This is a genomic window from Bradyrhizobium sp. F1.13.3 (assembly GCF_040548265.1).
In the GTDB taxonomy this organism is placed as follows: Bacteria; Pseudomonadota; Alphaproteobacteria; order Rhizobiales; family Xanthobacteraceae; genus Bradyrhizobium.
The window spans coordinates 1-55,844 of the sequence record NZ_JBEPRI010000020.1 but is presented as its reverse complement, the minus strand read 5'-3'; the positions used below and the strand labels follow the sequence as shown (position 1 = coordinate 55,844).

At 64.5% G+C, this 55,844-nt stretch carries 54 protein-coding genes, 1 tRNA gene, 4 pseudogenes and 1 riboswitch (1 of these 60 running past the window's edge); of the genes and pseudogenes, 23 read left to right on the top strand and 36 right to left on the bottom strand.

Translation table 11 applies throughout. The features are described 5' to 3' along the window. Nucleotides 1-479: the 3' portion of an adenylate/guanylate cyclase domain-containing protein gene (locus ABIB66_RS36255; protein WP_354208994.1), read on the top strand. It extends 712 nt beyond the left edge of the window; the window shows 479 of its 1,191 coding nt (coding positions 713-1,191); the start codon falls outside the window, past its left edge; it ends in the stop codon at nucleotides 477-479. 44 nt (nucleotides 480-523) lie between these two features. On the opposite strand, the gene ABIB66_RS36250 is transcribed toward ABIB66_RS36255, so the two are convergent. The 8 genes from ABIB66_RS36250 to ABIB66_RS36215 all read right to left on the bottom strand — a co-directional run bounded on the left by ABIB66_RS36250 (nucleotide 524) and on the right by ABIB66_RS36215 (nucleotide 5,296). After that, nucleotides 524-1,687, bottom strand: coding sequence for an HWE histidine kinase domain-containing protein (locus ABIB66_RS36250; protein ID WP_354257963.1), 1,164 nt, complete (start codon nucleotides 1,685-1,687; stop codon nucleotides 524-526). A gap of 61 nt (nucleotides 1,688-1,748) precedes the next feature. After that, nucleotides 1,749-2,000 (bottom strand): hypothetical protein, encoded by a 252-nt coding sequence (locus ABIB66_RS36245; RefSeq protein WP_354057024.1) that lies wholly within the window; start codon nucleotides 1,998-2,000, stop codon nucleotides 1,749-1,751. Between the two features lie 178 nt (nucleotides 2,001-2,178). Next, the gene (locus ABIB66_RS36240) at nucleotides 2,179-2,373 is read right to left on the bottom strand and encodes a hypothetical protein (protein ID WP_275171760.1); all 195 of its coding nucleotides are present in this window, start codon (nucleotides 2,371-2,373) and stop codon (nucleotides 2,179-2,181) included. A gap of 179 nt (nucleotides 2,374-2,552) precedes the next feature. Then, entirely contained in the window at nucleotides 2,553-2,858 is a 306-nt protein-coding gene (clpS, locus tag ABIB66_RS36235; protein ID WP_275171761.1) for an ATP-dependent Clp protease adapter ClpS, read from the bottom strand. Nucleotides 2,859-2,901: 43 nt separating this feature from the next. Further along, entirely contained in the window at nucleotides 2,902-3,243 is a 342-nt protein-coding gene (locus ABIB66_RS36230) for a DUF190 domain-containing protein (RefSeq protein WP_275171762.1), read from the bottom strand. Between the two features lie 2 nt (nucleotides 3,244-3,245). Continuing rightward, nucleotides 3,246-3,674, bottom strand: a complete 429-nt coding sequence (gene crcB / locus ABIB66_RS36225; RefSeq protein ID WP_354057019.1) for a fluoride efflux transporter CrcB — start codon at nucleotides 3,672-3,674, stop codon at nucleotides 3,246-3,248. Nucleotides 3,675-3,678: 4 nt separating this feature from the next. Next, nucleotides 3,679-4,077, bottom strand: a complete 399-nt coding sequence (crcB, locus tag ABIB66_RS36220) for a fluoride efflux transporter CrcB (protein WP_354209182.1) — start codon at nucleotides 4,075-4,077, stop codon at nucleotides 3,679-3,681. A 7-nt stretch (nucleotides 4,078-4,084) separates the two neighbouring features. Beyond that, nucleotides 4,085-5,296 (bottom strand): MFS transporter, encoded by a 1,212-nt coding sequence (locus ABIB66_RS36215; protein WP_354208989.1) that lies wholly within the window; start codon nucleotides 5,294-5,296, stop codon nucleotides 4,085-4,087. A gap of 147 nt (nucleotides 5,297-5,443) precedes the next feature. Continuing rightward, nucleotides 5,444-5,513, bottom strand: a riboswitch (Fluoride riboswitch). 241 nt (nucleotides 5,514-5,754) lie between these two features. Between ABIB66_RS36215 and ABIB66_RS36210 the strand changes: the two genes are divergently transcribed. Then, nucleotides 5,755-6,624: a DUF1194 domain-containing protein gene (locus ABIB66_RS36210; protein ID WP_275171765.1), complete on the top strand. Its 870-nt coding sequence runs from the start codon at nucleotides 5,755-5,757 to the stop codon at nucleotides 6,622-6,624. A gap of 176 nt (nucleotides 6,625-6,800) precedes the next feature. Beyond that, nucleotides 6,801-7,433: a hypothetical protein gene (locus tag ABIB66_RS36205; protein ID WP_275171766.1), complete on the top strand. Its 633-nt coding sequence runs from the start codon at nucleotides 6,801-6,803 to the stop codon at nucleotides 7,431-7,433. 4 nt (nucleotides 7,434-7,437) lie between these two features. Here ABIB66_RS36205 and ABIB66_RS36200 read toward each other — a convergent pair whose 3' ends face one another. Continuing rightward, a complete protein-coding gene (locus ABIB66_RS36200) occupies nucleotides 7,438-7,605 on the bottom strand; it encodes a hypothetical protein (RefSeq protein WP_275171767.1) in 168 nt (55 codons plus the stop codon). A gap of 42 nt (nucleotides 7,606-7,647) precedes the next feature. After that, nucleotides 7,648-8,706 carry a class I SAM-dependent methyltransferase gene (locus ABIB66_RS36195; protein WP_275171768.1) on the bottom strand — a complete coding sequence of 353 codons (1,059 nt, stop codon included), beginning with the start codon at nucleotides 8,704-8,706 and terminating at the stop codon, nucleotides 7,648-7,650. Nucleotides 8,707-8,873: 167 nt separating this feature from the next. On the opposite strand from ABIB66_RS36195, the gene ABIB66_RS36190 reads away from it, so the two are divergent. Continuing rightward, entirely contained in the window at nucleotides 8,874-9,476 is a 603-nt protein-coding gene (locus tag ABIB66_RS36190; protein WP_354257960.1) for a hypothetical protein, read from the top strand. Nucleotides 9,477-9,482: 6 nt separating this feature from the next. Here ABIB66_RS36190 and ABIB66_RS36185 read toward each other — a convergent pair whose 3' ends face one another. The 9 genes from ABIB66_RS36185 to ABIB66_RS36145 form a co-directional block, all read right to left on the bottom strand. Then, a complete protein-coding gene (locus ABIB66_RS36185; RefSeq protein WP_354218048.1) occupies nucleotides 9,483-10,565 on the bottom strand; it encodes an Acg family FMN-binding oxidoreductase in 1,083 nt (360 codons plus the stop codon). An 86-nt stretch (nucleotides 10,566-10,651) separates the two neighbouring features. Beyond that, nucleotides 10,652-11,899, bottom strand: a complete 1,248-nt coding sequence (locus ABIB66_RS36180; protein ID WP_354208982.1) for a class I SAM-dependent RNA methyltransferase — start codon at nucleotides 11,897-11,899, stop codon at nucleotides 10,652-10,654. Continuing rightward, nucleotides 11,892-12,626: a TlyA family RNA methyltransferase gene (locus ABIB66_RS36175; RefSeq protein WP_354057008.1), complete on the bottom strand. Its 735-nt coding sequence runs from the start codon at nucleotides 12,624-12,626 to the stop codon at nucleotides 11,892-11,894. The genes ABIB66_RS36180 and ABIB66_RS36175 overlap by 8 nt, the downstream gene beginning before the upstream one ends. Nucleotides 12,627-12,652: 26 nt before the next feature. After that, entirely contained in the window at nucleotides 12,653-13,207 is a 555-nt protein-coding gene (locus ABIB66_RS36170) for a nucleoside 2-deoxyribosyltransferase (RefSeq protein WP_354057006.1), read from the bottom strand. 33 nt (nucleotides 13,208-13,240) lie between these two features. After that, entirely contained in the window at nucleotides 13,241-15,169 is a 1,929-nt protein-coding gene (gene dxs, locus ABIB66_RS36165; protein ID WP_354257957.1) for a 1-deoxy-D-xylulose-5-phosphate synthase, read from the bottom strand. Nucleotides 15,170-15,758: 589 nt separating this feature from the next. Beyond that, nucleotides 15,759-16,010 carry an exodeoxyribonuclease VII small subunit gene (locus tag ABIB66_RS36160; protein ID WP_354257954.1) on the bottom strand — a complete coding sequence of 84 codons (252 nt, stop codon included), beginning with the start codon at nucleotides 16,008-16,010 and terminating at the stop codon, nucleotides 15,759-15,761. A 73-nt stretch (nucleotides 16,011-16,083) separates the two neighbouring features. Beyond that, entirely contained in the window at nucleotides 16,084-17,013 is a 930-nt protein-coding gene (locus ABIB66_RS36155; protein ID WP_354257951.1) for a histone deacetylase family protein, read from the bottom strand. A gap of 134 nt (nucleotides 17,014-17,147) precedes the next feature. Continuing rightward, nucleotides 17,148-18,806 carry a bifunctional metallophosphatase/5'-nucleotidase gene (locus tag ABIB66_RS36150; protein WP_354257948.1) on the bottom strand — a complete coding sequence of 553 codons (1,659 nt, stop codon included), beginning with the start codon at nucleotides 18,804-18,806 and terminating at the stop codon, nucleotides 17,148-17,150. A gap of 73 nt (nucleotides 18,807-18,879) precedes the next feature. Further along, entirely contained in the window at nucleotides 18,880-19,641 is a 762-nt protein-coding gene (locus tag ABIB66_RS36145; protein WP_354056999.1) for an enoyl-CoA hydratase-related protein, read from the bottom strand. A gap of 245 nt (nucleotides 19,642-19,886) precedes the next feature. On the opposite strand from ABIB66_RS36145, the gene ABIB66_RS36140 reads away from it, so the two are divergent. Beyond that, entirely contained in the window at nucleotides 19,887-21,128 is a 1,242-nt protein-coding gene (locus ABIB66_RS36140) for an MFS transporter (protein WP_354257944.1), read from the top strand. Between the two features lie 91 nt (nucleotides 21,129-21,219). Here ABIB66_RS36140 and ABIB66_RS36135 read toward each other — a convergent pair whose 3' ends face one another. Beyond that, nucleotides 21,220-22,998, bottom strand: coding sequence for an acyl-CoA dehydrogenase family protein (locus ABIB66_RS36135; RefSeq protein ID WP_354208974.1), 1,779 nt, complete (start codon nucleotides 22,996-22,998; stop codon nucleotides 21,220-21,222). 255 nt (nucleotides 22,999-23,253) lie between these two features. Here ABIB66_RS36135 and ABIB66_RS36130 point away from each other — a divergent pair. The 4 genes and pseudogenes from ABIB66_RS36130 (at nucleotide 23,254) to ABIB66_RS36115 (ending at nucleotide 26,484) form a co-directional block, all read left to right on the top strand. Further along, a tRNA-Gln gene (locus ABIB66_RS36130) sits at nucleotides 23,254-23,328 on the top strand. Nucleotides 23,329-23,428: 100 nt separating this feature from the next. Beyond that, nucleotides 23,429-23,539: pseudogene (locus ABIB66_RS36125) on the top strand (DUF6538 domain-containing protein); the annotation flags it as partial. A 297-nt stretch (nucleotides 23,540-23,836) separates the two neighbouring features. Next, entirely contained in the window at nucleotides 23,837-25,423 is a 1,587-nt protein-coding gene (locus ABIB66_RS36120) for a site-specific integrase (RefSeq protein ID WP_354218097.1), read from the top strand. 203 nt (nucleotides 25,424-25,626) lie between these two features. Then, nucleotides 25,627-26,484 (top strand): metallophosphoesterase, encoded by an 858-nt coding sequence (locus ABIB66_RS36115; protein WP_354257941.1) that lies wholly within the window; start codon nucleotides 25,627-25,629, stop codon nucleotides 26,482-26,484. Here the strand turns inward: ABIB66_RS36115 and ABIB66_RS36110 are convergent. Further along, nucleotides 26,481-26,699, bottom strand: coding sequence for a hypothetical protein (locus tag ABIB66_RS36110; protein WP_354208971.1), 219 nt, complete (start codon nucleotides 26,697-26,699; stop codon nucleotides 26,481-26,483). The genes ABIB66_RS36115 and ABIB66_RS36110 overlap by 4 nt on opposite strands. A gap of 189 nt (nucleotides 26,700-26,888) precedes the next feature. Here ABIB66_RS36110 and ABIB66_RS36105 point away from each other — a divergent pair, with 189 nt between their 5' ends. Further along, nucleotides 26,889-27,275: a hypothetical protein gene (locus ABIB66_RS36105; RefSeq protein ID WP_354208970.1), complete on the top strand. Its 387-nt coding sequence runs from the start codon at nucleotides 26,889-26,891 to the stop codon at nucleotides 27,273-27,275. Here ABIB66_RS36105 and ABIB66_RS36100 read toward each other — a convergent pair. The 5 genes from ABIB66_RS36100 to ABIB66_RS36080 form a co-directional block, all read right to left on the bottom strand. After that, on the bottom strand, nucleotides 27,239-27,430 hold the full coding sequence (locus tag ABIB66_RS36100; RefSeq protein ID WP_354208969.1) for a hypothetical protein: 192 nt from the start codon (nucleotides 27,428-27,430) through the stop codon (nucleotides 27,239-27,241). The two genes, ABIB66_RS36105 and ABIB66_RS36100, sit on opposite strands and share 37 nt — an antisense overlap. Continuing rightward, on the bottom strand, nucleotides 27,430-27,657 hold the full coding sequence (locus ABIB66_RS36095; protein ID WP_354208968.1) for a hypothetical protein: 228 nt from the start codon (nucleotides 27,655-27,657) through the stop codon (nucleotides 27,430-27,432). The genes ABIB66_RS36100 and ABIB66_RS36095 overlap by 1 nt, the downstream gene beginning before the upstream one ends. Further along, nucleotides 27,657-27,938: an antitoxin VbhA family protein gene (locus tag ABIB66_RS36090; RefSeq protein ID WP_354208967.1), complete on the bottom strand. Its 282-nt coding sequence runs from the start codon at nucleotides 27,936-27,938 to the stop codon at nucleotides 27,657-27,659. Before ABIB66_RS36090 ends, ABIB66_RS36095 begins: the two co-directional genes overlap by 1 nt. Next, nucleotides 27,928-28,167 (bottom strand): hypothetical protein, encoded by a 240-nt coding sequence (locus ABIB66_RS36085; protein WP_354208966.1) that lies wholly within the window; start codon nucleotides 28,165-28,167, stop codon nucleotides 27,928-27,930. The genes ABIB66_RS36090 and ABIB66_RS36085 overlap by 11 nt, the downstream gene beginning before the upstream one ends. A 380-nt stretch (nucleotides 28,168-28,547) precedes the next feature. Next, nucleotides 28,548-28,781, bottom strand: coding sequence for a hypothetical protein (locus ABIB66_RS36080; RefSeq protein WP_354208965.1), 234 nt, complete (start codon nucleotides 28,779-28,781; stop codon nucleotides 28,548-28,550). Between the two features lie 439 nt (nucleotides 28,782-29,220). On the opposite strand from ABIB66_RS36080, the gene ABIB66_RS36075 reads away from it, so the two are divergent. Continuing rightward, nucleotides 29,221-29,379: a hypothetical protein gene (locus ABIB66_RS36075; protein ID WP_354213956.1), complete on the top strand. Its 159-nt coding sequence runs from the start codon at nucleotides 29,221-29,223 to the stop codon at nucleotides 29,377-29,379. A gap of 34 nt (nucleotides 29,380-29,413) precedes the next feature. On the opposite strand, the gene ABIB66_RS36070 is transcribed toward ABIB66_RS36075, so the two are convergent. Together ABIB66_RS36070 and ABIB66_RS36065 are read right to left on the bottom strand one after the other, a co-directional pair. Further along, nucleotides 29,414-29,659, bottom strand: a complete 246-nt coding sequence (locus ABIB66_RS36070) for a hypothetical protein (protein ID WP_354208963.1) — start codon at nucleotides 29,657-29,659, stop codon at nucleotides 29,414-29,416. A 21-nt stretch (nucleotides 29,660-29,680) separates the two neighbouring features. Continuing rightward, nucleotides 29,681-29,902 (bottom strand): hypothetical protein, encoded by a 222-nt coding sequence (locus tag ABIB66_RS36065; protein ID WP_354208961.1) that lies wholly within the window; start codon nucleotides 29,900-29,902, stop codon nucleotides 29,681-29,683. Nucleotides 29,903-30,162: 260 nt separating this feature from the next. Between ABIB66_RS36065 and ABIB66_RS36060 the strand changes: the two genes are divergently transcribed. After that, on the top strand, nucleotides 30,163-30,522 hold the full coding sequence (locus tag ABIB66_RS36060) for a response regulator transcription factor (RefSeq protein WP_354257938.1): 360 nt from the start codon (nucleotides 30,163-30,165) through the stop codon (nucleotides 30,520-30,522). 444 nt (nucleotides 30,523-30,966) lie between these two features. Continuing rightward, the gene (locus tag ABIB66_RS36055; protein ID WP_354257935.1) at nucleotides 30,967-31,176 is read left to right on the top strand and encodes a hypothetical protein; all 210 of its coding nucleotides are present in this window, start codon (nucleotides 30,967-30,969) and stop codon (nucleotides 31,174-31,176) included. A 100-nt stretch (nucleotides 31,177-31,276) separates the two neighbouring features. On the opposite strand, the gene ABIB66_RS36050 is transcribed toward ABIB66_RS36055, so the two are convergent. The 3 genes from ABIB66_RS36050 to ABIB66_RS36040 form a co-directional block, all read right to left on the bottom strand. Next, nucleotides 31,277-32,467, bottom strand: coding sequence for an extracellular catalytic domain type 1 short-chain-length polyhydroxyalkanoate depolymerase (locus tag ABIB66_RS36050; RefSeq protein ID WP_354208958.1), 1,191 nt, complete (start codon nucleotides 32,465-32,467; stop codon nucleotides 31,277-31,279). A gap of 4 nt (nucleotides 32,468-32,471) precedes the next feature. Further along, the gene (locus ABIB66_RS36045; protein WP_354208957.1) at nucleotides 32,472-32,891 is read right to left on the bottom strand and encodes a ribbon-helix-helix domain-containing protein; all 420 of its coding nucleotides are present in this window, start codon (nucleotides 32,889-32,891) and stop codon (nucleotides 32,472-32,474) included. A 223-nt stretch (nucleotides 32,892-33,114) separates the two neighbouring features. Continuing rightward, nucleotides 33,115-33,330 carry a hypothetical protein gene (locus ABIB66_RS36040; RefSeq protein ID WP_354208956.1) on the bottom strand — a complete coding sequence of 72 codons (216 nt, stop codon included), beginning with the start codon at nucleotides 33,328-33,330 and terminating at the stop codon, nucleotides 33,115-33,117. Nucleotides 33,331-33,666: 336 nt separating this feature from the next. On the opposite strand from ABIB66_RS36040, the gene ABIB66_RS36035 reads away from it, so the two are divergent. Continuing rightward, nucleotides 33,667-34,566, top strand: a complete 900-nt coding sequence (locus tag ABIB66_RS36035) for a 3'-5' exonuclease (RefSeq protein WP_354208955.1) — start codon at nucleotides 33,667-33,669, stop codon at nucleotides 34,564-34,566. Nucleotides 34,567-34,601: 35 nt separating this feature from the next. Here ABIB66_RS36035 and ABIB66_RS36030 read toward each other — a convergent pair. Further along, nucleotides 34,602-34,771 (bottom strand): annotated as a pseudogene (locus ABIB66_RS36030) (DUF3606 domain-containing protein). 378 nt (nucleotides 34,772-35,149) lie between these two features. Here ABIB66_RS36030 and ABIB66_RS36025 point away from each other — a divergent pair. From ABIB66_RS36025 to ABIB66_RS36010, 4 genes and pseudogenes are all read left to right on the top strand, one after another. Beyond that, nucleotides 35,150-35,470, top strand: coding sequence for a hypothetical protein (locus tag ABIB66_RS36025; RefSeq protein ID WP_354258027.1), 321 nt, complete (start codon nucleotides 35,150-35,152; stop codon nucleotides 35,468-35,470). Nucleotides 35,471-35,504: 34 nt separating this feature from the next. After that, nucleotides 35,505-36,125 carry a general stress protein gene (locus tag ABIB66_RS36020; RefSeq protein ID WP_354208954.1) on the top strand — a complete coding sequence of 207 codons (621 nt, stop codon included), beginning with the start codon at nucleotides 35,505-35,507 and terminating at the stop codon, nucleotides 36,123-36,125. Nucleotides 36,126-36,247: 122 nt separating this feature from the next. Next, nucleotides 36,248-36,724, top strand: a pseudogene (locus ABIB66_RS36015) (PHP domain-containing protein); the annotation flags it as partial. Continuing rightward, a complete protein-coding gene (locus ABIB66_RS36010) occupies nucleotides 36,724-37,287 on the top strand; it encodes an MOSC domain-containing protein (protein WP_354209180.1) in 564 nt (187 codons plus the stop codon). The pseudogene ABIB66_RS36015 and the gene ABIB66_RS36010, both read left to right, overlap by 1 nt. A 6-nt stretch (nucleotides 37,288-37,293) precedes the next feature. Here the strand turns inward: ABIB66_RS36010 and ABIB66_RS36005 are convergent. The 3 genes and pseudogenes from ABIB66_RS36005 to ABIB66_RS35995 form a co-directional block, all read right to left on the bottom strand. Beyond that, nucleotides 37,294-37,715 (bottom strand): annotated as a pseudogene (locus ABIB66_RS36005) (hypothetical protein). Nucleotides 37,716-37,918: 203 nt separating this feature from the next. Next, entirely contained in the window at nucleotides 37,919-38,575 is a 657-nt protein-coding gene (locus ABIB66_RS36000; RefSeq protein WP_354208953.1) for a response regulator, read from the bottom strand. 81 nt (nucleotides 38,576-38,656) lie between these two features. After that, nucleotides 38,657-40,243 carry a sensor histidine kinase gene (locus ABIB66_RS35995; protein ID WP_354208952.1) on the bottom strand — a complete coding sequence of 529 codons (1,587 nt, stop codon included), beginning with the start codon at nucleotides 40,241-40,243 and terminating at the stop codon, nucleotides 38,657-38,659. 357 nt (nucleotides 40,244-40,600) lie between these two features. Between ABIB66_RS35995 and ABIB66_RS35990 the strand changes: the two genes are divergently transcribed. From ABIB66_RS35990 to ABIB66_RS35970, 5 genes are all read left to right on the top strand, one after another. Continuing rightward, complete coding sequence (locus tag ABIB66_RS35990) at nucleotides 40,601-48,217, top strand: peroxidase family protein (protein ID WP_354257932.1); 7,617 nt, start codon at nucleotides 40,601-40,603, stop codon at nucleotides 48,215-48,217. A gap of 89 nt (nucleotides 48,218-48,306) precedes the next feature. Beyond that, the gene (locus ABIB66_RS35985; protein ID WP_354208949.1) at nucleotides 48,307-50,022 is read left to right on the top strand and encodes a type I secretion system permease/ATPase; all 1,716 of its coding nucleotides are present in this window, start codon (nucleotides 48,307-48,309) and stop codon (nucleotides 50,020-50,022) included. 16 nt (nucleotides 50,023-50,038) lie between these two features. Beyond that, nucleotides 50,039-52,294 (top strand): cadherin-like domain-containing protein, encoded by a 2,256-nt coding sequence (locus tag ABIB66_RS35980; RefSeq protein WP_354208948.1) that lies wholly within the window; start codon nucleotides 50,039-50,041, stop codon nucleotides 52,292-52,294. A gap of 41 nt (nucleotides 52,295-52,335) precedes the next feature. Further along, nucleotides 52,336-53,652, top strand: coding sequence for an HlyD family type I secretion periplasmic adaptor subunit (locus ABIB66_RS35975; RefSeq protein ID WP_354208947.1), 1,317 nt, complete (start codon nucleotides 52,336-52,338; stop codon nucleotides 53,650-53,652). A 23-nt stretch (nucleotides 53,653-53,675) separates the two neighbouring features. After that, complete coding sequence (locus tag ABIB66_RS35970) at nucleotides 53,676-54,728, top strand: M23 family metallopeptidase (protein ID WP_354208946.1); 1,053 nt, start codon at nucleotides 53,676-53,678, stop codon at nucleotides 54,726-54,728. A 627-nt stretch (nucleotides 54,729-55,355) separates the two neighbouring features. Here the strand turns inward: ABIB66_RS35970 and ABIB66_RS35965 are convergent. Beyond that, nucleotides 55,356-55,844 (bottom strand): COG4705 family protein (locus tag ABIB66_RS35965; RefSeq protein WP_502918348.1); only part of this gene is annotated, 489 nt, incomplete at its 5' end.

The following is a 55,844-nucleotide window of genomic DNA, read 5'->3' as shown; positions in this document are numbered from 1 at the left end:
TCGACTGCCAGGTTACCGCGATCCGCGGTCATGGCGGCGAGGTGCTGAAATTCATGGGCGACGGCCTGCTCGCGGTATTCCCGATCGACGAATATGTCGGTGATGCCGCGCATGTCTGCACGCGGGTGCTGGAGGCGGCGCGCGAATCCCGCGCCAGCGTCGACGCGCTCGCGTATCCTGTCGGCGACGTCGTCGAGCGCTTCCGCTTCGGCGTGGCGCTCCACGTCGGCAACATCCTCTACGGCAATATCGGCGGCGGCAACCGCCTCGACTTCACCTGCATCGGCCCCGCCGTGAACCTTGCCGCCAGGCTCGAGAAAATCACGGGTCGCCTGGGGCGGACCGTCGTCGCCTCGGAAGGCTTCGCCAATGTCTGCCGCCACGACTGGCACGAGCTCGGCGAATTCCCTATCGCGGGCTTTTCAAAGGCGCAGCGCGTGTACGGGCTGACGGAGGAGACGCCGGTGGCGATGGCCTGAGGTCGTCCTCGGATGTCCGCCGCCATCAACCCGGTGAGCAGAGTTCAGGCGTTCGCCGCCATCACCGACTTCAGCGGTACATCCAGCTGATAGACAAATCCGGACGGTTCGTAGGCCAGCCGCACCTGCCCGTTCAGTTGCTGGCCGAGCGACTCGATCATCCGGGTGCCGCAGCTCCGTCGTGTTGGCGGCGCCACCACAGGGCCGCCGCTTTCGCTCCACTTCAGGCGCAGTCTTTGCTCGATCTCGTCCACCGTCCATGCGACCTCGACATGCCCGGAGGAACTGGACAGCGCGCCGAACTTCGTGGTGTTGGTGCAGAGCTCGTTGAACGTCATGGCGAGCGCTATCACGGCACCGGACGTGATCCGGAGATCCGGCCCATTGAAATGGAATCGTCGGCCCCCCTGACTATCAAAAGGATCGGTGGCGCCGCTCAGGGTGTGAGTGAGGCTCGCATTTGACCAGCTGACCTGTATCAACAGGTCGTGGGCGCGCCCCAACGCCAGCAAGCGGCCATCCATGGCTTTTTGGCCTTGCTCGAGATTGATTGCGGCCCGGAAGCTCTGGGCTGCGATTGCGCTCACCGTCGCAAGCGTATTCTTGATGCGATGATGCAGCTCTCCGAGGATGAGCTTTTGCAACTTGTCGGCAGCCTCGCGTTCGTGGGCTTCGATGCCGGCTTGAGCGAGCAGGACCTTGGCGTCGGTGTCGGCCTGTTCCAGCAACAGGCGCAGATTGTCGTTCTCCGCAACCAGAACCGATTCCTGTGGCGATCGAGCAAGGTTGTCCACAGGATCCGTCGTTGTGGTCGGAAGGATTTTTAGCGCGCCCGCTCCGATCATCGTCTGCAACTGCGAGATCATTTCGTCGACGGCGAGCGGCTTGCGAAAGAAGCGGCTGTCCGCCGGCGTTTCGTTTTCAGACGGCTTTACCTGACCGGAGACGAGCACGATCTTGATGGCAGGCCAGCGATCGTGCACCGCGTGGGCCAGCTTCAGGCCGTCCATGGTCCCGGGCATCTGTATGTCGCTGAACAGAAGCGAGATGTCCGACCGCGACTCGAGGATTGCGATGGCTTCGTCGGCGTTGACGGCCTGCACAGGGCAGAAGCCTGCATCCTCCACGATATCGACTGCGCGCATGCGCAGGATCATCTCGTCTTCGACGACGAGAACATTCGGCAAGGAGGTTGGAGGTGTTGACATCTGTGCACGACACTTTCCTGGATCATCCGACAAGCCCGGTCGGCGCTTTGCGATTGTTGGTCTAGCGGCGCGCCGTCACCAAACGAGCTTCATGAATCCTGACATCGGATTCACCTCGGCGTAGACACGATGCTTCGAAGTCCGGCCAGACCTGGCCTACGCAATTCCTGGCCACCGGATGGCTCGCCAGCCGGTCCGCCTTCGCCAAAGCAACGGTCTCGCGCGCTTTTACTTGCGGAGCAAAACCGGGCAACACCATTACGGACACTCCGAGGAGCGCGAACATCGCGAACGCGATAAGAGATTTCATCATTTGGGGCTGCTTTGGCTGTTGACCGCCCCACCTCATTGGGGACGCTGTTACAACAACCAAAATGAAATATAGTTCATTTCATACAACTTATATTTGAGGCGTGATTTGAAGGCGGACGCCGCCCATAGCCCGGATCATCACTCGACGTGAAGAGGCCGCCGACCAGGTTGGCTTGCCACTACCTCGGTGTTTTGGAGCCAGGCAGGCTTATCCAGTCATGAATGTGCGAGGCCGTTTCGCTCAATCGCGCCGCTTTGAGCAGCGCTTCTCGCTGAACACCGGGCGGGGCAATCTCTGCGCGACGGCGAGCCTCGGCCGCCAATTGGGCAAGGCGATTGCTCAGCGGGATATTTCTTTTGGTGGTGTCTTGCACGGGACGCTCCGCATTGGGCGGGAGCGCAAAGACTCTCTCAGCCACCGATGGATGCCGTGACGGGCCGGTGATGGCTCACCATGCGCCTGTTGATGGCCAATAGATACACTATTCGGAAGAGCAGTTTCGGCGCCGAAATCGAAAGAGGGCGCCAAAGCACCAAAGCCTGACCGGTGCCACTATTCCTCCGGCTCCGTCGTGAACAGCAGCGGATAGCCCTTGGTGCGGCCGGCGTCGGTGGCGCGGGTGGCCTTGGTCTCTGCGACGTCCTTGGTGAACACCGCGACCACGCAGGCGCCGAGCTTGTGGGCGGTGATCATCACCTTGTAGGCCTGATCCTCGGTCATCCGGAACTCGGCCTTGAGGATCATCGTGACGAATTCGCGGGGCGTGAAGTCGTCGTTGATCAGGATGACCTTATGCAGCTTCGGCCGCTCGACCTTGGTCTTCGTCCTGGTTTTGGGTTTGGTAACGGTATCGTTCATTCCGCCTCCCGGATATGGCGGGCTCCGGTTCCTGCCGGCGCGCTCAGCGCGCGGCCTTCTCACCATATTGCAGGACCTGCACCTTCTCCAAGGTGATCAGGCCGCTCGACATCATGCCATCCAGGATGGGCAGGAATGCATGGATGTTGTCCTCGCTGTCGACGATCTCGATCAGCAGCGGCAGGTCTTCCGAGAGCCGCAGAATCTTCGAAGTGTGCAGCCGGCTCGACTTGCCGAAGCCCATGGGGCCGCGCAGCACGGTGGCGCCGGCCAGATGCCGCTCGCGCGCCGTCATCACGATCGCTTCATAGAGCGGCTTGCCGTCGAAATGGTCGTTCTCGCCAATGAAGATCCGGAGCGAAACTGCCTGGTTGGGGATTTGCATGGTCACCTCCTTGTCAATCGGTTGGTGCCGCTGGCTATCATATGGCCTGCCCATACCGACACCAGCCAGCAAATGACGGATGCCGCGATATAGGCGAGCGCCGTATATTTCATGCCGCCGTGGAACAGGCGGAAGGTCTCCAGGCTGAAGGTCGAAAAGGTCGTGTAGCCGCCGCAGAACCCGGTCATGACGAACTGCCGGTGCTCGGGCCGCGCCAGCAGGCGGCCGTCGGGCCCGGTCAGCGTCGCGTAGAAGCCGATGATCAGTGAGCCCGTGGCGTTGATGAACAGCGTCGCGACGGGGAAGCCGGAGCCGGTGCCGAGCGCAAGCCCGACCAGATAGCGCGTCAGCCCGCCGACCATGCTGCCGGCGGCAACCCAGGCATAGAGCGTCGCGGTGCGCCAGCGATCGGCAGAGGAGGGGGACTTCATCTGCCTAGCCTCCCAGAGCGTCCGCGAGGAGGAAGCCGCAACTGACGGCGGCGAGGCAGGGCACGACCGAGACCGCGACATTCCCCAGCGCGTGCATCGGCTCGCCGTTCCGCGCCAGCGTCAGCGTTTGCAGACTGAACGAGGACACCGTGGTGTAGCAGCCAAGAAAGCCGGTGACCGCGAACAGCCATGGATCGGGCGCGGCGAAGAGCGAGCCGGGATGGCTCGCCAATGCGCCAAAAATGCCGATCAGAAAGGCGCCGGTGACGTTGATGGTCACGGTGCCCCACGGAAACGTCTCGCCCAGCCGCCGGGCGATCGCGCCGGAGATGAAATAGCGCGCGCAGCCGCCGAGCACGCTGCCGATCATGACCGCTAGCACTCCGCTCAGCACGGCGAACAGTCCCCCGTCATCGTTTCTCCTCCGTTGCCAGCCCGTTGCCGACGGCAAATAGTCCCATGAGCGCGACCAGCGCAAAGCCGAGCCCCGCCAGGAACGTGCCGGCCGGACCATAGGCATCCCACAAGGCGCCGGCGATCACGCTTGCGGCCAGCAAGGCAAGGCCGGTGAACAGATTGAAATAGCCGAACGCGGTGCCGCGCAGGCTCGGTGGTGCTGCGTCGGCGACGAGGGCCGAGAGCAGGCCTTGCGTCAATCCCATATGCAGACCCCACAGCACGACGCCGAGGGCCAGGCCCCCAAGGTTTGGCAGCAGCGCGAGCGCGAGATCGGCGCCGGCAAGGAAGACGAGGCCGAGCGCGAGCAGGCCGGTGCGGTTGATCCGGTCCGAGAGCACGCCGGCCGGATAGGCCGACAACGCATAGGCGATGTTCATCAGCACCAGCACCGCCGGCACCCACATCGCATTGAGCCCGATGTTCTGTGCGCGCAGGATCAGGAAAGCTTCGCTGAAACGCGCCAGCGTGAACACGACGCCAACCGCGACCACGCGCCAGTATACGGATCCGAGCTGGCGCATCGCGGCGGTGTTCAGCGGATTCCTTGACGGCTCCCGGCCTGGATCCGGCTCCGGCTCGCTCACCGCGAACGCGATCAGTCCGAACGACAGGAAGCCCGGCAGCACGGCCACCCAGAACACCACCGTAAAATTGTCCGCCGTCCACCACATCAGACCGATCGCCATGAGCGGCCCGACGAACGCACCGATGGTGTCGAGCGACTGACGCAGGCCGAAGCTCGCGCCGCGCAGGCCGATGGGGGCGATATCGGCGATCAGCGCATCGCGCGGTGCGCCGCGAATGCCCTTGCCGACGCGGTCGATGAAGCGCGCGGCGACCAGCCATCCGACGCTGGGGGCAAGCGGGAACAGCGGTTTTGTCAGTGCGGCGAGCCCGTAGCCAAGCGCAGCGAGCAATTTGCGCCGGCCGAGCCAGTCGGACAGCGCGCCGGAGAAGATCTTCGTGATCGAGGCTGTCGCCTCGGCGATGCCCTCGATGAAGCCCACGGTGAGCGTGGAGGCGCCGAGCACGGTGACGAGATAGACCGGCAGCAGTGCGTGGATCATCTCGGAAGAGACGTCCATCAGCATCGAGACGAAACCGAGCACCCAGATCCCCTTGGGCAGCCCTGCACGTGCAGAATTCGGTGTTGTCGTCGTCACGTCCAGGACTTCTCCTCGGCCTCTGCTTGACCTCTGCTTGACCTCTGCTTGACCTCTCCTTGGCCTTCGCGTCCAGACAACAAAAAACCCGCCAGCGGCGGGTGTGTCCATGCTCCCGCCGAAGGCAGAGGCCTAGAAATTGCCCCTCCTCAAGCAGGAGTCATCAGCCCACTACGGTCACGGGCGGTTGTCGGGGGACTCCATCCCCATCTGTATCGCCAGCCTAGCATGGAAATCGCGCCGGACAAGTAGGCGAGGGTGCCCTGTCCAGTGGTCCGTCATTCCGGGAGCGGCGCGAACGGGGCAATATGGCGGCAGCTTTGCGTAATGCTTCATAATTCCCGAGCCGCAAATGCTAACTCGCAAATCCCTAACTGGAATGTGAAGCGCAAGCGATCTTCGGACTTTGCGGCAAGGCGATTGCATGTCACCATCGCGTCATACGACGGGAGGCTGCGATGCGCTTGCTGTTCTCGATCGGGGCTGTGCTGATGACCGGCATGTTTGCCGGAGGGGACGTCGCGGGCATCGCGGCACCAGGACCCAAGTTTGAGTCGCCTAAAATTCAGCCGCAGCGGCAAGCAGCCGACAGGGACGCCCAGACGGTCGATGTCGAGCTGATCCTCGCCGTCGACGTCTCCTACTCCATGGACATGGACGAGCTCGCGGTCCAGCGCGAAGGCTATGCGCAGGCGATCCAGTCGAAGGAATTCCTGCAGGCGCTGAAGTTGGGCCCGAACGGCCGGATCGCGGTGACCTATTTCGAGTGGGCCGCCTCGACCGACCAGAAGATCATCATCCCCTGGCGGCTGGTCGATGGACCGGAGACCGCCGATGCCGTCGCCGCCGAAATCTTGAAGACGCCGATCCGGCGCGCCTCGCGCACCTCGATCTCCGGCGCGATCACTTTCGCGATGCCGCTGTTCGACGAGGATCCCTATCGGGGCTTGCGCCGCGTGATCGACATTTCCGGCGACGGTCCCAACAACAATGGCACGCCGGTCACGATTGCGCGCGACGCAGCGATCGAGAAGGGCATCGTCATCAACGGTCTGCCGATCATGGTCAAGGAGCCGTCCTATTCGACCATGGATATCGACAATCTCGACTTCTACTATGAGGATTGCGTCATTGGCGGCCCCGGTTCCTTCGTCATCACGATCAAAGACCGCGACAAGTTCAAGGAAGCCATCCGCACCAAGCTCCTGATGGAGGTTGCGGGCCGTATGCCGGAGCGCCCGGTGATGCGCGTTGCGGAGAAGGACAAGGAGCCGCGTGTGAACTGCATGATCGGCGAGAAGATCTGGTCGGACCGCTGGGGTCGCTGAACGCGGCCTACCGGACGAGACCTTTTGCCCTATTTGCCTGCGATGGAATTTTAACCATGCGTTAACTGTTGCGTGGCCCTAATCGGCTGCTTCCAATTGTTTCCGGATACTGTTCTGACGTTCCTGTCGGGGCGCGAACCAAGCGGGCCTGTCAGACAAATCCGCCGAGCAATCCAATGGCCATCGTCACGTCGAGCACCAGCCAGATTTCTCCCGCTCTCGAGCGGGTGTATCACCAGAGCTCCCTGCTCGGTGAGTGGAAAGGCAATTGGGCCGGCAATAACCAGCCCGTCAGCTTCAAGGTCGTGAACATCCGCGGTGCCCGGGCGCAGGTCGAGTACACCCATAACGGACGCACGGAGCGCGGTTTTGGCGAGGTCGCCGGTTCGCTTCTCACCTTCGGCACGGTCACGGTCGGCACCAAGGACGGCAAGAGTCTGGTGCTGTTGTCATCTGCAGGCGCGGGCAAGCAGACCGCGACTCTCGAGAAGCAGGCGCCGCCGGCCTCCGACAGCCGCCTGATGGGAAGCTGGGGCGGCTATTCCAGTGACAATGGCAAGAGCGCGAGCTTCAGGGTGCTCGCTGTCAACGGCAACGAAGCGCAGGTCAGCGTCACCACCGATGGCGTCACCCGTCAGGGCACCGGCACCGTCTACAAGAACGTCATCATGTTCGGGCAGGCGCAGATTGCGACCGACGACGGGCAGAATGGCAAGATCATCTACCAGGTCCGCAACAAGTCGTTCGTGGTGCCCGTGACGAAATATCCGCCGTCGGATACATCGTCCGCGGTGGACAGGACGGCGTAGCCGATCACGGCTGCTGCTCGCTGGACCGCGTCAGCGCCTTCAATTGCCGGTCGATCTGACGCAAGACGTCGCAGGCGGGCGCCAAAGCGCCATTGCCGATCATTTGCGGCGGCCAGCTTTCGTTGCGGCGCGAGCGAGGCAAGGATGTCGGCGCCAGGCGTGGCTGCAGCATCGGTATGGCCTATGCCGTAGCCACGCGCCGGAATGGGGAAGATCAGATCCGCGCCTCCAGAATCAGATTGAAGGGCGTTTCAGCGGCGCGACGGAAGCGCGTCAGTCCGCCCTCTCGCGCGACCTTGCGCAGCCTTGCCTCGCCCGCTTGCGCGCCCAGTGCGAGGCCCACCTCCTGGTCGAGCGAGGCCGGCGTGCAGATCATGGTCGACGCCGCATAATAGACCCGCCCGACCGGGTTGAGATTGTCCTCGAGGCGGTCGCCTGCGAACGGCTCAACCAGCATGCAGGTGCCGTCCTTTGCCATGGTCTCGCGCACGTGGTCGATGGCGCCGACGGGATCGCCCATGTCATGCAGGCAATCGAAGAAGCAGACGAGATCATAGCCCTCGGCCGGATAAGTCTTGGCGGAATGAACAGCGAAGCTGACCCGGTCGCCCAATCTGGCTTCGGTGGCCGCCTTTCGCGCGGCCTCGATCGAACCCTCGTGATAGTCGAAGCCGTAGAAGCGGGAGTTCGGGAAGGCTTCCGCCATCAGCCGTGTCGAGACGCCGTGCCCGCAGCCGACATCGGCGACCTTGGCGCCGCGCTTCAGCTTGTCCACGACGCCGTCGAGCGCGGGCAACCATTCCTGCACCAGATGATGCATGTACCCGGTCCGGAAGAAGCGGGCGGTGCCGCAGAACAGGCATTCGCTGCGCCGGTTCCAGCCGACGCCCTTGCCGGATTTGAATGCGTCCGAGACCTTCGGCTCGTCGAGAAACGCCGAGGCAATGACATTGCCGAACGCGCCGAGGAACACCGGACTGTCCTCATCGGCAAGCGCCATCGCCTGCTCCGGCAGCATCGAGAATTTTGCCGAAGCGGAATCGTATTCGATGTAGCCGGACGCCGCCTGGCTCGCGAGCCATTCGCGGACATAGCGCTCCGCCGTTCCGGTAGCGCTTGCGAGCTCGGACGAGTTCATCGGTCCCTTGGCGGCAAGGGTACGATAGAGACCGAGCTTGTCCCCGAGCAGGACCAGCGACGCATTCATCGCTGCCCCGAATTCGGTGACCATCTTGCCCATAAAGGCATTCAACCTGTCGGAATTGACCTCCATGAGAGCCTCCGTGCTGACGCGCCCCCTTAGGTGGGTCAATCGGGCATGCGGGAAGTTCAAATTGGCAGGAAAACGTGATCCCGGAACTCAAGGGAAGACTGGTGTCGCTTTGCTGGCATTCATGATGTCTGGTGGGTATAATTCGCAAGCTTTTCGACGGTATTTGAATGTCCAGGCTTACACGCTCTCGCGGTCTCGCGGTTTTTCTTGCCCTGCTCTGCCTCGGCGAAGCGCCGGCTCATGCGCAAGGCGCACCGCTGCAATATTGGATCCCCGGCGGACCTTTCGGCTTCGGCGGCGTTGCCGGCCAGAGCGCCGACAGCTACGGCAATTTCCCGAGCTTCAATGGCGGCGACGCAAGCGGCCGCAGCAATTTTGCGAACGGCTTCTTTGTCGGCAGCCAGCATGGCAATCTCAATTGGAGCGGCCTCAGCCCGGCCGGACTGAGCGGCAACTACAGCGCGCTCTCCTACGACAGCACGCAGTTCGGCTACAACACCAAGACCGCGGGCGGCATGCCCGTCACGTTCTTTGCCGGTTTCGACACACTGAAATACGGCGGCGGCATTGGCAGCTCGCTTGCGCCGCTCACCTCCAGCGCCTCGCCGGGTTACGGCGCATTTGCGGGTGTCGAGTTCAAGCCGACCTCCAACCTCAGCCTGTCGTTCGGCGCCGGTTTCACCCAGCAGCAATCGGGGCGCATGGACAGCGACATCAACTCGTCGATGTTGCCCGGCGAGTCACCCGCGCTGGGCGGTCTTCGGCGCTAGACTGGATCATCCGCGCATCACCTGCTCCGGGCTGCGCCTCAGCGATTTCGGCAAATCTGGCCCCTCTCCGAAGCGGATCACAATGTCGGGACGCCGCTCGCCGAGTCCGAGTGACGCTGCGAATTGCGACCTCAGTGTCGGCACCTCGACCGGCTGGTTGACGAAGGAATATTTCAGCCCCAGTGCGGTCGCCTGCAAACCGAACCGCTGGCAAGCGCGTCCGACCGCGATCCACTGCGATATGTCGCTCCGGTCGGCGGCAAGCACGAGGACCCCCGCGGAGCTGTCGAGTTCGTCACGGTACTTTCTGTTCTCGCCCTGCTCGGTGAAGACGAGCTTCAGCAGCGGCCGCGCGACCCATGCCGGCAGTGACGGGCTGCCTGACGCGCGCGAGAATAGTCCGTCCATGGACGCGACCGCATCCGCCTCGTTGAAGCGCATCCAGCTCACGAGTTCGCTCATGAAAGCCTTGTCGCGCATTTGCGCGGAATTGCCTTCGAGCACATAGTCGGTGACTTTGGCGATGGCTGCGCGTTCGGTCAGCAGGATTGCCGACACGTGCGGCTCGCGACAGGCGTCCTCGAGCTGGCGCAACATCTCGGGCGCGACCGGCCTGCCGTCGAATGCCGCACGGGTGCATTGCCTGACTGGAATTGCGGCCGCCAGCGCCGATGCGGCAGGCGGAGCTTGGTCGAGTGCGATCACAATCCGGTCGCCTTCGGCCGTCTGGTTTGCGCGCCAGCCCAGCGTTGCCGCCGCAAGCGCGAGATTTTCGGCGGCGCAGCCGAGGCTGACAAAGAGGTGGTGATCGTCCGGGTCGACCGCGGGACAGCGGCGTGCGACGTCGGGCCTGATCACGATCTCATTGTCATGGGCAGAAAAAATCCAGGGCTGCGTGTTGTGGCTGTTGGCCGCGAGTGTCGCAAAACGCACGAGCTCGCGATCTCTCGGGGTCGATCGCAGCGGTGCCCGTGCCGCCTGCACCGCGTCCTCATAACTCCTGGTCGAGGCCTCCGCGGGACTGGCCGTGAGCGCCGCCGCGGAAACGCCGAACGTGTTGGTCATGAATTGTCGTCGGTCGATCGCCATCATCCGCTCCGCGGCCATTCCCGCGCGAGCTTAGCGCAATGGCAGAGCCGGTCGGTTGACCGGCATCAAAGTCGGGAGGGACGCGGTTATCTCACAAACCGCGCCACCAGCTCGACGTGCGGCGTATGCCGGAACTGGTCGACTGGCACCACGGCATCCATCTTGTAGCCGCCATCGATCAATAGCCGCGCGTCGCGGGCAAATGTCGCGACGTTGCAGGAGACCGCGACCACCACAGGCACCTTGCTCGCGGCGAGCTTCAAGGCCTGCGCCTGCGCGCCCTGGCGCGGCGGGTCGAACACGACGGCTTCGAAATCGCGCAGCTCCGGCGCCACCAGGGGACGGCGGAACAGATCGCGCGGCTCGGCCTTGATCGGCTTGAGCCCCGGCGTGCGTGCGGCCTTTTCGAGCGCTGCAATGGCGCCGGCGTCGTTGTCATGGGCGGTGACGCGGGCCTTCTCGGCGAGCCGCAACGCAAACGGCCCGACACCGCAGAAGAGGTCGAGAACGTTCTTCGCCTTGCCGACGCGCTCCGCGACGAGCGACGCAAGCGTCTCTTCGCCCGCGACGGTTGCCTGCAGGAACGAGCCCGGCGGCAGCGTCACTTCAGCACGGCCCATCTGCACGGTCGGAGGCAGTCGTTGCAGCACCAGTTCGCCGTGCCGTGTCAGCCGCGCCAGGCGGTGCTGCTCGGCGACGCGCGACAGCGCCGTCACGAGCGGCGTTGGCAGCGGGCCGGAGCCGCGCACGTCGACGTCGAGACCGTTGGCGGTCGCGGTGACCTGGATGTCCAGCGGTTTCGTGACCGGCATTTTGGACGTCAGCGGCTCGGCGAGCGCCCAACCGGCATCGAGTGCACCCTCGAGCCCGGGATCGAGGATCGGGCAGCGATCGATCGGGATGACGTCGTGCGAGCTGGCAGCCGAGAAGCCGACCTTGAGGATGTCATGCGTGCCGAACCGGCCGTGCAGCGTGATGCGCCTGCGCCCCGCACCGTGGGCGTCGACCAGCGATGCCACTTCGCAGTCGATGCCGGCCTGGGCCAGGGTCTCGACCACGATGCCGCGCTTCCAGGCATGGTACGGTTCAGTCGCCCAGTGCTGGATCGCGCAGCCGCCACAGACGCCGAAATGCGGACAGAACGGTGTGACGCGCTCGGGGCTGGCGACATCCACTGCCAGCAGCTTACGGCGGTCGGGATGGTTGCCGACGACATGATCGACTTCGACGGTCTCGCCGCCGAGCGTGTAGGGCACATAGACGGCATCGCCAGCGTCGAGCGAGACGCCATCGCCGCGATGGCCGACGTGATCGATCGTCAGGCGCTCAACCACGGCGCGCGCCCAGGAAGAATTCGATGTTGCCGTCGCCGCCGGTGATCGCCGACGGGAACACCTCAATATCGGTGCAGCCGAGCGAGGCAGCAAAGGCTGCGATGTCGTCGCAGATCTCGCGGTGCACGGCAGCGTCGCGGACGATGCCCTTCTTGTTGTGCTTCCGGTCCGCCTCGAATTGCGGCTTGATCAGCGCCAGCAGGCTCATCGGCGCGGCCGCCAGCGACAGCGCCACGGGCAGCACCGTCTTGAGCGAGATGAAGCTGACGTCGATCACGACGACATCGGGCCGCGCCGGCAGGCGCCTGCCGTCATAGGCGCGGATGTCGGTCTCTTCCATCGACACGATCTTGGAGTGACCGCGCAGCGAGGGATGCAGCTGGCTGGTGCCGACGTCGACTGCAAAGACGAGGCTCGCGCCGTTCGCCAGCAGCACCTCGGTGAATCCGCCGGTGGAAGCACCGACGTCGAGGCAGATATGGTCCTCGATCTCGATCGGGTAGCGCTCCAGCGCGCCGGCGAGCTTGACGCCGCCGCGGGAGACGTAGGGGTGCGCGGCCTCGGCCTGTATCATGGCGTCCTCGGCGATGGACTCCGACGGCTTTACCACCTGCTTGTCGTCGGCGGTGACGAGCCCGGCCTCGATCGCCGCGCGCGCTCGCGCCCGGCTCTCGAACAGGCCGCGCTCGACCAGCAGAACATCCGCGCGCTTGCGGGCAGGGGACATAATCTCTCCGAAGACGCCTGAGGCGCTTATGTAGCGATCAATCGCGCGGCCGCCATCCGGACGCAAGCCTCGAACGCGGCCAGATCGTGCCAGACGTCGATCGGCATCTGCGCCGGCGTCACCAGCGGGCAACCATGCAGCTCCAGCGCGTGGATCATCATGAGATTGTCGACGAGGCCGAAATCCTCGACCGTCAGCCCCTGCGCATCGACCAGCCGCCCGTCCTCGGGCGTCACGCCCATGAAGCGACTGAGGCGGTCGGCATAGGCGGCGCCGTCATTGGAATAGGCGAGGCAGAACTTGCGGCGGCCGGCCATGTAGCCGAGCTCGTAGACGGTGCCGGGATCGGCGCCGGCGCCGCGGAACGGCGTGAGGTTGGCGATGATCGCATCGGCCGCGTCCATCATCGCCTCGTTGCCGCAAAAGATCTGGCGCGAGGCGTCGGGAGCGGCGAGGTCGATCTCGTTGTCGAGGGGATAGAGCCCGGTGAGGCCGTTCGCGGCACAAATCGCAGCCTTCTGCCGGCCGATCTCGACCGCATCTGGCAGGAACACGTCGGGACCTGCCAGATAGATCTTCATGAGAGCTGCTTCGCAGAAGGTCGAAGCTCGCTCTTAGGCGAGCTTGACCGTCTCGGCCTTGACGTCCTTGCCGAGCGCCTCGAACACCTTGGCGACGATGCCCTTGGCGTCGAGACCGGCACGACCGTACATCGCCGCCGGCGTGTCGTGGTCCTGGAACACGTCGGGCAGTACCATGGTGCGGAACCGCACCAGGCCGCTGTCGAGCGCGCCCTGGTCGGTCAGGTACTGCGCGACATGCGAGCCGAAACCGCCGACCGAGCCTTCCTCGATCGTGATCAGGATCTCGTGGTCGCGCGCGAGCTTGAGCACCAGCTCGGTGTCCAGCGGCTTCATGAAGCGCGCATCCGCGATCGTGGTCGAAAGGCCATGGGCTGCGAGCTCGTCGGCGGCCTTCTCGCATTCGGCGAGGCGCGTGCCGAACGAGAGCAGGGCGATCTTGCTGCCCTGGCGGACGATGCGGCCCTTGCCGACCTCGAGCGGAACGCCGATTTCGGGCATCTCGATGCCGCGGCCTTCGCCGCGCGGATAGCGCAGCGAGCTCGGACGATCGTTGATCGCGACCTGGGTTGCGACCATGTGCACCAGCTCGGCTTCGTCAGCCGCGGCCATGATCACCATGTTCGGCAGACAGCCGAGATAGGCGTTGTCGAACGAGCCCGCATGGGTGGCGCCGTCGGCGCCGACGAGGCCGGCGCGGTCGATGGCGAAGCGCACGGGCAGGCTCTGGATCGCGACGTCATGCACGATCTGGTCGTAGCCGCGCTGCAAGAAGGTCGAGTAGATCGCGCAGAATGGCTTGTAGCCTTCGGTGGCGAGACCGGCGGCGAACGTCACTGCGTGCTGCTCGGCGATGCCGACGTCGAAGGTTCGGTCCGGGAACGCCTTATTGAAGATGTCGACGCCGGTGCCGGACGGCATAGCCGCGGTGATGGCGACGATCTTGTCGTCCTTCTCCGCTTCCTTGACGAGGCTCTGGCCGAACACGTTCTGATAGGCCGGCGCGTTCGGCTTGGACTTGGCCTGGGTGCCGGTCGCGACGTCGAACTTGACGACGGCGTGGTATTTGTCGGCGGAAGCTTCCGCCGGGCCGTAGCCCTTGCCCTTCTGCGTCACGACGTGAACCAGGATGGGGCCGGTCTCCATGTCGCGCACGTTCTTCAGCACGGGCAGGAGATGGTCGAGGTTGTGGCCGTCGATCGGGCCGACGTAATAGAAGCCGAGCTCCTCGAACAGCGTGCCGCCGTCCATCATGAAGCCGCGGGAATATTCCTCGACGCGGTTGGCGCGGCTGGCGATGATCTTGGGCAGGCGCTGGTTGATCTGCTTGGCCACATCGCGCAGCGTGCGATAGGTCTTGCCCGAGTAGAGCCGCGACAGATAGGCGCTCATCGCGCCGACCGGCGGCGCGATCGACATGTCGTTGTCGTTGAGGATGACGATCAGGCGCGAGTTCATTGCACCCGCATTGTTCATGGCCTCATAGGCCATGCCCGCCGACATCGCGCCGTCACCGATCACGGCGATAACGTTGTTCTTGCCGCCGGCGAGGTCGCGCGCGACCGCCATGCCGAGGCCCGCGGAGATCGAGGTCGAGGAATGCGCGGCGCCGAACGGATCGTAATCGCTCTCGCTGCGCTTGGTGAAGCCGGACAGGCCGCCGCCGGTGCGCAGCGTGCGGATGCGATCGCGCCGGCCGGTAAGGATCTTGTGCGGATAGGCCTGGTGGCCGACGTCCCAGATCAGCCGGTCGCGCGGGGTGTCGAAGACGTAGTGGATCGCAGTGGTGAGCTCGACCACGCCGAGGCCTGCGCCGAAGTGACCGCCGGTCACCGAGACGGCATCGATGGTCTCCTGACGCAGCTCGTCGGCGACTTGGCGAACCTGCTCGATCTTGAGCTTGCGCAGGTCGTCCGGCGTCCGGATGGTGTCGAGAAGCGGCGTTTTACTATATGCGTTCACGGCGATTTCCAATTTGTCAGCGCCGGAAGATCGTTCCGGTGCGCGATGGGTTTGCTCAATATCGGCGCAGCGCGAGTCCTTAAACCGTCGGAGCCACCTGCATGGGGCAAAGCCCCGTCTTCAAGCTTAGGTGAGCTTAAGTGCTCTCCGGTTCAGTCTCTGTGATCCCTGTCACTTAGATCGGCTTCGTCCATCCCAGCCAATTCATCAGCAGTTTGAAGCGCTTGTCGTCGGTAATCAGTGCCCACGCAAGGCTTACAAAAAGCCACACTCCGCGCAGCTTTACACCAAAGCTTGGGCCAAAGCCAACCCGCTCGGCCGATTACGGGCATGCACCTGCAACCCCCGGGCCAGAGTGGTTAATCCTGGCGCTCGCCGAAGGGTTCCAGGCCTGCTTGGCTCCTCGGCACGTTTTGGCGGGTGGAAAGCTGTTTTACACGGGATTCACAAGCGCGACGGGTTCCCGCGAGGAGTTCCGTGATTTCTAGAGGTCGGTTCCCTGGAACCAAAGCAGCAGCAACCACCCCGACGGCGGCGTGCGATCATGAAAAATTGCGGGTGGCCGATGCGTAAGATGGGCAGGCCGCCCTTACTGGACGTCGAGCGGCGCGGTGCCCTTGGCCTGGCCGCTGGCATCGGTGGTGATCTTGTCGACGCGCGCCTCGGCCTGGCGCAGCAACTCCTCGCAGCGGCGCTTCAGGGCCTCGCCGCGCTCGTAGATCGTCACGGATTCCTCGAGCGGCACCTTGCCGTCCTCGAGCCGCTTCACGATCGTTTCGAGCTCCTCGATGGCGCGTTCGAAGGTGAGCCTGGAGACGTCAATTTGGGTATTTTCGGCCATATAAGTTTCCGATTGCCCGATTCGCTTCACGTCGGAGAAAGCAAAGTTTTGCGGGCGCAATGTGGCGGGTGCGTCAAGCGCCCATCAGGGCGCCGATATGCGCCGTAACAGATTCTTTCAGTCCTTGCAGGTCGTAGCCGCCTTCGAGCACAGAAACAACGCGCCCCCCGGCGGTCTTGTCGGCGAGGTCCATCAGCTTGCGCGTCACCCAGGCATAATCCTCCGCGCGCAAATTCAGCGACGCCAGCGGATCGCGATAATGCGCGTCGAAACCGGCAGAGATGACGAGCAGCTCCGGGCTGAATTTTTCGAGCTGCGGCAGGATCAAATTCTCGAACGCGATGCGGAATTCCGGCCCGCCGTCCTCGGAGGCGAGCGGCGCGTTGACGATGGTGTCGTGGTCGCCGCGCTCGCTCTTGGCGCCGGTGCCCGGAAACAGCGGCATCTGGTGCGTGGAGCAGTACATCACGGTCGGGTCCGACCAGAAGATGTCCTGCGTGCCGTTACCGTGATGCACGTCGAAATCGACGATGGCGGCGCGCGTGATGCCGTATTTGCGCTGCGCGTGGCGCGCGGCGATTGCGGCGTTGTCGAAGAAGCAAAAGCCCATCGGCTTGCCGATCTCGGCATGGTGGCCGGGCGGGCGCACCGCGACGAAGGCGTTGCGATGCTCGCCCGCCATCACCGCTTCGGTCGCCGCGACAGCGCCGCCGACGCCGCGCATCACCGCTTCCCACGTGCCCGGCGACATCGAGGTGTCGCCATCGATATAGACCAGTCCGCTGGTCGGCGCGATGTGGCGCAGCTCCGTGACGTAGTGCTCGTTGTGGCAGAGCGTGACGAGGTCGAGATCGCCCTCCGGCGCCTGATCGCGCACCAGGAACTGGAAGCGCTCATGTGACAGCGCCTCCTCCACCGCGCGCAGGCGGTCCGGCCTTTCAGGGTGTCCCGGCGGCGTGACGTGGTCGAGGCAGGCCTTGTGGGAGAGGAGAAGCGTACTCATCAGTCGGCCTCATGGGATGCGGGCTCTCGACGTCGCTTGGCGCATCCGGCGCCAAAACGCAAATGCAAAACCCAATCTATGCGTTCCCCCGGGAATGGCAAAGGGTGGTCCCGGACCGGTCCGTTTGATCCGGATCAATTCACGCGCAGGATGCGGCTCAGCGGCAGAGGCCCGACCGGTCCGTGCGCCCTGAAGAACGCGAACAGCGCGTCGGCGTCGTAGCCGCCATATTGCAGCCCCGTGCCTTGCTTGGCGACCGTAAAGCCGTCGCCACCGACTGCGAGGTAATCGTTGAGGGTGACGCGGTAGCCGCTTCCGGCTTCGATCGGTCTGCCGTTGAGCGTCATCTTCTCGGTGATCACGCGCTCGCCGAATGGCTTCGCCGCATCCCAGGCATAACTGAACCCGTTCGAGACCTGGAGAATCCGCGGCCGCTTCGGATCGAGCCATTGCTGCTCCAGCATGTCCTTGAGCTGGCTGCCCGTGAGCGTCATAGTGACGAGCCGGTTGCGGAACGGCTGGCTGGCGAAAACGTCGCCGAAGGTAATCGCGCCGTTCTCCTTTGGAACGATGTCGGTGCGGATGCCGCCGGGATTGGTGAGCGCGATGACGGCGCTGCCGTCCTTTGCATCTCTGGTCGCGGCGAGATGCGCGTCCGCAATGACGTCGCCGAGAGGGCTTTCGCCGGCCTCGTTCGGCACGCGTGACAGCGTCTGCGTCACCGATCCAGCCGGGCGATTGGCGATCGGCGCCGAAAGCTTGTCGTAGGCATCGATCAGTGCGGTCTGCTCGGGATCCCTAGGCAGTGACGCATTGGCGACGAGGACGTTCTCGGCCCTGGCGCTGACGACGTCGCGCGTTACAGGATCGAGCTTGAGGTCGATCGCAGTGACCAGGGTCCCGTATTTGTCGCCGCTGGTGACGAGCCGCCCGTCGACTTGGCAAACATAAGCACGATGCGTGTGGCCGCTGACGACGACGTCGACGGCGCGATCGAATTTTTTCACGATGTCGACGATCGGCCCCGTAATGGCAGGGCATTCGTTGTAGTCGCCGGCCGGCTCGCCGCCCTGGTGGATCAGCACCACGATCGCCTCGACCCCGCGCGCCTTCAGTTGCGGCACCAGCGCGTTCACCGTCTCGGCTTCGTCGCGGAATTCGAGGCCCGTGACGCCTGCGGGCGAGACGATGCCCGCGGTCTCCTTCAAGGTCAGCCCGATGAAGGCGATGGGGATGCCCTCGAATTCCCTGATATCGTAAGGCGGCAGCACGCTCCTGCCGGTCGCGGTCTCGATGGTGGACGCCGCGAGATAATGGAATTTGGCGCCCGTAAAGGGATGCGGCCCCTGACAGCCGTCGACGGGATGACAACCCCCGTTCTGCATCCGCAACAGCTCGGTCTTGCCCTCGTCGAATTCGTGATTGCCGACCGAGGCGATCGCGAGCCCCATCATCGAGAGCGATTCGATCGAAGGCTCGTCGTGGAACATCGCCGACAGGAACGGGCTCGCGCCGATCAGGTCGCCGGCGGCGACGAAGATCGTGTTCTTGTGGCTCTCGCGCAGCTGCTTCACCAGCGTCGCCATGTATTCGGCACCGCCGGCGGCCACCATCACCTTCCTGGACTTGTCCTCGGGATCGCTGATCCGGATGCCGCCCGGCGGCGGGCGAAGATTGCCGTGGAAATCGTTGATCGCGAGGATGCGCAGCTCGACGGGGGCAGCGGTCTGGGCGGACGCGGGCAGGGCGGCGAGCGCGAGCGAGAAGACGGTCAGGCGGAGAACATGTCGCATGGAACCAGACTAGTCGTTCCGCACGAAGATTTCACGAAAGTTCTCGCCGTCGCTCAGGGGCGCCGGATGGTACCTACTTTTTCTTCTTCCTGTTCGCGAACGCGTTGAACGCGGCGGTGGCTTCTTCCGACTTCAGCCGCTCGCCGAACAAATGGGCCTCCTGGTCGATGCGGCGGGTGAGCTCTTCGGATGCGACGCGCAGCAATTTGCGCGAGGTCGCCACCGCTTCGGCGGGGAGCCGGCAGATATCGCGCGCCACCTTGCGCGCCTCGACCTCGGTATGACCCGGCGAGACCACGGTGTTGACGAAGCCGGCGGCATGCGCTTCCGCGGCCGTAAAAGTCCGTCCCATCACCAGCATCGCGAAGGCGCGCTGGTAGCCCATCGTGTTCGGCATCAAGAGGCTGGACGCGCCGACCGGCACGAGCCCGAGATGGATGTAGGGTGCGGAGAAGGTTGCCGCGTTCGAGGCCAGCACATAGTCGCAATGGAACAACATCACGGTGCCCATGCCGATCGACGCGCCATCCACGGCCGCGATCACCGGCTTGGCGTTGAGGGCGAGCGAATAGAGAAACTTGGCGCCGTCGGACAGCGTCTCGGGGCGCGACGTGTCGGCGTGCATGAAATCGTCGATGTCGTCGCCGGCGGTGAACACGCCGGAGCCCCCGGTGATGATCATGCAGCGGATCTCGGGATTGTTCTGCGCAGTGTCGATCGCGCGGCTCATCTCCCGATACATGTCCTGCGTGATCGCGTTCTTCTTGCTCGGGCGGCGCAGGGTGATCACGCGTGTTCCGCGCTCTTCGGTGACGATGATGTTGCCATTCGACATGAGAGGCCCCTGCGGTCGCCGCGATACTGACATTGGCTAGACTCGCGAAACGTCAGCCTACATCATCTTGCAGGCGTGCCAATGCGCTCGCTCGGCCTTTTGGGGACCGAATCGCGTGAGACGGGCGCATCAGCCCGCTGCTGTGTTGCGCGTCGCAATAATTAGCCACCCATTTTCGATTGAAAAACCCCTGGTTGTGGTGCACGATCGGCTCGCGCCGCTCCATTTGGCCGATTGCTCGATTGATGATTGCCGCCACTTGTGTTGATGAATCCTCGCTGCACTATCGCGGCTGGCGTGTCGTGCTGGCCTGCTTCCTGATGGCCTTCTTCATGTTCGGCTTCGGCCTGTACGGCCAAGGCGTCTATCTCGCCGAGCTCCAGCGCGCGCATGGCTGGCCGGGCACGCTGGTCTCTGCGGCCAGCACCTTCTCCTTTCTCCTGACTGCCGTCCTCGTCATCTTCACCGACAATCTGCTCGCCCGCATCGGGCTGCGGTCGCTGATCCTGTGCGGCCTGTCGGCGCTCGGCGCTTCGACGGTGCTGCTGGCGCTGCTGCAGACGCCCTGGCAGCTCTATCTCGCCTATGCGCTGATGTCGGTCGGCTGGACCGGCATGGGCACGGTGGTGATCGCGACCGTGCTGAACTCCTGGTTCGAACGGCGCCGCGGGCTTGCGCTCAGCCTCGCCTACAACGGCGCGACCTGCGGCGGCATCGTCCTCGTCCCGCTGCTGCTGTCGCTGAGCGCCAGCATCGGCTTCCGTTCCGCGATGCTGGCAGCCACGCTCGCGATGGTGGTGCTGGTGCTGCCGGTGGTGGTCATCTTCACCGGCTGGCGGACCGAAATGCCGCCGACGTCGGGTGGGGATTCATCCGCTGGCGGCACTGCCTTGCCTGCGGTTCACTCGCGCAAGACGCTGCTCGCCAACGCGGCGTTCTGGACCATGGTGCTGCCGATCGCGATCGCGCTGCTGGCGCAGATGGGATTCATCATCCACCAGGTGACGTTTCTCGAACCGCTGATCGGCCGCGCCAGTGCGGGCCTTGCGGTCACCATCATGGCGGCGATGGCGGTGGTCGGGCGCCTGTCGCTCGGCCTGTTCGTCGACCGGCTCGATCCGCGGCTCGCCTGCGCGGCATCGATGACGAGCCAGGCTGCGGCTCTGTTCGTGCTTCTGCAAAGCACGAACCCGACGGTGCTGCTCGTGTGCTGCGCCGTCTACGGTTTCTCGATCGGCAACATGATCACGTTCCCGCCCTTGATCATCCAGCGCGAGATCGGCGCGAGCGCCTTCGCCGCGGCGATGGGGCTGGGCACCTCGATCAGCGGCATCGTCAGCGCCTTCGGCCCCGGCATCGTCGGTCTCGTGCGCAGCGTAACCGGTGACTACACGAGCGCGTTTGCGATGTGCGTGGTGCTCGATCTGGTGGCGGCGGGGATTGTGCTGTGGCGGCCGGGGAGACGTACGAAGCTCGCAGCTTCGTAGCCCGGATGGAGCGCAGCGCAATCCGGGATTCGTGCCACGAACGATGACGGCCCCGGATTGCGCTGCGCTCCATCCGGGCCACGCGTCCCGCTTACCCCAACAGCACCGCATCCGCCGCCGCGACCGACTCCGCGCTCTCGGTCACGGTGCGTTCGAGCGCGCCGGCCTGCACGGCGATGTTCTCGGCGAAGAAGCGCGCCAGCGAGACGTAGCGCGCGGCGTCCGTGATGCCATCGGATTTCGCGGCGAGCGCTTCGGATGCAAGCATGCAGCCGCCGAGCGTGGCGCCGAACTGCTGCAGATACGGCGTCGCGCCGGCCAGCGCCTCGTTCGGCGCAGACGCAACCCGCTCCAGCAGCCATTTGCTGGTGCGCGTCAGCGCCTGCAGCGCCTCGCGCAATTTCACGCCCGTGGTGCCGAAGGCGGGATCGTTGGAGGCTTCGACCTGCTTCACGATTGCCGAGAGTTCGTCGAGCAGCGCCCACACCGATGCGCCGCCATTGGCCGCGAGTTTTCGCGTGACGAGGTCGATGGCCTGGATGCCGTTGGTGCCTTCGTAGATCGCGGTGATGCGGGCATCGCGATAGTGCTGCGCCGCGCCGGTCTCCTCGATGAAGCCCATGCCGCCATGCACCTGCACGCCGAGATAGGCGACCTCGTTGCCGATGTCGGTCGAATAGCCCTTGGCCATCGGCGTCAGCAGCGCCGCGCGCGCGGCAGCGTCGGCGCGGACCTTCGGGTCACTGGCGCGTGTCGAGACGTCGATGGCCACCGCGGTCGCATAGCAGATGGTGCGCGCCGCCGCGGTCTGCGCCCGCATCCGCATCAGCATGCGCTTGACGTCGGGATGCACGAAGATCGGATCGGAGCCGTCACCCTTGTTGCCGAGGGCGCGGCCCTGCTTGCGCTCTTGTGCGTACGACAATGCCTGCTGATAGGCGCGATCGGCTACACCGACGCCTTCGAGGCCGACGCCGAGGCGGGCCTGGTTCATCATCGTGAACATGCAGCGCATGCCCTGGTTCTCTTCGCCGACGAGGAAGCCGATCGCGCCGCCATGATCGCCCATGGTCATGGTGCAGGTGGGGGAGGCATGCATGCCGAGCTTGTGCTCGACGCCGCTTGCGAAAATGTCGTTGCGCGCACCGAGCGAGCCGTCGGCGTTCACCATGAATTTGGGAACGAGAAACAGCGATATCCCCTTGGTGCCGGCGGGCGCGTCCGGCAGGCGTGCCAGCACGAAATGCACGATGTTGTCGGTCATGTCGTGCTCGCCATAGGTGATGAAGATCTTCGTCCCTTTGATGCGATAGGTGCCGTCGGCCTGCTTCTCGGCGCGGGTGCGCAGTGCGCCGACATCGGAGCCGGCCTGCGGCTCGGTCAGCTGCATCGTGCCGGTCCATTCGCCGGAGACGAGCTTCTCGAGATAGATTTTCTTCAGCTCGTCGCTGCCATGCGCGTCGAGCGCCTCCATCGCCGACGCCGTCAGCAGCGGGCAGAGGCCGAAGGCGACGTTGGCGGCGCTCCAGATCTCGGTGCAGGCCGCGTTGATCGCGAGCGGCAGGCCCTGGCCGCCAAAATCTTCGGGGCCAGAGACCGCGTTCCAGCCGCCCTCGGTCCAGCGCTTGTAGGCGTCCGGCCAGCCCGGCGCCGTCGTGACCTTGCCGTCGCTGAGCTTGATGCCGTGCTCGTCGCCGACCTTGTTGAGCGGCGCCAGCACGTCGGTTGCGAACTTGCCGGCTTCCTCCAGCACGGCGCTCACGATATCGCCGTCGAAATCGCCGTAATGGCCGGCCTCCATGGCAGCCTTCAGGCCGGCGCCGTGGTTGAGCGACAGCAGCATGTCAGAGATCGGCGCGCGGTAGGTCATGGCTCACTCCCGGGGAGACAGTTCTTGCCGCCGTATTCCCATGAAACGGCAGCGGTCTCAACTGGCAGGAGGGGTGGTGGAGCGCCCGTTGGGAGCGGGGGGCGTAGCGCCCATATAAGGCATGGCGCGGCGCCACCGGCGCCTATGGTATTTTGCCCCTCCGGGCGGTTGAAATGCCGCGTCTCTCCCTATAGACCGGCACCACTCGAGGGAATCCGCGGACGGTCGTGCCGCCGCCGTTCCCGAAGGGCCTGATGGGGCGTAGCCAAGTGGTAAGGCAGCGGATTTTGATTCCGCCATTCGGAGGTTCGATCCCTCCCGCCCCAGCCAGAAGCTCCGCTTCCCCTGAAATTGCTGACGAAACCGGCCTGGCTGGGGCGCTGCTGCACAGCGCTGCGACACATCACTGCTGCACAGGGTGTCGCTCGCAATGGCTTTCCACATCTTTCGGCGCGAAGCCGTCTACTACTGGCGCCGCCGAACCCCCCGAGCGCTTGCCATCCGCTATGGCCGCCCGCATGTTTCTATGAGCCTTCGGACGACAAGCCGCGCTGTCGCCCGCCGCCTGGCCAACCAGCTGAACCTGACTTTGGACGATGTTGCGATGCTCACCGACGGCCCCGACCCGCATCTGACGAGGTCTCAAATCGAGACAATGCTCCATGCCGTCGTCGACGGGCATCTGGCCAAGCTCGACCGTGTCGCCTTCGCGGCCAAGAGCTCGCCCGGGTTTGATCTCCGGCAGGCGAAAGCCGACGACTGGAGGGCCTATTGGGCCTACGCGCTGTTGGACGCCCAGGGCGTCAATGCCGTGGTGCGCGAGGAAGATCGCGGGCGCATGACCGCCGACGGGCTCTCCGAAGCCGACATCGAGGCCGTCCAGGACCACCTGGCCATGCTTCGCGTCAACGACCTTGTCCCCACGAAGCACTACATCCTGCAGGGCATGATCGAGGGCGTCGCCGCCACGCCGACCGCCATGAATCTCGCTGTGGCCCAGGGGACCTATCTTCGGGGGATGAAGTTGGCGCTGGCCCAGTCCGACCGGCGCTACGGTGGTGTGAGGATCGAGGATGACGGACTGGTGGATCGCATGATGCTCGCAAAGAGCAACCCACCGAAGCCGCCTCCGTCTATGGTGAATCCTCCGGTGGATCGTCCTACCGATCCACCGGAGGTCGACGCTCCGACGATCCCGCAGTTCATTCCCATGGCCGACTTCGCGCAATTGGCGGATCGCGTTGCCCAGCAGAATCGCGCGGACGAACACTGGGACGACAAGACGCAACGACAGGCCAAGAGCATCGCAAGCCTGTTTGTCAAGTTCATGGTTCAGGATCAGCGCATTCTCGATCTCAGCCTGCTGCGCCAGGAACACGTCGGCAAGTTCGTCGATTTCCTCCGCTTCGATATCTACAAGCACTACGGCAAATCGGCTCGTGACGAGCAACTGACGATCGAGCAGCTTCGCGAGAAGGGGCGATCCGTCGTGCAGGCCAAGCGCGGGATCAGTGGCGGTACGATCAATCGCCACGCGACCTTCCTTGGCCAGATCTTCGACCACGCCACGGCGCGCGGCGTGAAGAGCCTGGAATCGATCGATCTGACCAAGCTGCGCGCAAAGAGCCGCAGCAAGAACAAGCGCGCTCGCGACGAGCGGCGCAAGCTGCCCATCGCCAGCGCGAAAGCGATCTTCCAGACGCCGCCGTTCATCAACTGCGCCGGCTGGGACGATCTCGGGAAGTGGGGCGAGCAGGGGGCTGCCCAGATCTTCCACTGTGCGCTCTATTTCGTTCCGATCCTCATCTACTACTCGGGGGCGAGGCGCGAGGAGCTTTGCGGCGCGATGGTGGAAGACATCATCTTCGATCGCGAGGGGTGCAAACCGTACATCCACATCGCGGCCAACGAGCAGCGGCGCATCAAGAACCCCCAATCGAAACGAAACATTCCCCTCCATCCGGAGCTGATCCGGTTGGGTTTCCTCGACTATGTCGGGAAGATCAGGGCGCTCGGATACAAGCTGCTCTTTCCCGACCTGTATTCTCCCAGCAGCCGGTCGCCGCTCGGCAACCGCTTCTACAAACTGTTCAAGCCGATCCTCGCGGAAGCCAAAATCACCGAAGAGGGGCTGGGCGCCCATGCGGTGCGCCATCTCTTCGGCGCGCAATTGAAGAAGAAGCTGCTGACGAAAGAGGATCGCGCGGATCTCCTCGGGCACGGCGGCGACAGCGAAACCAGCGAGCGCTACTGCGAGCCCCATGAACTCGACACCTTGTTCGATTTCATCATGAACTTGGAGGTGATCACCGGCCATCTCGAGCCACAGACCATCAACATTATCCCTTGGGTCGAGAGAATGGAGATCGCGCCGTTTTCACAGCCATCGCGTGCAAAACATTTGGCACAAGCAGCCGATGGTTAGACCACCGGAATTATAATCCTGGGGTCGGGGGTTCGAGTCCCTCTCCCGCTACCAAGCTTTCCCTCAAAGAAATCAAAGACTTGCGCCTCGTTCGCCAACGCCTTTTGTTGGGCGGCAAGGGGCGAAAACAGCTCTTGTACCCGCTTTTGTACCCAAGATTTCGAATCCTTGCCTCTTGCCGACCGCGGCGCGATCGTCCCGGCATGAAAATCTTCATCGCATCCGACCTGCACGGCGAGGTCTGGTCGCACGGCTACAACGTCCCCGAAGGACTCGATTTCGACGTCGCGGTTTTCGCCGGCGACGTCCACAACGCGTACCGGGCGGTGAGCTGGCTGACCAACCAGCTCGCGCTGTGGGGCAAGGAGGTGCTCTTCGTCGCCGGCAACCACGAGTATTACGGATCCATCCTGGAAGACGCCGCGGCCATGATCCGCGACCGGGCGCGCCGGACCAACGTGAGGTTTTTGGATGCGACCGAAGTGCCGGTGATCGACGGCGTCCGCTTCCTCGGCTGCACGATGTGGACCGACTACCGCTTCGATGCCGAGAGCCAGGCGCACGGCCTCCACGCCGGACGCTACATGAACGACCACAAATTCATCAGGACTTCGGACGGCGCCGAATTCCCCAAGCCCTTCACCCCGATCGAGGCCTATAAAAGACACCTGGCCGAACGTCGTTGGCTCACCGACCGCCTCTCCGAGGAGCACGACGGCCCGACCGTGTGCATCACCCACCACGCGCCCCATCCGGGCTCGCTGCACCCGCGCTACGCCGACTCCGAGGCGATGAACGCCTCCTTCATCAGCGACCTCTCCGACGTGATCGCCAAGCATAAGCCCGAGCTCTGGATCCACGGGCATGTCCACGACAGTTACGACTACGTCGTGGGCGGCGACGGCGTCGTGGGCGTCGACGGCGTCGACGGCGGTGCCGGCGGTGCCGGGACTCGCATAGTCTGCAATCCGGCTGGTTATGCCTGGGAGCCGAATACCGGCTTCATTCCCGACTTGGTCGTCGAGATCCCGGAGTGGTCGCCGCGCCCGCGCTTCCGTTAGTCCCTGCGCTTCGGCACCCGCCGGCCTCGCAGGAATCCATAGCTCGCCTTCGCATAGACGTCGGCGAGCTCCTGCTCGAGCGCGGTGTTCATCACGATCAGCGCGCGCACGGCGTCGATCGAATCGCCGCCGCAGGCCTCGATGGCCTGGCGGACGTCAGCCTCCAGCTCGGCAGCTTCGTCGACGGCGGGTTGCTGCTCGGCGGGGTCGGCCATCGAAGGATTCCAAGGGTAAGGAAAGGGTGACAAAACGGCGTTTCTGTCATGTTTTTCTTACATCGGTTGACAGTGAAACCATCTTGTTCTCTATCCGTTCTATGGTCAACAAGCATCTAGGCTGACGGCAAAAGCCTTGTGGAATGCGCCTTTCCTCGCTTTCGAGCATGCATTTCGGCGGAGGGATCTATGGCTGGAAGACGGGCTGCAGACTGGCGCTTCCCGACGCCGAAGCAGCAGCGGATCGAGGAGACCGCCCGCCGCCTGGCCGAGCTGCAGCGGCGCCGCGCCGGCGTCACCCACGAGGACGCCTGGTGGGCGAGCGTACTGGCTGATCCACGCGCAACGACGTCGCGTCCGCGCGCCGATCGCACGCTCGCGGAGATCAGGTCCGAGGACCTGCGCGTCGAATGCCTGAAGTGCTTCCGGACGGTCGAGATCACGCGGGCGGAGGCGCTGCAGCGCTTCGATCCCGGCTCACTCTGGAAGGAGATCGCCGTGCGGCTCCTCGCCGACGGCTGCATGCACCGGACCGGGCGTCATGAGGAGGACGGGTGCTGGCCTGACTTGCGGTGATAGACAGCCAGGATCACGCCCTTCCATTCGTTCACGACGCGGGCTCTATACGACTTCAGCCACTTCGTTTGCACGCCGACGCAAGACGGGATGCGGTGTCCCGGTCCGATCCAGAGGACGAAGGTTTCGTTCGGGTTGGAGTAACGGTCCGACATCACGCGTTCTCCTTCGCTGCCATCAACCCAGCCGGCGTCGAGCCCACGATGTCCGGCTCCTCGGTCCAGCACAGGCCTCTCCCTTCGAGCGTCAGCAGCGCATAGCCGGGGTCGACGCCGGCGATCTCCGGCACCATGTCAGTCGCATGGAATCCGGCGCCGTCGGGCGAGCGCTCGGCGACGAAGCGCAGGAGCTGGCGCTGATACCTGATGAGGCGATTTGGCATCAGGCGGTCTCCCCAGGCCGCGTGTGCTGCAGGCGTTCGTTGCGGCCGTAGCCGCAGATGTTGCAGAAGTCGCCGTGCTTGCTTTTGACGAAGTAGTGCGGGGCCGGCTTGGCATGGTGCTGTCGAACCAGAGCGCGTAGCTCGTTCGGGGTGATCTCGCCGGCGACCCACCGATCGAGCTGCTGGAGCGCGAACATCGAAGGTTCGTGGCCCTCGATGCGCGTGATCGCGATGGCGTTCGCGACGGCCACGGCGCGGGACTCGCGGGCGTCATCGGGCATCAGGCGACCTTCCGTTGAAGCGCCATTCCGACAGCAGCGTGTATCCGACCGAGTCACCCATAGTGAGAGGGGGCCCCTCGTAAGGAAACATGTCCAGCATGCGCTTCCTGGACTCGATGATCGCCTTCCTGCGCTCGATGACATCATCGACCGTGCACGTCGCGGCGTCGATCTGCGGCGCCGGCGGCGGCGTCATCGAGCTGCTGTCGAACAGGCGGCGGTCGGCCATGGTCTCAAATCCTTCTTTCGGGTCTCAGACCGTCCTTTTCGCCGGGCCCAGGTCTCAGATCGTGCCTTTGAACCGCGGGCGCCGCCCCCATACGGAAGGCAGCGCCCGCGAGTGGCCCCGGCTCCGTGCCGGCTTTGTCCGCGGCGTCCGCAGGCGTCGGGATCGAACCGAACGCTTCTCACCAGATCTCGGCCAGCGAGGCGGAATTGAACCGCACCAAGCTCGATCTGCAGCGAGCATCCCCGACGCCCCGGCGAAACGGAAGCTCATCGTGAATCGATCGCTGAAAAATATCGGAGAGCGCCGAGCGAAGTCCGCGCCTTATGGAGCTGCGCCGGCTGTCGTTCCGCTATATCGGAATTCTAGGGCCAAATTCCGATCTAACGGAGCCACCAGAGCCCGTCCTCGCACAGCGCCCAGCGGAGGCCGGCGTCGATCCAGAGGATCACATCCGTCCGGATCACGCCCGTGCGGCTTTCCGGGCTTCCGATGATCACCGCTTCGGGTCGCGAGAACGACGGCGCGAAGGACCAGGCGTAGATCCTCCGCTGCCGGATCCGCATGTCGATCTCGTCGGGCGTCGGCTGCCATCCGGTCTGCAGGCGCTCCAGCAATCGCGCCACATGCTTGTAAATAAGCACCGAAGTGGGACCCCCACTGAGACGACCGCAATGCTTTGATGTAGCACAAGGAAATTCGCTCCCGGTGGGGTCCGGATCGGCGCCGATCGGGACCCCGGTTGTCTGTCAGTTCACGAACTTGATCAATAGGTTGGCTTTCACGTAGCCGGGGTCCCACTTCGGTGCGTTTCCACACCCAGCAGCGCGAAATTCGGATGCTGCAGCGGGCCGGCCTCGCGACCGCCTCGGCCGAACTGCTGCTCTCGAGGATGCGGGCTAAGGTCGACGATTTCTGCCGGGAACGGGCCGCGCTCCGGAAGGGCGCGAGCCGGCAATCGAGTGGCCCAAGCGATATCCAGCGGACCTGAGAGCTGGTTCACACTCGCCGAAGCCTTGCGGCCTATGATCGACTCGTCGCTTCCGGAGGAGATCGATGATGGCCGTACTGGTGAAGGCGCTCTCGCGCACAACGGGCAGGGACATCGATGTGGAAGGACTGAAGATCATCCTGATCTTCTGCGGCACTGGGCTTTTGCTCTCCGTTCTGGCGGCGATGACCTATGGCCTGAACCTGGCTGCAGACCTTTTCTGAAAGCCTCGCTGGCCGCTGCACCGACGAACTCGGGCTACCCTTCCTTCAACGCCGACTTGACCTCACGTACCGGCCACCTCTCGCCGTCCCCGATCACGCGCACCTTTGCGTCTCCGCCGACCAGCACGTGAGAACTGAGATCGTCGTCAGCAGGGAGGACGACGATTTCCGTCTCCGGCTTCCAGTTCAACGTCAGATCAAGATCGCCTGGGAAAATCTGCCAGCGCGAGCCATCGTGGAGCTCGACGATGTGGCTCTCGGAATGAGATCTGATCTTCATTGCGCAGCCCGGGTGCCAGCGCTACTTCTGCCCCGATGGCGCTTGGGCGTTCGAGTTGTTCGGATTCTGCTTGTTCGCTTCGTGATGTCCGATCGCGCATCCCGCCGCGGCGCCCAGCTTGCCATGGCCCGCCATGTGGCCGGCTACGCCGCCGACGATCGCGCCCTTGATGCATCCCTTGGCTTCCGCCGGTGACGCCAAGGCGAGTACGGACAGGCAGGTGATGGCCAAGATCGCTTTCATGATCGTTCTCCGAGCTGAGGCGCTTCGGAGAATCAAGTCGCAGGGAGCAAGCCCGTTCCGCTCCGGACGGCGAATGCTCGCCGAATACCGCGTGCGGCACGCTTGGCTTTCCAGAAGCCCCCTCGCGCATTGTTGAATCCCAAAGACGCGCTTGATCGACCGGCCGGACGTGCGTTGGACGCGAGGGGGTTTGCGGGAACGGTCCATAGCTTCGGCCGTTCGCAGATTGGCATCAGAATTGAGGATTCGAGGAGCAGCCGGTGCGAATACTCGTTGTCGAGGACGACCCCCTCATCCGCGAATTCGTGGTGGAGGCTCTGCGGGAGGAGGGCTACGAAGTGATCCATGCGGCCAATGGCGAAGACGCGCTGGCATGGTGCGGTAGGCAGGTCGCCGACGTGCTCGTCACCGACGTCAGGCTACCGGGACAGGTCGACGGATGGCAGATCGCCGAGCGATGCCGTCAGCAAGATCCCGAACTCCCGGTGATCTACGCCACCGGGTTCTCGCCCGTCGCGCCGCGTCCGCTATCCGGCAGTCTGGTCCTGCAGAAGCCCTATGATCCGGCGGACATCGTCAGAGCCGTGAAAATGATGCGCAGGCGCGCTTCGCCGAATTGACGGCGGAGCCGGCTGCTCGCTTTCGTCCGGAACGCGCGCTCCAGGAGGAGCGCACGCCAGAGCGGCCCACCCTGCCACTGGAGGTTCGAACGATCGGCGTCGTCGCGCGGATCCCGCTCATTTCGCCGGAGGGCGAAGCGGACTGCCAGCCCATTTGAGGGCCGCCGGGTCGTGCAGAGGGTCGTCGTCGCAATTGGTGCAGACATACCGCGACCTACCCTCCCGAGCATCGTCGGACACAGCCTTCATAGGCATGCCGCACGCCGGGCACGCCTTCCGGACGGGATCGAACACTGGCATCTGATTTCCCCTGCGCTGGCCAGTCTACGTCCGCCGACATCGCAATCTCAAGACGGTCCGCGGAAAATGCCGCGGCGCCGGCGCCGCTTGACTCCACGACCGCAGGGTACTCAACTTCCGGCAGTGATGTTGTGGGGGTGCGTGATGGAGCAGGAATTCTATCAGGGGCTCGCGCAGCCGGTCCGGATCATTGCGGAGAAGGCTGACCCGTTCACCAGGCGCCGGCTGCTGGACCTAGCCAAACGATACGACGCCAAAGGAGGCTCGCGCGCTGCGACCTCGATCGAGCGCCCACTTCCCGTGCCGCGCACGACGCCGCCCTCGTCGATCTTCTCCGGACCGAGCGAGGCCTGATCTCAGGTTTCCTACGGGCCGCCCGCTACGTGGCGTTCAGTCAAACCGGAGATCCGGCGAGCGCCGAATTCAGGCTGCCCCCTCTCCACGTGAAGCTCGCCTAACCGGCGCGCGAATGCGCCATGAAGAACCGCAGCATCTCCCTGGTCGCGTCCGGACCGCGCGGATCCGTGTAGGATCCGGCAGGGCTGCCGCCCGACCAGGCATGGCCGGCGCCGTGGACGCTCCAGTGCTCGGAAATCGCCACCCCGCCGCCGTCGGCGAGGATAGTGCGGGTGTACGCGTGCCCCTCGGGTACTCGCCCGCGAACCACCGTGGCTTGTTGGCCCTCGGCTTCGCCGGGTCGATCGAGAACCCGTTCACCGTTGTCCGGATGCACGGTGGTGTCGCGGTCGCCATGAAAGACGATGGTGGGGACCGGAGAGCGAGCCTCCGCGACGGCTCCGGGCGCACTGCCCTGCCGCATCGCCTTCAACGCAGAGGGAAGATCGCTGGCTGCTCCGCACGCCAGACCCGAATGGACCCCGACGGCGGCGTACAGGTCGGGGTAGGTCGCGCCCATGACGGCGGCGGCGGCTCCGCCAGCCGACAGGCCCGCTACGTAGACTCGCTTAGGGTCGATGCCATGATCGCGCATGACCTGGCGAGTGATGCCGGAGATCAGCGAAGGCTCGCCACCATCCCGCTGCTGGTCCCCCGTGCGAAACCAGTTCCAGCATTTCGCATGGTTGGCTCCGCGTGGCTGCTCCGGATAGACAACGAAGCAATTCCGCTCGTCCGCCAGAAAATTCATCCGGGTGCCGGCCGCGAAATCGTCCGGTGACTGGGTGCAGCCGTGAAGCATGACGATGAGGGGACGCGGTCCTCCACCAGCGTGGCTGGGAATGAACAGCTTGTAGGTCCGGCTTCCCGCCGCATTGGCGAAGCTGGCAGAGACGAACCTTGTGCCGTCCGGTGCAATATCCGCCTTGGGAATTCGGGTGGGCCCGACCGGACCTGGCATGGCGAAACCGGGAAGATCTTTCATGCCGCCGAAGGGCGTAAGGCCTTTGTGTCGTGTGGCAGGCATGGCTTGCGTGGACGGCCCGCTCTCCCTCTCCGCGACGACACTGGCCTTCAGGTCGAGAATCGGCGGCTCGAGCCTCGCAGGCTCGACAGGAACAGTATTTCTCCTTGTCGCTGCGGAGCCGGCCTCGCCGCGCAGCATTCGCTGCAGCAGTGCTGTGGCTTCGACCAGTTGACCGGCGCGTGTGAGGCGGGTCGCTTCCCGGACCATGTCTGGATTCAGCATCGTTTCACCTCGTTCGGTCGGCGAGAGCGGCCTTGACCGCGGGGCTGGCATGAAGGGCTCCGAGCACCGAGACCGAGGCAATTGTCGCGCGCGCCAGCTCGGGCGTGACGTCCTGGTCGATGGTCGCCAAGCCGAGGACGTTGATGTGCAGCATGTCGCCGTCGCGCCGCGCCCTCTCGAGATCGACGCGGGCATATTTACGCAGCCCGAGGTCGAGACTTTTACGGGCCGTCGATTGCTTGACCACATCCGCGTGCCGCTCAAGCTGGTTGCGGATCGCCGTCCGAATGAAATCGGTGCGGTTCGAGTAGAACCCTTCCTGCACCATGAGATCGACCTGGCCGAGGTCCACATAGCCCAGGTTGATCGTGATCTTCTCCGTATCCGGGGTCCGGGGTCGCAGTTCGCGTACATTGTCCGTCATCAGGTACATCCATTGTGATCATCCAACAGGATGGTGCCTGGATGGTAAATGGACACTGCACGATGGAATTTCAAGGCGGCAGGCAAACATCTCCCGCCGCCGCGATTTCGGGACCGGATCCGCTGCCGTTTCGCAAACCTTCCGGGTAGGACGGTGGCCGAGCGCATCAACGACGACGAAGCGCGCCGTGAGGAAGACAAGTGGTCGGCCTGAGCGCCTTCTCTCAGTCCTCCAGCAGAGTGTCGATCAGCTTCAGCAATTGCTGGCGCTCCGGACCGTCGGCGCCACTACGCAGGAATTGGCCGATATCCGTATAGGAGACTTGGCCCCCTGAGCTGATGTTGGGCTGGTGCTTCACGACGGGCGTATTCGTCCGCGGATCTCGCGTCAGCGCCCAGACGTCACCATTGCTGCTTTCGTAGAGAACTCGCTCGGTCATACCGACCAATCGAAGGGACGATCATCCGTTCCAGCTTCGCCGAAGGTAGAGCGAGCATCTCTGTTCTTCCTCGCTCGACGCGGAGCGGTCGTGCCGTCGCCGCGCGGATGCTGTCTAGCCGTCTGGAGATGCCCCGCCCGATCCGCCCGTTTTTTGGCGCGGACCTCTGGAGCGCTCGCGATCAAGGCCCTGCGCGCGCGTCCCGCAACGGGGATCCAACTGCACCGACACTCCCGAAAAGCCCGTGAATTGCCCGTCTTTCAGATATCTCATGACCGGTCCGCTCGGTAATGTGGGGGCTACACGGTTCACCCGGTCGGCTCACCATGAGAAGAGATGTTTGAAGACGCGTCGGATCTGGCTGCGATGGCCGAGGCGCTAGGCCGATCGAGCGACTACCGGGTGCTCCGGCGCTTGGCGCCGCGGCCAACGTCGATGGCGGTCTCCGGACAGGAAACGAGGATCGGCATCCTGCTAGACACCGAAACCACGGGCCTCGACCACCGCAAGGACGAACTCATCGAGCTGGGCATGGTCAAGTTCGGCTACACGCCGGACGGGCGCATCATTGATGTCAAGGAGACGTTCTCCGCCTTCAATGAGCCGTCCGAGCCGATCCCGGCCGAGATCACGGCGCTTACCGGCATCACCGACGACATGGTGGCCGGCCACAGGATCGACGAGGCCGCCGTGAACGCCTTCGTCGATGATTCCGTGGTCCTGGTCATCGCGCATAACAGTGGATTCGATCGGAAGTTTTCCGAACGCTACTGGCCCGTCTTCGCGCGGAAGGCGTGGGCATGCTCCGCGACTGAGGTCGATTGGCGGCAGCACGGCTTCGATGGAGCGAAGCTCGGCTACCTCCTGAATGGCGCCGGCTATTTCCACCAGGCGCACCGCGCGGTTGACGACTGTCACGCGCTGCTCGAGATCTTGGACTTTGACCTACCAACGACCGGCGCGCCCGCGCTCGCCGTCCTGCTCGAGACCGCACGACAGAAGACCATCCGCATCTGGGCCGAACAGTCGCCGTTCGAACTCAAGGATTCCCTGAAGCGACGCGGCTATCGCTGGAGCGACGGCACGGATGGGCGCCCTAAGTCCTGGTACGTCGACGTCTGCGAGTCCGCGCTCGACGCGGAGCTCGCATTTCTCCGATCAGAGATCTATCTCCGCGACGTGGAGCCGCGCCTGCAGACGCTGACGGCTTTCACGCGCTTCTCCAGCAGGATCTGAGGCCGGCAGCTCGGGAAGAAGCCGCCGCCTGCGCATCAGCGCCCGAGACGCTTCTCGACCCGCTTGCGGGAATTGCCGACTTTCTCGACCGCGGGCGCGGACCGTCCGGTCTTCTTCGCCTCATAGCCGACTTCGTGCTTCTGCCCGCCGGCGACGCGCGCCCGGTCCTGCTTACGTCCCGCGCGGTCTTCTTCTTCGCGGCCATCAAGCCCTCCTTCTGCGAATGGCAGTGCAACGCTGTAAGGATTCGCAGGTTCCGCAACGGTCCCTCTATCCGAGCGCGACGGCGCGCAGCAACCGCGATGGACCGGCCTGCATCGGAGTCACTCGACGGGTGTATCTAGCACCTCCTGCCGCGACTGCTTCGATGCTTTCCAAGAGGGGTCGCGCCTGGTCGGACCTAACGGATGATGTCGTCGAGAGGCAGCACTGTTCGGCATCATGAGGACGAGGACACAGACTCCGCGCAATACGCCGCGTCGACCGCTGCCATCTTGTAGATGCCCTAGGGCCCTCCGGACCGGGAAAACGTGGAACTTCTCGGGCCAGCACCTGTTGTGCCGTGCCACTATTGGAGGACGACATGAGCAATAAATTTCTTCCTCTGCTGACGGCGGCCTCGCTTCTCGCCGGCCCGTCGTTTGCGCAAAAGCCGCCGGCTGCGGATCGGCCCAACAATAATGCGGTCAACAGTTCCGGCCAGAACAATTCCAGCAAGCCGGTTGCAGGTGCCAACAGCTTCACCGAGGGCCAGGCCAAATCCAAGATCGTGGACGCGGGCTACACGAACGTCACATCGCTGAAGAAGGACGACAACGGCGTTTGGCGCGGTAAGGCCAGTAAAGGCGGCGCCTCATCCAATGTGAGCCTTGATTTCCAGGGCAACGTCAACGCGGCCAAATAACCTCGCGCAGCAGCGAAGATTTAGAGGATTCAAGATGACCATTACGATTTCACGTCTCTACGACAACTATTCCGATGCGCAGCGCGCGGTGACGAGCCTGGAGTCCGCGGGCGTGCCGCATTCGGATTTGAGCATCGTCGCGAACAATTCGGACAACTGGTACAGCACCGACAAGAAGATCGATCGCGATCGCGATGGCGTTGACGATCGGGCGGAAGGTGCGGCTACGGGAGCCGGCGTGGGTGCAGGTCTTGGTGGCGCTGCCGGCCTGCTTGCGGGCCTTGGGTTGTTGGCTATCCCCGGACTCGGTCCTGTCGTGGCGGCCGGATGGCTCGCGTCCACCGCGCTCGGTGCCGTTGCCGGCGGCGCGACGGGCGGAGCCGTTGGGGCGTTGACGCAGGCCGGCGTATCCGATGAGGAAGCACCACTCTACGCCGAAGGTGTGAGGCGCGGCGGCACGCTGGTTTCGGCTCGTGTGCCGGATGCGGACCGCGCGCGATACGAAGCGATCCTGAACCAGTCCGCCGTCAATCTGCGCGACCGGAGCGCAGCCTGGCAGAAGGCCGGGTGGAAGAGCTTCGATCCCTCCGCCCAGCCTTACGGGGCGGAGGAGGTCCGCAGAGAACGCCAACTCTACGGGACCGGAATGCGATGAATACCCGGCGGCCCGCACACCAAGCGGGCCGCCATTTTCTTTTCTCGAGACCGCAAGTTGTGGGACCGGAGGCCGGTTGAGTGTCTGTCGTCGACGCTCGCACTGTAACGAATCTCCTGCGGGAATATACGGACGACGTGCTGCAGCGCTTCGACTTCGTGGTCGCGAGCGTCCACGGCCGCTTCAAACTCGACCGCAAGGCGCAGACGCAGCGGCTGCTGCGCGCCATCTCCGATCCTCACACCACCATCATTGGCCACATGACCGGGCGCCAGCTCCAGCGGCGGCCAGGCTACGAAATCGATGTCGAGAAGGTGCTGCGCGCCTGTGCCAAGCACGACGTCGTGGTCGAGATCAACGCCCAACCGTGGCGCCTTGACCTGGATTGGCGCTGGCACCAGGCCGCCCTCGACTTCGGCTGCATGCTCAGCATCAATCCGGACGCGCACTCGATCCCCGAGCTCGATCACATGCAGTGGGGTGTCGAGATGGCGCGGAAGGGTGGTGTCCCCGCCGACCGCGTCCTGAACGCGATGGCCCTTCCGGAGATCACGCGCTACCTACGCCAGAAGCGGCGCTCCTTCGCCCGGGCGGCCTGATTCCGCAGGGGCACGGCTTCTCGCTGGAGGGCACCGTGGTCTCCGTCGCCGCGAACCACGGTCACCACTTCAGCAAACCGCCGCAGGATCGGATCAAGCTTGTGGAAGGCCATGGGGTCGAAGGGGACGCCCACGCCGGCGAGTTCGTTCGGCATCGCTACCTCGCCCGCCGCCAGCCCCGCCTGCCCAATCTGCGGCAGGTCCACCTGATCCCGGCCGAGCTCTTCCCCTCGCTTTCGGAGGCTGGCTTCGCGGTCGCAGCGGGAGACCTGGGCGAGAACATCACCACCGCCGGCCTGGACCTCGAGCGGATGCCGCTCGGGACGCTCATCGAGCTTGGACCCGCTGCGATCGTGGAGCTGACCGGCCTCAGGACGCCCTGTGTCCTCATCGACCGTTTCCAGGCCGGCTTGAAACGGCAGGTGCTGTCGTCGGCGGAAACGGGCCCTCCATTCAAATGCGGGGTGCTGGGCGTGGTTAGGGTCGGCGGAGCGGTCGCGGCTGGCGATAGCGCGCGGGTTCGGCTCCCGTCCTCTTTGTTCAACCGATTGCCGGCTCTGTAGCACACTTCAGGAGGCGTTCGCCCTCGCTCGTTCGCACGCCTCGCGCCGACGTTCGCGGCGTTCGCGCCGCCGCTTGGCTCGGTCAGGGGCTGCCGCAGCGCAGGAACCTGCGTCGCAGCGACTGTCGCAGCCGGAGCCTCCTCGATCAAAGGAGCCTGGGTCGGTTCGGTCGCAGCGGGCCGGGCTTCCATGAACTCGAGCACCGCCCGTCCCTTGGCAGTGATCTGCCATCCGCTGCTGATGCGTTCGACCAGCCCATGGGAAAAGATGTCGAGATCGGGCACCCGCGCGGCGAGGCGCTTGGTCCGGTCGGCCCAATCGCGGCCACTGGTCGCAAGAATAGCCATGTCGCGTTTGAGGTCCTCCATGACGGCGAAGCCATCCGGATAGCTCACCAGGATCTTTAGGACCGTCACTTGGAAGTTCACGGCTTCTCCGGATCAATCAGCGCCACATCGTGGGTTCACGGGACAGCGCGTCGCGACCGACCTGCCTGAGAATATCGAGCAAAACCTCACCTGTGGTGGCGGCCTTCAGAATTACCGCCCACGAGGACGGCCCATTGCGTTTGCAAAAGCAGCCGTCCGACCAGGGCGCTGCGCGGATTCGCAGCGTGATTCACTGCCGTCCTTCAGGCGTGTTGGCCGGACTGACGCATCCTCTGATACGCCATGACCGCGGACACGCGGTTTGTCGCGCCGCACTTCTGCATGATGCTGCTCATGTAGTGCTTGACGGTCTTTTCGCTGATCTTGAGTTTGTCGGCGACCATCCTGTTGGTGGCGCCGCTCTCGACCTCTGCGATGATCTGGAGTTCGCGATGGCTGAGGCCTACGTCGAGCGACGTCGCCTCCTTCTGCTGAACCGCCGAAAGCAGCCGCGCAGCGAACTCCGGCGAGACGAACGAGGACTCGTTCTTGAAGACCGCCCAGATCGCCGCCTTCAATTCGCTCGCGCTGACCCCCTTCAGGATGTAGCCGTGAGCGCCGGCGTTCAGAGCGGCGATGCCGGTCTGCGGATCGTCGCAGGCGGTGAGTATGACGCAATGCGTTCCGGGAAATTCGACGCACAGCTGCTTGAGAGTCTCCAGGCTGTCGCCGGGAATCCCGAGATCGAGAACGAGGATGCTCGGACGATGCGTTTTTGCGATGTCCAGCGCGTCTGCCGTAGAGGCGCCTTCGGCTACGACCTTGAAGCGAGCCTCCGCCCGAAAAACGGCGGCCAGTCCTTGGCGATAGATCGGATGATCGTCGACGATGGCAATAGTGGCCTCACTCGAATTTTCCATATGTACTCTCACAATCAAAAAACACTGCGGAAAAGTGGCATTCCAGAATGCTGCGAGAATAAGCATCGTAAGGATAAAGTTTCAATCACTTTTGATCGGTTGACTATCTTTCGAGTATTCGCCGCCAGTTCCTGCGGTGGAACTTTGGGCGGGCAGTTCGCACAAGATTTCTGTGCCTTGGCCCGGACCGGAGATCACGGAGAACGTCCCGCCCAGTGCTCTCACTCGGGAGGCCATGCCGATCATTCCAAGGCCTGATCGGGAATCGGCTGTCGTACCGGAGAAGCCGCATCCGCGGTCGCGCACCGAGAGCCGCAACAGCCCGGCGCCGTAATTAACCATCACCGTCTGCCGGTCGCTCCCCGAATGCTTGAAGGCGTTGTTCAACGCCTCCTGCGCCACCCGAACGACGCAACGCACCTCATCGCGAGGCAATTTCTCGGGCACGCCGGTCGTCTCGAAGTCGACGAGGCAGGCGGCACGGCCTTCATGCGCTCGGATGATTTTTCGGAGCATCTGGGTGAGATCGCCGCAGTCGCCAAGATCCGGAAGAAGCAGATCGGCGGCGATCGCGCGCAGCTCTTTGAGCGCGTCCTGGAGGGCGTTCCGGAATTCAGTCAGGAGCGCTCGCGCTTTGAGTGTCCGGCCGTCCAGCTCCTGCTCCAGACCTTCGATCCGCAGCAGCGCGAAGGATATCAGCTGCGCGGGGCCGTCGTGGAGCTCGGCTCCGAGCCGCGTATGGACGAGATCGTCGATGCGGGCGGCCGTGCGAAGAGCATCTTCCGTTTCGGATTTGAGAACATCGTTCTTGCGATGCAGCAACACCTTTTCCCGGAATCGCTGCTTGATCGCCGACTTCTGCCTTTTGATCGTCGTGCTTCCCCGATGGACGACGATGAACAGAGCCAAAAGCGTGACTAGACCAACCGACCCGACCACCAGCCATGCGCCGCGGATGGCGCTTGCCTGGTCGCGGAGAAGCGCGCGGGCGTCTTCGTAGATTTCGGCGACCGCGATGATCCTTTCCGTCTCGTTCTTGTAGAGAGGCAGGAACATCTCATAGAGCGGCATCGACAGAGAGCGTTCGAACTCGCTGTCATCGTCCTCGAGGTCGGCCATCCCCGCACGGATTTCTCCTTGCAGCGAAGGCGTGAGGTCGGTCGTCGGAAATCGCTTTCCGATCAGCCCCTTTTGCGTGCTGTAGACGATGGCGCCGTCCCGCGCCCAGATCTTGACGGAGGCGACATGCCGCCTGGATTTCAGCAATTCGGCGACGGCGTCGAGTCCGCGAAGGTCTTCCGCACTGAGTGTGCCTCCGCCGTCCATCGACTGGACGTAGGGCTCCACGAAATTGGTCATGTACAGCGCGGCGGCGCCACTCGTTCCGCGCAGAACGCCATCGGCGATACGATTGCCGACCCATCCTCCGACTGCGGCGACGGAAAGCGATAGCACCAGCGAAGACAACGATGCGAACTGCTCGAAGAGCGACCTTCGCATCCACCAGCGACGCAGCCGATCCATGGCCGTTTCGACGAATGCGCCGAACGTTCCGCTGGTCTCGGGCTTGCCTTCACTCGCTCTCAAGGCACTGCCGACGCGACGAATGTGCCGATCGGCTTCATCGGCGACGCAGACTTCCCCCACGACTGGCTCCATGAAGATCATTCTCGAACAATGTCATCGGTGAACAGATGCTTAAATTAGCGACATCATATGCATCGATCTGATCGGCTTTCAACTTCCTGGCCAAACATGGTGAAGATCGCAGTGCCCACACTGCTCCCTTGATGCAGCGGAGGGTTAACACCAGCGCGGGCCGTGGCCGCGCCGCCGCCGAAAGACCGATCGGGCTTCGGACTAAAGTCCGAACGAAGGGCCTTTGGTCGGGTGCGGCGCATTCGACCATCGACGGATGTTTTCGCTCGACCTTCTACCCTACCGCGTCCATGGAGGACTCGACATGCTTCTGCAATGTGGGAGATCCGGCCGTTCGGACTCCGTCAATCCTGGCAGGAGCGCATCATGTCGAATTATCTCAAGCCGTTCGTGATCGACCAGAGCGACATCGACTTCATCCTCAGCCAGGTCAACTTCCGCCCGTTGTTCGATGCGGCGGGCAACGCCATCATCCTCTGGAACGGCACGGGCGCGGTCTACGATGCACACGGCAATCTCATCGGCACCGGCGGGTCAGTCGCCGGCGACGCGGCATCGACCGCGGCCATCGCGCAGTGGGGACAGTCCTACTATTCCGAATTCGACTTCGCGGGCTTGCGGGATCCCAGCGGTCTCAACAACAACCTGTCGCTCATCAACGCCTCCTTCGGCGCGGTCGACCAGATCTTCACGCGTTCGGCGGCCGCCGACTACGCCGGCTACTCGTCCGTGATGCAGGTGGTCGCCGAGCAGGCCTACGCCGCCGCCAAGACCTACTACTCGTCCTACAGCTCAGTGACCGGCGGCTTCAATCCGGCCCTTAACGGTGACTACGCCATCAAGGCGGACCCGAGCGGCGCCCAGACCGCGGCCGACGGCACCAAGATCGATCTGCCGAACGTCGTCGATTACACCCCGCGCATGATCAGCCTGACGACCACCACCGGCGGGGTCACCTTCGATACCTGGGCGAACCATCAGAGCGACGCCGGAGCGGCCTCGCATCAACCGAACGAGATCTACTACGATCCCACGACCGGGACGGCCACAGTGCTCGACTGGGGCGTCCTGAAGACGGCAGCGGAGGCGGCGGCGGTCGGGCCGGATGCGATCGGTCTCGGTCAGGTCGACACCCAGGCCCGGCTCGCAGCATCGGCCGGGCAGGACGACCACTTCATCGGTGGCCTCAATCCGGGCGTGTCGCCCTCCAATGGCTTCTTCGTGCTGTTCGGCCAGTTCTTCGACCACGGCCTCGATTTTATCGGCAAGGCCTCGGGCCAGACCATCAAGATCGCGCTCGCCAGCGACGACCCGCTCTATGGCATGCTCGGGCCGGACGGGCGGCCGGTGCACGAAATCACCATCAACCGGGCTACGGTGCAGACCGTCGATGCCAACGGCCCTGAATACGTCAACCACACCTCGCCGTTCATCGACCAGAGTCAGACCTACGGCTCCCACGAGCAGCTCACCACCCTGCTGCGGGAATGGGTCAAAGACCCCGCCACCGGGCAATACCACGCCGGCATGAACCTGTTCGATGGCCAGACGCTCGACACCGCCTGGACGAAGCCGGACGGCACCTCGACGCACCAGACCCTGCCGACCCTGGACGAACTGCGCGCCCACGTCGACGCCACGGGTCGCGACGCTTTGACATGGGAAGACGTCAACGACTTGCGCAACCGTGACGCCTCGGGCCACGTGATCGCCGGCACCAGCGGTTCGGCGTTGCTGCTCGACATGAACCCGCGCTTCGACGCGGGCCACATGGGCGGCTTCTACGACACCAACGGCAACGGAGCCCGGGACGCGGGCGAGGCGGCCTATGGAAACGCCGCGCAGTCCGCCAAGGTCGCGGCCGCCATCGCGACCATCGACGCCTACGCCAAATCCACGTTCGGCGCGGGCTCGAGCTTCGGCATCGACGCGACGACGCACAAGCTGACGCTGACCATGGAGACCCTTCCCCCGGGTTCTCCTCCCGGAACGCCGCACACTCTGGACGGCGCCAGCTCGCTCTTCCCCTTCGTCAACTTCGCCGACTTCAGCATCACCGTGCCCTCAGGAGCGCTGCACGACGCCGTCGGCGAAATTCTCATGGCATCGGTCGGAGACCATTACGTAGCCGGCGACGGGCGCGTGAACGAGAACTTCGGCCTGACCTCGATTCACCACGTGTTCCACGAGGAACACAACTACCAGATCCAGAACATCATCGACGCGCTGCACACTCAGGATATCGTTTCCGGTGATACCACGCACGCCGCGTTGCACGGATACCAGGTGGACACCGGCAACGGCACGAACGCCGCCGGCGACTACCTCGACGTCAACGGCAACATCTCCTGGGACCAGGACAAGATGTTCAACGCCGCCAAGCTGGTGGTCGAGATGGAGTACCAGCACGCGGCGGTCGACCAGTACGCCCGCAACGTCTCCCCCAACATCCAGGAGTTCGGCGCCTATTCGACGGAGGTCGACTCGGCGATCTCGCTCGAATACTCGCAGGCGGCCTTCCGCTTCGGCCACTCGACGCTGCGCGAAACCATCGACACCATCGATCCGTCCGGCGGGCTGACGGGCAAGATCATGGGCTACGCGCTCAAGGAGGCCTTCCTCAATCCCGACAAGTTTGCCGACGTCGGACCATCGGCGATCATCCTCGGCATGTCGCACCAGCAGATGAACGAGGTCGACGAATTCGTCACCCCCGCGCTCAATCAGGGCCTGCTGGACCAGCCGCTCGACCTCGCGGCCATCAACATCGCCCGCGGACGCGACCTCGGCGTTCCGACCCTGAATGCGCTGCGCCACGCCATCGGCTACTCCGAATACTCGAGCTGGAACGACTTCGGGCAGAACATGCAGCACCCGAGTTCGCTCGCCAACTTCATTGCGGCGTACGCCTTCGACGGCGACCTACAGAAGGCGCAGGCCCTCGTCGGGATCGTCGACGGCAGCGTCGCAGCGGGCACCGACGGCATTTCGCTCGACCAGGCCTACGGATTCATGAACGGCGACGAGATGGTCGGCGGCGCCGGCACGCTGGCCTTCAACCAGATCGACGCATGGCTCGGCGGCCTTGCGGAGATCCATCAGCCCGGTGGCCTGCTCGGAGAGACCTTCGACCGCATCTTCGTCGACCAGATCGAGAAGCTGATGGACGGGGACCGCTTCTACTATCTGTACCGGTTGTTCGGCACCAATTTCGGCGACGAGATCGTCAACGGTCAGCTGAAGGACATGGTCGAGCGCAACACCGGCTTGACCCACCTGAACGGCAACATCTTCGGCTATGCCGACCAGTACGTCGATCTCGGCGCGCACAAGGAGGTGCTCGCGGCCGGGCAGACCGAATACCAGACGACGGGCAACGAGCACAAGTACGGCGACATCGCAGCTGTCGACGCCGGCACGATGGGCGTCTATTCCAACGGTGGTCACGGCAACCTGAACGACGGCCACGTCGTCACCATCGGCGGAGTGCAGTACGTCCAGGACACGCGGCTGGCCGATACCGATCCGAACAGCGCGTACAACCAGAACGGCGGCGTCAATCTCGACGGCACGCCGAATTCCGGCGCCGAATCCAACGAAATCATCGTCGGCACCAAGGGCAACGACCTGATCTACGCCCAGGGCGGCGACGACACGGTCTACGGCGACGCCGGCAACGACAAGATCTACGGCGGCTACGGCATCGACCGCCTCTACGGCGGCGACGGCTCCGACACGATCTACGGCGGCGACAATCCCGACCTGATCGACGGCGGCGCCGGCGACGACTTCCTGTACGGCGAATCGAGCGGGTCGGACATCAACGGCCAGGACCAGGTCATCGGCGGCTCGGGCAACGACTACATCTACGGCGGCATCGGCATCGACAAGCTGTTCGGCGGCGGCGGCGACGACGTCATGTACGGCGAGCAGGACACGGACCCGTTCTTCGACGGCAACGACGGCAACGACTACCTCGACGGCGGCTCCGGCACCGACATGCTGTACGGCAACAACGGCGACGACATGCTGCTCGACGGCACCGACGTCGACATCTCGTTCGGCCAGGCCGGCGACGACTGGTTCAAGGTCGGCGACATCGCGCAGGCGCTCAGCACGGGGCCGGACGAGATCCTGGGCGGCGACGGCATCACCGACGACGGCAACAAGCCCGGTACGATCGGTTTCGACATCATGGACTTCAGTCTGCAGCACGCCCGCCCGGTCGGGGTCACCTACGACCTCGACATGCAGGCGAACCCGCTGGCAGCGGTCAACAGCGCGCAGTCGGTTCCTGCCGCCTTCGAGCTCGAGGGCTTGGTCGGCAGCGTGTCCGACGACAATCTGGGCGGGGACGCGGGCAACAACTGGGTGGTGGGCGGTTCGGGCGCCGATCTCCTGACCGGGGACGCCGGCAACGACGTCATCGTCGGCGGCTCGATCCGGCTCGACACCCTGATCGGGCAGTACATCCAGGGCCACGACGCCCAGGGCAACGAGATCGCCTCGACCTACGACCACAACAACAACAACGACGGTTCCACCGAAGCGTTGCGGCTGCAGGATGCGCTCTACCAGGGCGCTTCGCACCGGGTCGCCTACAACGATACGCTGGGCGCCGGTCTGCTCGACAACGCCGCCCTCGGCACGCAGGGCTTCGACAAGCACTTCACCGAGATGCTGCGCACCCAGTTCTTCAAGGACAACGTCCTCGGCGACGGGGGCACCGACGCCAGCACCCTGGCCAAGCCCGACATCGCGGTCTTCACCGGCAACCTGGCCGACTACCGCATCGACCCGATCACGTTCCAGAGCGCCCACGAGGGACAGATCGTCGCCTACAAGGTCACCGACCTGCGGGATCCCAACGGGGTCGACGCCAACGGAGCGCCCATCGTCACCGACGGCACCGATCTCGTCGTGGGCGTGGAACTGCTGCGCTTCGCCGACCAGGACTTCTCGCTGGTCAACACGCACCCGGGCTTGAAGCTCCACGCCTTCGATGGGGGCGCTGCGACCGACAATTTCGCCTCCGGCAACTACGCCGGCGGCGCGAACTGGACCGACGGCTGGAGCGAACACCTCGACGACTTCAACGGCGCGGCCAACGGCAGCGCCACCGCGGGTCAGATCCGCGTGGGCTCGCAGCAGCTGCAGTTCACCGACAACGCGGACGGGGCCAACGTGCAGCGGGTGGTGAACCTCGCCGGCGTGGTGGAGGCGAAGCTGGGCTTCGCCTACACCGAGACCAGCTTCGACAACGGCGACTTCGTTCGCGTCTTCTTCACCGCGGACTCCTCGGTGGCGATCCCGACGCTCCACGAACTCGGGACCATCACCAACGCCACCTCGAACGGCCCGCACACGTTCTCGGCCGATCTGCTTTCGGTGCTCAGTCCGGGCGAGACACTGACGGCCAACGCGGCGCTCCGCTTCGAAGTGGTGAGTTCCACGAACACTACCGGCGGCAACAACAACAACGGCACCATCTCGGTCGACAACATTTCAATCGACTACGTCAGGCCGGCGGCGGCTCCGACCACGGACTACGCCGTGACCTTCACGGAGAACGGCAATGCCGTCGGCATCGCCAACCATCCCGGAATCGTCGACGACGGCACGCAGCTCATGTCGGCCAAGGTCGTCCTGACCGGAAGGGTCGCGGGCGACGCTCTCAACGCGAACGACATCGTCGGCGACGGCATCGCGAGCTCCGTCGACAATTCCGTCGCCGGACAGATCACCGTCAGCCTGACGGGCAAGGCCTCGATCGCGGCCTACCAGAACGCGATCCAGGCGATCACGTTCTCCAGCAACTCCAACAACCCCACCAATGCGGACCGCATCGTCCACGTCACGGTCAATGACGGCTTGGCCGACAGCAACGTCGCGACCACGACCATCCACGTGAATCCCGTCAATGATCCGCCGAGCGTCGGCGCCGACCACGTCTACACCAACGTCGGCAACGTCGCGAACGGCATCGTGGTGCCGGACTGGGCGCTGCTGGCCAACGACAGCGACACGGACGGGCCCAACGCGCTGGCGATCACCGGGCTCGGCTCCGTCAACAGCCTCTTGGCGGTCCATGCCGCGGGCGCGGTGACCATCACCGACACCGGAACGAGCGGCACCCCGGCGAGGCCGAACGGCGGCTCGTTCTCCTATACGGTGAACGACGGCCTCGCATCGGCCTCCGCCACGGTCACGGTGACCGCGGTCAACGGTACCACGATCAACGGATCGACGGGCAACGACATCCTGGTCGGAAGCTCGGCCAACGACATCCTCAACGGCGGACGCGGCGACGACGCGGTCTTTGCCGGCGGGGGCGACGACAGCATCGGCTGGTCGGTGACCAATCCGATCAAGTTCGGCAACATCACCATCATTCCCGAGCTGCCGGACGGCCGCGACTTCGTCGACGGCGGCGCCAACGGCGCGGCGGGCGACCGCTTCACGGTCACCGGCAACAACACGGCGGAATCCTTCGCCATCTACTCCAACACCGACGACTACGACAACAATGCCGCCAACGGCATCGTCAGCAGCGCCGCGCACTTCGGCTTCACCGGGCTGCACGCCGGGACCGAGATCGTCGTCGTTCGCAACGGCAACGTCATCGCAGAACTCGACAACGTCGAGGAGATCACGATCAACACGCTGGACGTTACCGCCAACAACAACAACGGCGGGCTCGACGGCGGCACGGTGGCCGGCGACACAGTCGCCATCGTCGGCAACTTCACGGGCACGAGCCTGAACTACAGCACGATCACGGTGAACGGGGGCGCGGGCACCGACACCGTCGACATCTCCGGATTGACCTCCGACCACCGCATCGTGTTCCACGGAGGAGGAGGCGACGATCAGGTCACCGGCACCTTGCGGCCGCAGGACGTGGTCGACACCCAGACCGGTCAGCCTCCGGGCGACCAGGGCGGCGGCGGCCAAGGCGGCTCCGGCGGGGACGGCCAGGACGGCAACTCTGGCGGCGACGATCAGCATTGTTCGTCGGGCGACCATCAGCACGAAGGACAGGACGGCGCAGACACGCCGCAACCTCCGGCAGTCAACCCGGGCATGGCTGAAGGCCAGATTGGAACTTCCGCCGCCGACGTGATGGTGGGGACGACCGGCGACGACGTCCTCAGTGGCCTCGAGGGCGACGACGTGATCCTCGGCAACGACGGTGCCGACACGCTGAAGGCCGGAGCCGGAGACGACCTGGTGAAGGCCGGCGCAGGCGACGACGTGGTGTTCGGCAACGACGGCAATGACGATCTCTTCGGCGGCGCGGGCCGCGACCTGATCACCGGCGACGCCGGCGACGACCGCCTGTTCGGCGACGCGGGCGACGACGCCCTGGAAGGCGGCGCCGGCAACGACACCGTCTACGGCGGGGCCGGCAACGACCGGATCATCGCGACCGTCGGCGACGGCAACGACACCTACTTCGGCGACACCGAGGAAGACACGCTGGACTACTCGGCGATCTCCGCCAACATCACGGCCGATCTCGGCAACGGCATCGGCCAGCACGGTAGCGTCGCGAGCGCCCAGAGCGGGACCGACCAGATCTTCGGGTTCGAGGACTTCATCGGCGGCTCCGGCAACGACACCATCGTGGCGAGTTCGGTGGCGAACGTCATGGACGGCGGTGGAGGCAACGACACCTACGTGTTCGGCTCCGCGGCGGACGCCAACGGCGACACCATCAAGGGCTTCCAGCCGGGCGACAAGATCGACCTTTCGGCCATCGACGCCAATACGGGGGCGGCCGGCAACCAGTCCTTCGTGCTGTTCGCCGGCAACGTCTTCACCTCGGCCGGACAGGTCATCGTCACGCAGGAGATCAAGGACGGCGCGGAGCACACCTTCGTCTCCGGCAACACCAACGGCGACACCGCGGCCGACTTCAAGATCGATCTCGGCACCGGCAACCATGCGCTGACGACGGCCGACTTCAACGGCGTGCACTAGCGCAAGCGACATCACCGCCCGGGCGAACCGCCGCCCGGGTGGACGACGTCACCGAGGCCAAGGGCAGAAAAAGGGCAGGGCAGGACACGATGAGCAAGAACCCGAAGCGAAAGAATTCGACGGAGAATCCGATCGGCAGCTACCGCGGCATCGGTTTTGTCCTGCTGGGAGTGTCCGGAATCATCAACCTGTTGGCGCTGACCGGCTCGTTCTACATGCTGCAGATCTACGACCGGGCGCTGACGAGCCACAGCATCCCGACCTTGGCGGCGCTCTCCGCTCTCGCCATCGGGCTTTATCTGTTCCAGGGCTTGTTCGACATCCTGCGCTCGCAGATCCTGGTCCGTCTCGGGGCCCGTCTCGACGCCAAACTGGCGCCCTTGGCGCACTACGTCGTGATCGAGATGGCCCGATACGGCTACTCGACCTCCGAGGCTCTGGAGCGGGGCCGCGACGTCGACGTCGTGCGCGGCTTCCTCGGCAGCCAAGCCCCGATCGCCTTTTTCGACCTGCCATGGATGCCGCTGTTCCTCGGCTTCGTCTACCTGCTCCATCCCGTGCTCGGACTTGTCACTCTGGCCGGCGCAGTGGTTCTGATGTCGCTCGCGGTTGCGACCGAATTGCTGACGCGGCGTGCCGGCAAGGAGACACACCAGGCGGCGGTGCAGCGCTCCACGCTGGCGGATTCGCACGCGCGCAACGCCGACATCCTGCGCGCTATGGGGTTCGGCGGCCGCGCCGTAGCCCGGTTCGAAACCGCCAATGCTCGTCATCTGTCGCTGCAGACCCGGACCAGCGACATCAGCGGCAGCTTCGGCGGGATGGCGAAGGTGATGCGCATGATGCTGCAGTCGGCGCTGCTGGGACTGGGCGCCTACCTCACCATCAAGGGCGAGCTTTCGGCGGGCGCGATCATCGCCTGCTCGGTGGCTTCGGCGCGGGCGCTGGCGCCGATCGATTCGGCCATCGGGAACTGGAAGGTGATCGCCGCGGCACGGCGCAGCTTCAATCGCCTGAAGCAGACGCTCGCCGCGGCGGAGGACGGCAGCCACATCCTACCGCTTCCCAAGCCCTGCGCGACCCTGAAGGTCGAAGGCATCACCGTGGTCGCGCCAGGCAGCGGCACCGTGCTCGTCGGCGACGTTGGTTTCGAGCTCAAGGCGGGCGAGGCGCTCGGCCTGATCGGGCCCAGCGGCGGCGGCAAGACCTCGTTGGCCAAGGGTCTCGTCGGCGTTTGGCCGCTGCTCAGGGGCAAGGTCCGGTTTGACGAGGCGGATCTCGATCAGTGGCGCGCCGATGCGCTCGGCGAGCACATTGGCTACCTGCCGCAGGACGTCTCGCTGCTCGACGGCAGCATCGCCGAGAACATCTCGCGATTCGAGACCGAGCCCGACGCCCGCAAGATCATCGCCGCGTCGAAAGCCGCGGGAATCCACGAGATGGTCACGCGTTTGCCGGACGGCTACCAGACCGAGCTCGGGCCCTCGGGCACGGCGCTGTCGGCCGGCCAGCGGCAGCGTATCGGGTTGGCGCGGGCGCTCTACGGCGATCCATTCCTCGTCGTGCTCGACGAGCCGAACTCGAACCTCGACGCGCCGGGCGAGGCGGCGCTCGGGGAGGCCATCGAAGGCGTCAAGGCGCGCGGCGGGATCGTCATCGTGATCGCGCACCGCCCGAAGGCGCTGGCGGCGGTGGACTACGTCGGCGTGGTCCAGGGCGGCAAGCTGGTCGCGTTCGGACCGAAGGACAAGGTGGTCGGCGCGCCGGCGGCGCCGATCCCGTTCCCCACCGCGGCGACGGCCTGATCAGCGGGAGGTGGCCATGGACGATCGGCTGTCGTTGGGAATTCCGGACCGTAGCGCGCTCGACGCGCCGGCGCGCCGCTTCGCGCTCATCGAAGAGCGGTCGCGCGTCAGTTCCATCGTGCCCGCCATCCTGATCGCATCGTGGGGACTTCTGCTGAAACAGGTGTTCGGCGAGGGCAAGGAGCAGGCGCCCCATCAGTTGAAGTCGGACTCTCAGGAAGCGGCGACGCAGCCGGAAGCGGATACGTCGGCCGCGCCTTCCAGCGCCGTGGAGCGGAGCGCGGGATCGTCCGAACTCGTCCGCGCCTTCGGGCTGCACGCGGTGTCGATGAACGAAGCGTTCGAACCGGCAGTCGATTTGGACAGGCTCAGGTTCGACAGGACCGAAGGGCCGCGGCTGTCGGTGGTCCCGGCAAACCAGAACGCGCCGGCTCCCGCGCATCCGCTGCCGCGGGGGGCAGACGGCACGCCGGCTGCCGGCGGAGGCGGGGGCGGAGGCGGGGGTGGTGGTGGCGGAGGCGGTGGGTCTTCCGACGACCACACCAAGCCCCACGTTGACGAGCCAAAGAAGCCGCCGCCGACGAGCAAGGACCCGCTCCCCGATCCGACGAAGCGGGTCAACCACGCCCCGGTGAGCGCCGGGGCGGTCGATCTCGGCAGCGGCCTGGTCAACGAAGCCTTCATCATCTCGCTCGGCCAATTGCTGAACGGCGCCAGCGATCCGGACGGCGACCGGCTTTCGGTGCAGGCCCTCCAGGTCGATCACGGATCGCTGCAGGCGCTGGGAACCGACCGTTGGCTCTACACGCCGGAACACGACGATATCGGCTCGGTCCAGTTCAGCTACCGCATCTCCGACGGCACCGCCTCGATCGTCCAGACGGCGCACGCGGATCTGCACGCCGCCCCCGACGAAGAGATCCATGGTACCGAGGGCGACGATTTCCTGATCGGAACGCCTCTGGTCGACGTGATCGACGCCGGCGCCGGCAATGACATCGTCTACGGTCGCGAAAGCGCCGATACGATCTACGGCGGCGAGGGCAACGACCGTCTGGTGGGCGGCGACGGCGACGACACCCTGTTCGGAGGCCCGGGCAACGACGTCATCTTCGGCGGGGCGGGCAACGACACGCTGTTCGGCGAAGCCGGCAACGATACCCTCTACGGCGAGGACGGGAACGACCTGATCCTGGGCGGCGAAGGCGACGACTTTGCCTCCGGCGGGCAGGGCAACGACACGCTTCTGGGCGGTCCCGGCAACGACACCCTCCATGGCGACGACGGCAACGACAGGATCGAGGGCGGCGAAGGCAACGACCACATCGACGGCGGTGCCGGCAACGACATCCTGCTCGGCGGCGCCGGCAACGATTTTGTCGCAGGGGGGGCCGGCGACGACACGGTCCACGGCGGCGAAGGAAACGACCGCATCGACGGCGGCGCCGGCAATGACATACTCCGCGGAGACGCCGGCAACGACCACATTGAGGGCGGCGCGGGCGACGACGACCTGGACGGCGGGACGGGCGACGACACGCTCTCGGGCGGTGAGGGCAACGACACCCTGCTGGGCGGGGACGGGAACGACCATCTCGATGGCGGGGCAGGCAACGACGTGCTTGCGGGCGGCGCGGGCGACGACTGCATCGACGCCGGCTGCGGGGACGACGTGATCATCCTCGGCGTCGAGGCGGGCCACGACGTCATTCGCGGCGGAGACGGCGCGGACACGCTGGATCTGTCGCGGATCGTGTTCGACGAGAATGTCGACCTGCCCGACGGCATCGTCGAAATATGCGACGGGCAGAGCGCACAGATCTTCGAGGTCGAGAATATCCAGGGCGGCCACGGTCGCGACCGCCTGGTTGCCGACGCCCACGTGAATATCATGGAGGGCGGCGACGGCAACGACACCTTCGTCTTCCAGGACCTGGCTTCTCTGAAAAACGACGGCGGACCACGCGACCACATCGTGGACTTCAGCGTGGGCGATCGGCTCGACCTGTCCAGAGTCGGACAGGAGCTCGACGACTTCTCGGGCAAGATGCTGTTCTTCGCGGGCGCCGACCAGGCGACGTTCGATGAGGTCGGCGCCGTCACCTACCGCCATGAGATCGTTTCGGACCAGGAGATCACGATCGTCTCCGGCAATCTCGACGGTGACGCGGAGCACGATTTCGAAATCGTTCTGGATGGCAACCTTGACCTCAACGAGACCAATTTTGTTTTCACCGCCCCGCAGCAGACGAACGCGCACCACTTATCGTGAATCGGCGGACACGTGCCGGCTCTAACAATGGAGAATGAACGATGAATCTAAAGCCCACGGAACGGCCCGCGCGCGCTGCGGAGCAGTCGTTCGGGATCCGCTCGCGCGTGACGATGGTGGCCGTTCTCGCCGTCGCCCTGATCGGCGGATGCGGCGGCTGGGCGGTGCACGCCGAACTGACGGGCGCCGTGATCGCGCAAGGCAAGGTCGCAGTCAGGAAGCAGGTCAAGCTGATCCAGCACCGCGACGGTGGCATCGTGGGCGAGATCCTGGTCGCCAACGGCGACGCCGTGAAGGCGGGCGATGTCCTCGTCAGACTAGACGAGACCCAGACCAAGGCGGAACTAGGCGTGCTCAAGGGGCAGCGCGCGGAGCTCGAGGGGCGAAGGGCGCGGCATCTGGCCGAGCGCGAAGGAGCCACGGCCATCAGGTTCGACTCCCGGTTCGAGCACGACCCGTTCACGGCGGAAATCGCACGGGGCGAGATCCGGCTCTTCAACGAGAACTTGGCCGTGCGGGAGGCCAGGCGCGATCAGTTGTCGCTGCAGATCGCGCAGTTCGAGGAGCAGGTCCGCGGGCTGACCGCGCAGCAGGAGGCCAACGCCAACGAGCGCAAGATGGTCAAAGAGGATCTCGAGCGTCTGACGCCGCTCTACAACAAGGGTTTCATAGAAATCGGCAAGATCCGCACCATGGAGCGCGATCTCGTCAAGATCGACGGCCTCAAGGGCGAGATCGACGCCAACATCGCCCGCGTCAAGGGACAGATCAGCGAGTCGCGGATCAAGATCATCGAACTCGACCAGCAGGCGCGAACCGACGGTCAGCGGGACCTGCGCGACGTCGACGGAAAACTGGCGGAGCTTCAGGAACGGATCGTGGCGTCGCTGGACCGCCTGTCACGCATGGTGATCCGTTCGCCTATCTCCGGCACCGTCAACGAGCTCGCCGTCAATTCGGTCAACGGCGTGATCGCCCCCAAGGAGACGCTCATGTCCATCGTCCCCGAAAGCGCCGATCTGGTCGTCGAGGCGAGGCTGTCGCCGACCGACATCGACCAGGCCGCGAGCGGGCAATCGGCGAGGCTGAGGTTCTCCTCCTTCAACCAGCGGACCACGCCGGAAGTGGCGGGTACGGTCGAAACGATCGGAGCGGCGGCTACTCTGGACCAGGCCAGCGGTCAGACGTACTATCTCAGCACCATCGCCATTGCGGATGGCCAAAAACAAGTGGCCGGCAAGCCGATCGTGCCCGGCATGCCGGTCGAGGTTTTCCTCACCACCGGCGATAGGACGGCGCTTTCCTACCTGATGAAGCCGTTCACCGATCAGATGATGAAATCCTTCCGGGAGGAGTAGAGCACCTGTTCCCTGCTGCGAAAATGTTCAAGCTCAAGTTCCATTGCGCGGCGCACAGCCAATACCGGCTGGCGCCGGCGTTGCTTGGGCTCATCATTTTATCGGCGGCAATCCCGCCGGCAAGCGCAGACGACCAGTTGTCTCCCAATCTAGGGCTGCCTGTCGACTGCCGCCTGGGCGTGGACTGCTTCGTGCAGCAGATGCCGGACGTCGATCCAAGTGACCAGGCGTTGGATCCGCTCTGCGGCAATGCCACGTACCAGGGGCACGACGGTTGGGACATTCGCATCCGCGCGCTCAAGGATATCGACCGCCAAACGCCCGTGATCGCAACTGCCGACGGCACGGTCGCGCGCGTGAGGGACGGCATTCCAGACCGCATCTACGATCGGGCACAGGATAAAGATACCGCGGGAAAGGAGTGCGGTAACGGCGTCCTTGTCGAGCATTCCGGGCGGCTGGCCTCGCAATACTGCCACCTCAAGGAAGGCAGCATCGTCGTCCGGCCCGGAGCGCACGTGAAGAAAGGCGACCGCCTGGGGTCGATCGGGGCATCGGGCTTGGCCGAATTTCCCCATCTGCACTTGTCGGTCCGAAAGGATGGCAGGACGATCGAGCCCCTGACGGGCCGGCCACTTGGAATCGGTCGAGAAACCTGCGGCGCAACCGGGGGAAGCCTGTTCGAACCGGCCGTCCGGGATGCACTTTCCCGTTCGGCTTCGGCGATCCTGCTGGTCGGGCTCGCCAACGCTCCGCCCGAGCTTCCGAGGCTCGTTCGCGAAGGTGAACCAGCCGTGCCCAATACGTCGCAACCGGTCATCGCTTGGGTCTGGGCGATCAACGTCGAGGCCGACAGCGTTTTCAGAATGCGCATCGTCGATCCAGACGGAAAAACGCTGATGCAAATGGAAACCAAACCGCTCGAAAGGCGGAAGGCGAACTACATCGCCTATGCCGGAGGGAAGCCCGCGCAACGAGCAGGGGAGTATGGACTGCAAGTCGAAATGGTCTCGGGTGGGAAGACGATCTCATCGGCCACGCGATCAATCCTGATCCGAAGCGAGGGCGAACGGTAGCTTGATACGCTGTGAAACTAACTCCACCTGGAAGAACTGCCGCCCAGAATTTCTTCGACCGCGGAATAATCCGGCGCTCGTGGTTTTTTGATTCTATGACGCCAGGAACGCGCAATGAGCCGCTCTTCACTCACGACACCGTTCGGCCGATGGCTCCCCAGAAATATCCGGACCATGGGGATCAAGCTCGCCGCCCTCACGAATTTGTTCAGGGGCCTTGTTGGCCAGTTCGGCTTCCGATACTGCGAGCGCAGCGAAAAGCTGCGGGGACCCATCCTTTGGCTCGGAGACCTGCACAAGCGTAACGACGGCGGCCGGGGCTCCGATGCCGATCCCGCAGTTTCCGAACGTCCGAGCGACCAACGGAGCACACGCTGAAGCGCCGCTGCGCTCGGGATCGCGAGATTCGGATGCTGCAACGGACTGGGCTCGGCCGATTTCCTGTGTCCTAATGGATCGAGAGCAGGACAGAAGCGGCCTTGAGGCCAAGCTGGAACGCCGCCGCCGGCCTGCCTAAGAATTTGCGCCGGTCTAACGGCGCGAAACCTCAGGGAGCTTCAGATCGAACTTGAGGCCCAACTCGGTGCGTTATCACGAAGTTGGACCATCTTCATCGCGTAGATGCCTTCAAATCCTGGATGCTTCGGGCCGTCCAGCATGCCCGCCGGGGCGCTGTGGAAGAAGGGTCACACAAGCGACGATGAGCGCCGCCAGGATTGCAGTCGCAGTATAACGGCTGAATGCCATTCCGCCATTGGCCAGCGGCTTGTCGAGCAAATCGCCGAGTGTGGCTCCGAGAGGCCGCGTTAGAATGAAGGCAACCCAGAATAGTGCAGTGCGCGACACAGAGGTAAAGTAGTAGGCCGCTGCGCTCATGGCGAGTCCGGCGCCGAAAACCAATGCTCCGCCTTCGTAGCCAAGACCGTTGATATCAGCCATCCAGTCGCCGAGCGCCGTTCCGAGCGTCTGCGAGAAGAGGATCGAAGTCCAATAGAAGACTTCGACGCGCGGGGTCGAAACAGTGTTGACCGAGATCGATCCTTCCGACCGGTACCACACGACGAGCGAGATCATCAGAAGCGCGAACAGAAGCGAGGATCCCCCCGGATAGCCGAT

Coding starts and splice junctions, on each gene's coding strand:
- ABIB66_RS36250 (WP_354257963.1), bottom strand. CDS start 1,687: ATGTCAACACCTCCAACCTCCTTGCCGAATGTTCTCGTCGTCGAAGAC.
- ABIB66_RS36245 (WP_354057024.1), bottom strand. CDS start 2,000: ATGATGAAATCTCTTATCGCGTTCGCGATGTTCGCGCTCCTCGGAGTG.
- clpS (WP_275171761.1), bottom strand. CDS start 2,858: ATGAACGATACCGTTACCAAACCCAAAACCAGGACGAAGACCAAGGTC.
- ABIB66_RS36230 (WP_275171762.1), bottom strand. CDS start 3,243: ATGCAAATCCCCAACCAGGCAGTTTCGCTCCGGATCTTCATTGGCGAG.
- crcB (WP_354057019.1), bottom strand. CDS start 3,674: ATGAAGTCCCCCTCCTCTGCCGATCGCTGGCGCACCGCGACGCTCTAT.
- ABIB66_RS36210 (WP_275171765.1), top strand. CDS start 5,755: ATGCGCTTGCTGTTCTCGATCGGGGCTGTGCTGATGACCGGCATGTTT.
- ABIB66_RS36205 (WP_275171766.1), top strand. CDS start 6,801: ATGGCCATCGTCACGTCGAGCACCAGCCAGATTTCTCCCGCTCTCGAG.
- ABIB66_RS36200 (WP_275171767.1), bottom strand. CDS start 7,605: ATGCTGCAGCCACGCCTGGCGCCGACATCCTTGCCTCGCTCGCGCCGC.
- ABIB66_RS36195 (WP_275171768.1), bottom strand. CDS start 8,706: ATGGAGGTCAATTCCGACAGGTTGAATGCCTTTATGGGCAAGATGGTC.
- ABIB66_RS36190 (WP_354257960.1), top strand. CDS start 8,874: ATGTCCAGGCTTACACGCTCTCGCGGTCTCGCGGTTTTTCTTGCCCTG.
- ABIB66_RS36185 (WP_354218048.1), bottom strand. CDS start 10,565: ATGGCGATCGACCGACGACAATTCATGACCAACACGTTCGGCGTTTCC.
- ABIB66_RS36175 (WP_354057008.1), bottom strand. CDS start 12,626: ATGTCCCCTGCCCGCAAGCGCGCGGATGTTCTGCTGGTCGAGCGCGGC.
- ABIB66_RS36170 (WP_354057006.1), bottom strand. CDS start 13,207: ATGAAGATCTATCTGGCAGGTCCCGACGTGTTCCTGCCAGATGCGGTC.
- ABIB66_RS36160 (WP_354257954.1), bottom strand. CDS start 16,010: ATGGCCGAAAATACCCAAATTGACGTCTCCAGGCTCACCTTCGAACGC.
- ABIB66_RS36155 (WP_354257951.1), bottom strand. CDS start 17,013: ATGAGTACGCTTCTCCTCTCCCACAAGGCCTGCCTCGACCACGTCACG.
- ABIB66_RS36150 (WP_354257948.1), bottom strand. CDS start 18,806: ATGCGACATGTTCTCCGCCTGACCGTCTTCTCGCTCGCGCTCGCCGCC.
- ABIB66_RS36145 (WP_354056999.1), bottom strand. CDS start 19,641: ATGTCGAATGGCAACATCATCGTCACCGAAGAGCGCGGAACACGCGTG.
- ABIB66_RS36140 (WP_354257944.1), top strand. CDS start 19,887: ATGATTGCCGCCACTTGTGTTGATGAATCCTCGCTGCACTATCGCGGC.
- ABIB66_RS36135 (WP_354208974.1), bottom strand. CDS start 22,998: ATGACCTACCGCGCGCCGATCTCTGACATGCTGCTGTCGCTCAACCAC.
- ABIB66_RS36120 (WP_354218097.1), top strand. CDS start 23,837: ATGACCGCCGACGGGCTCTCCGAAGCCGACATCGAGGCCGTCCAGGAC.
- ABIB66_RS36115 (WP_354257941.1), top strand. CDS start 25,627: ATGAAAATCTTCATCGCATCCGACCTGCACGGCGAGGTCTGGTCGCAC.
- ABIB66_RS36110 (WP_354208971.1), bottom strand. CDS start 26,699: ATGGCCGACCCCGCCGAGCAGCAACCCGCCGTCGACGAAGCTGCCGAG.
- ABIB66_RS36105 (WP_354208970.1), top strand. CDS start 26,889: ATGGCTGGAAGACGGGCTGCAGACTGGCGCTTCCCGACGCCGAAGCAG.
- ABIB66_RS36100 (WP_354208969.1), bottom strand. CDS start 27,430: ATGTCGGACCGTTACTCCAACCCGAACGAAACCTTCGTCCTCTGGATC.
- ABIB66_RS36095 (WP_354208968.1), bottom strand. CDS start 27,657: ATGCCAAATCGCCTCATCAGGTATCAGCGCCAGCTCCTGCGCTTCGTC.
- ABIB66_RS36090 (WP_354208967.1), bottom strand. CDS start 27,938: ATGCCCGATGACGCCCGCGAGTCCCGCGCCGTGGCCGTCGCGAACGCC.
- ABIB66_RS36085 (WP_354208966.1), bottom strand. CDS start 28,167: ATGGCCGACCGCCGCCTGTTCGACAGCAGCTCGATGACGCCGCCGCCG.
- ABIB66_RS36075 (WP_354213956.1), top strand. CDS start 29,221: ATGATGGCCGTACTGGTGAAGGCGCTCTCGCGCACAACGGGCAGGGAC.
- ABIB66_RS36070 (WP_354208963.1), bottom strand. CDS start 29,659: ATGAAGATCAGATCTCATTCCGAGAGCCACATCGTCGAGCTCCACGAT.
- ABIB66_RS36065 (WP_354208961.1), bottom strand. CDS start 29,902: ATGAAAGCGATCTTGGCCATCACCTGCCTGTCCGTACTCGCCTTGGCG.
- ABIB66_RS36055 (WP_354257935.1), top strand. CDS start 30,967: ATGGAGCAGGAATTCTATCAGGGGCTCGCGCAGCCGGTCCGGATCATT.
- ABIB66_RS36050 (WP_354208958.1), bottom strand. CDS start 32,467: ATGCTGAATCCAGACATGGTCCGGGAAGCGACCCGCCTCACACGCGCC.
- ABIB66_RS36045 (WP_354208957.1), bottom strand. CDS start 32,891: ATGACGGACAATGTACGCGAACTGCGACCCCGGACCCCGGATACGGAG.
- ABIB66_RS36040 (WP_354208956.1), bottom strand. CDS start 33,330: ATGACCGAGCGAGTTCTCTACGAAAGCAGCAATGGTGACGTCTGGGCG.
- ABIB66_RS36035 (WP_354208955.1), top strand. CDS start 33,667: ATGTTTGAAGACGCGTCGGATCTGGCTGCGATGGCCGAGGCGCTAGGC.
- ABIB66_RS36025 (WP_354258027.1), top strand. CDS start 35,150: ATGAGCAATAAATTTCTTCCTCTGCTGACGGCGGCCTCGCTTCTCGCC.
- ABIB66_RS36020 (WP_354208954.1), top strand. CDS start 35,505: ATGACCATTACGATTTCACGTCTCTACGACAACTATTCCGATGCGCAG.
- ABIB66_RS36000 (WP_354208953.1), bottom strand. CDS start 38,575: ATGGAAAATTCGAGTGAGGCCACTATTGCCATCGTCGACGATCATCCG.
- ABIB66_RS35995 (WP_354208952.1), bottom strand. CDS start 40,243: ATGATCTTCATGGAGCCAGTCGTGGGGGAAGTCTGCGTCGCCGATGAA.
- ABIB66_RS35990 (WP_354257932.1), top strand. CDS start 40,601: ATGTCGAATTATCTCAAGCCGTTCGTGATCGACCAGAGCGACATCGAC.
- ABIB66_RS35985 (WP_354208949.1), top strand. CDS start 48,307: ATGAGCAAGAACCCGAAGCGAAAGAATTCGACGGAGAATCCGATCGGC.
- ABIB66_RS35980 (WP_354208948.1), top strand. CDS start 50,039: ATGGACGATCGGCTGTCGTTGGGAATTCCGGACCGTAGCGCGCTCGAC.
- ABIB66_RS35975 (WP_354208947.1), top strand. CDS start 52,336: ATGAATCTAAAGCCCACGGAACGGCCCGCGCGCGCTGCGGAGCAGTCG.
- ABIB66_RS35970 (WP_354208946.1), top strand. CDS start 53,676: ATGTTCAAGCTCAAGTTCCATTGCGCGGCGCACAGCCAATACCGGCTG.